This window comes from Hafnia sp. CBA7124 (assembly GCF_002355555.1).
Taxonomy (GTDB): domain Bacteria; phylum Pseudomonadota; class Gammaproteobacteria; order Enterobacterales; family Enterobacteriaceae; genus Hafnia; species Hafnia alvei.
Genome location: NZ_AP017469.1, coordinates 2,073,210 through 2,130,536 on the forward strand (window position 1 = coordinate 2,073,210; position 57,327 = coordinate 2,130,536).

Sequence of the window (57,327 nt, forward strand, 5' to 3'; positions counted from 1 at the left end):
TGGCGTCGGCACCGAGCGGCAACCAAGGGCGCCATGCCGCCGATGACGCTTCTGTGAGCGGAGCCAATTCAAGGGTGGGAAATATTCTTGGCTCAGACGGCAACGAACAGCCAGAAAGGGCGGCAGTGCCCGCAATCAGGCGCGACTGTAGCACTACAAGGCCTATTATTTGTGACAGTGTCACTATGTCGGGGTATGACAGTTTTACCGCACGCAGCGCGCGTAAGGTTTGTTTTGTACTGCGTGTGGGGTCCCACGCCAGCAGCCGAGCATGCTCGGTAATTTGGGCTAAACGCTGATTACTTTCGCGGGTGTTGTGTGGGCAATGTAGCGGAGCCAACTGCTTGGCATAAAAGGCGCTAAGCGGTGTTACCTGCGAAACCTGCGCTACGGTAAGCGCAATGCTTAAGCGGTCGTAGCGTGAGAGAGAATGTTCGCGGGAAACTTCAGGCTCGGAGCCTAACAGTTGGGTATAAACATCGCCAACCCGCTGGAAATAGGCGTCACGCTCGGTACGCTCATTGAACAACGGAAAGCGGCCATGAGCCAGATGCTGGTGATTATCCGCATCAGAGGTTGGTGCGTTATGGCGTGAGCTAAAAACCGTCAGCGGCGAGTTTGGTCGCTCCATCGGATATCCTTCAGACGTCGGGCAAGAAAAGGGGGAACCCTTTATGAAACAGGGTACTATCCTTGCCGAATGCGGCCTAGAGATGAAATATTGTTAAGGAATAGCCTAGGCTGAAAAGGAATAACCGCGCTGAGATAAAAAAATCCCCAGCCGAAGCCAGGGATTTATAAGCGGAATAAACGACGGAAATTAATCCAGTTCCAGCTCGTTCATTGCTGCAATGTTGAAGCCGCCATCGACGTGCAGGATTTCACCCGAAATACCGCCTGCCAGTGGTGAGCATAGGAATGCGGCTGAGTTACCGACGTCTTCGATGGTCACGGTACGGCGAATTGGGGTAACCGCTTCGCAGTGTGCCAACATTTTACGGAAGTTTTTGATGCCAGACGCTGCCAGCGTACGGATTGGACCCGCAGAGATACCGTTAACACGGATACCTTCTGGGCCCATCGCGTTAGCCATGTAGCGAACGTTAGCTTCCAGAGACGCTTTTGCCAGACCCATCACGTTATAGTTAGGGATTGCACGTTCTGCGCCCAAGTAGGACAGAGTCAGCAGGCCTGAACCTGGGTTCAGCATGGTACGGCATGCTTTTGCCATCGCAACGAAGCTGTAAGAGCTGATGTCGTGTGCGATTTTGAAACCGTCACGGGTAACGGCATTCACGTAGTCGCCGTCCAACTGGTCGCCTGGAGCGAAGCCAATGGAGTGAACGAAACCGTCGAATTTCGGCCAAGATTTTGCCAGCTCGGTAAACATCGCATCGATGCTTTCGTCTTCTGCTACGTCACAAGCCAGAACCAGATTAGAACCCAACTGAGCGGCGAATTCTTCTACGCGAGATTTCAGTTTGTCGTTCTGGTAGGTGAAAGCCAGCTCGGCGCCCTCACGGTGCATAGCCTGTGCGATACCGTAGGCAATGGAGAGTTTGCTGGCTACGCCAGTGATCAGAATGCGCTTACCGGTTAGAAAACCCATACAAATAGTCCTTGTAGTCTTAGTTTATGCCGTACTGCGATGCCAATAATATTGGAGGAGCAGGGCATAAACTGATAGAGGCGGAGGAAAACCAATTCACATTTTTATACAGAAACAGGAATTGTTAATTCTTCCAGCACTTGTGTTAATAAAACAAAACCGAGCGATTCTATCACGCTTGATTCACTGTGGAATGCTTTTGATGCTCTGCTCGGATCAGTGATTGAATTTTAGTCCGTAATTGGCGATAAAATCGCTTTTCAGAAAACACCACCGTCACGACGCCATGCATCAGCCGTTAATGCTTCACCAAAATGACTATTGATGAGACGCTTGGTTTGCTCATGCAGTGGGGCTGCCAACACTTCCGAAGTGCTACCGCGCTCCACCACTTCGCCATGATGCATCACCATCACCTGATCGCTAATGTGCTTCATCATGCCCAAATGCTGGGTAACATAGATATAAGCGATACCGTGTTTTTGCTGCAGTTCCAACATCAAATTTATAATCTGTGAACGCATCGACATATCCAGCGACGCTAACGCTTCATCCGCTACGATCACCTGTGGCTGCAATATCAAGGCGCGCGCCAAGGCGATCCGTTGAATTTGTCCGGACGCTAACATATGCGGATAGTAGTAGGCGTGATCGGAACGCAAGCCGACTTGGCGCAGCGTTTCATTGATACGCTGTTCACGCTCGGGCGCATCCAGTTCGGTGTTTAGCCGTAGGGGAACGTCAAGGATCTGGCCGATACGCTGGCGCGGATTGAGTGACGTAGACGGATCTTGAAAAATCATGCGGATCCGCTGGCTGCGGTAGCGAAAATCGCCGTACTCTAGCTGCTTGTCATCAATCACGATGTCGCCCGCCGTGGGCTCAATCATGCCTGACAGCATTTTTGCCAGTGTGGATTTCCCTGAGCCGTTTTCACCAATAATCGCCAGTGTTTGTCCTTCGCGCAGGGTAAAACTAACGGGTTTAACCGCTTCAAGATTTTGGCGACGAAACAAGCCGGTGCGGTAGCGGAAGGTCTTTTGTAGATTGTGCACCTCCAACAGCGTACTCATTGCGTCTCCTCCATGTTAAGCGGGAAATGACAGGCAAACTTATGCGTTTTTACGCTGCGCAGCGGCGGTGTCTCAATGCATTTTTTTTGCGCATACGGACAACGTGGGCCTAAGCGGCAGCCGATAGGCAAATGCTCTAACGAAGGAATGGCGCCCGGTAGCGTGTTTAAGCGGCTTTTATGGGGCAGTGCGCGGCCAAAATCAGGCATCGCGCGGATCAGCGCCTGCGTGTAAGGATGATGTGGCGCAACTAAAATATCTTCACAGGTCGCGCTTTCAACCGTTTGGCCGCAGTACATCACGTTAATGCGGTCAGCCCATTTGCTCATCATTTGCAGGTCATGGCTGATCAATAAAATCGTCGTGTTGTTGTTTTGATTCATGCGCGACAGCAGACGGAAAATTTGCGCCTGCGTGGTGGGTTCCATGGCATTGGTCGGTTCATCGGCAATCAGCAGACGTGGCTGGTTAGCCAAGGCGATGGCAATCATCACCTTCTGGCATTCACCTTCCGTCAACTCATACGGGAAGCTACGCATGATATCTTTGTGGTCTTTAATCCCGACGCGATGCAGCAGTTCAATGGCGCGGCGTTTACGCCAGCGAAAACGCTGCCACCAGCGGCCTTTATAGGTCCAACCGGGGATCGCCTGAATCACCTGTTTGCCAATGCTTTCAGAAGGGTCCAGACAGGACTGTGGCTCCTGAAAAATCATCGACACATTATGGCCCACCAGCCGACGTCGTTGACGCGGCGTTAAGCGAAGCAGGTCAATGTCATCAAAGCGAAAACGGTCGGCGGTGACTTTCCAGTTATCTTTGGTTACGCCGCAGATCGCTTTGGCAATTAAACTTTTGCCTGAGCCAGATTCACCAACCAGTCCGCGCACTTCGCCTTCGGTGAGCGTAAGGCTGACCCGATCGACGGCTTTGACCGGCCCTTCGGCGGTCATGAATTCAATGGTGAGGTTACGAATATCAAGTAACGGCATTTTGTTTCCTATTCCACACCGGCATTAATCGCGCGGCGCATTCCGTCGCCCAACAAATTCACCAGCAGCACGCTGATCATAATGGCAGCGCCTGGCAACATCACCGTCCACGGCGCGACATAAACTAGCTCCAAGGAATCACCCAGCATGGCTCCCCATTCTGGCGACGGCAGTTGAGCCCCCAGATCGAGAAAGCCCAATGCAGCGATATCTAATATCGCCATGGAGAGGGCACGGGTGAATTCACCCACCAGCACACCAGCGATATTGGGCAGCACGGAATCCCACAGGATAAACCACGTTGATGCGCCGTCTAAACGGGCGGCAACCACATATTCTTTCTCAAGTTCTTCGTGAACCGAGGTATAAACTTCTCGCACCATATGTGGCAAAAGGGCTAACCATACGGCCAGCATGGCGTGCTCAAGGCGTGGCCCTAAAAAGGCGACAACGACAATGGCTAACAGCAGAGAAGGAATCGACAGCAGCGTATCCAGAATGTGGTTCAAAATCGCGGAACGCAGACCGTGGGTGACGCCCGCTAGAATGCCGATAATGACGCCAAAAACGCTGGCAGCGATGGTGACGACCAGCGCAGAACCAAACGTTGGTGCGACGCCGCTTAATAAACGGCTGAGAATATCGCGGCCCAGATCGTCGGTGCCAAGGAAGAATGACACGTTACCGTAACGTGACCACGACGGCGGCAGTAATTGATAGCCAAGGAATTGCTGATCCAGCGCATAAGGTGCCAGCATGGTGCCGAAAAAGCACAGGGCGATCAGCAGCAGCACGCCATACAAACCAATCATGGCGAGGGTATCGGCATGGAAATGCAGCCACGTCTGACGCAGCGGGCTCGGTACGCGTTTTTCGCGGTATACGTTATCGAAGTGCATACCATTCCTTATGTTTCAGCGGATTAGTCAGCGCACCGACAATATCAGACAGCACGTTGACGACTAAAACCAACGTCCCTACCAGCATGACACCGGCAGAGATAGCGGCAAAGTCCTGTTGGCGGATGGCGTTAATCAACCAACGCCCGAGCCCCGGCCAACTGAACACCACTTCGGTAATCATCGCCAGCGTTAGCATGGTCGAAAATTGCAGCCCCAGCCTTGGGATAATCGGCGGCAGCGCATTGTGTAACACATGACGGCGAATAATAGTGAAACGCGATAAGCCACGCGTGGCGGCGGCTTTAATGTAATTCTGGCTGACGACGTTATCGGTGCTGATACGCATCAGGCGGATCACTTCGGTCATCGGCACCAGCGCCAGCGCCGTCACCGGTAGGATCATATGACGGGCAACGCTCATCAGCATGTCATCGCGATAAGGAGAATCTGACAGCCAAGCGTCAATCAGCGCAAAACCGGTCACGTTTTTCATCGGGTAGAGCAGATCGTAGCGGCCTGAAACCGGCAGCCAGCCGAGATGCAGCGAGAAGAACAGCATCAGTAGGATCGCCAGCCAAAATACCGGCATTGAATAGCCAAACAGCGCCAGCGCGCTAATCGCGCCATCCTGCCATTTGCCGCGAAGTAAACCGGCAATAATACCCAGCGGAATACCTACCACCAGCGCAAACACGAAGGCCAGAATACACAGCTCCATGGTGGCGGGGAAAACTTCCTTCAGCTGTTCGATAATCAACTGCCCGTTAATACTGGAAACGCCGAAGTCGCCTTGCAGCAGACTATGCACATAGAAACGGTAGGCGTCGAACAGCGAAGCGCCACCTAACGGCGCATGTGGCGTGAAATAGAGCAGGCTAAACCCCACCAGCGACAGGAAAAACAGCGTCACCAATAGCAGTAAAAGGCGGCGCAATGTGAAGATAATCATGGTTTATCCTCCACGACGGCAGGGGATTCTGAGGTTGGCGTTGGTGGCCCCGCATCAGGATCGTTGGTAGCCGCCGGTTCTGGCTGTTTTTCACGATAAACACCGGCAAATGAGGCGTTACCAAACGGGCTCAATACCAATCCTTTTATGTCATAACGATATGCCTGTAGGCGCAACGAGGACGCCAGAGGCAAGATAGGCAGCTGTTCTTCTAAGATCTTTTGTGCATCTTGATAATCGTCAATACGCTGCGACAGTTGCTGAGACAGCAGGGCTTTATGCAGCAGCGAGTCAAAAGAGGGATCGCACCAGTGCGCCAAGTTAGTCTGCGACTGAATTGCCGCGCAGCTCAACAACGGACGGAAGAAACTGTCTGGGTCATTACTGTCGGTTGCCCAGCCGGAGAGCGTCATATCGTGGCTCATGTCGCTCAGGCGCGCTTCTTGGAATCGACCTTCCACCGGAATAATGCTGACTTTAATTCCCACCTGCGCCATATCAGCCTGAATCAGCTCGGCGGTTTTTAGCGGGCTCGGGTTATAAGCTTGAGACGCCGTTGGCACCCATAGCTGTAAGTGCAGATTGGTCACGCCTGCCTGTTTCAGCAGTTCACGCGATTTTTCTGGATTGTATTCGGTAATCTTTGCTTCGCTGTCATACGCCCAAGACGCACGAGGCAGCAGAGAAGCCGCGGTTTCCGCCGTGCCGTAGTAGATAGACTGCATCAGGCGCTGGTTATTGATGGAATAGGCAATGGCGCGGCGAACGTCCAAATTATCCAACGGCGGCTTGCGGGTGTTGAACGCCAAGTAGGCAACGTTCATTCCAGGGCGCAGCGTTAAACGCAGACGCGGATCGTCGCGCAGAATGCTCAACTGGCTGGCCGCAGGGTAGGCCAGCACGTCGCATTCGCCGGTCAGCAGTTTGGACAACCGCCCGGTGCCGCCTGCGCCGAGATCAATAATGACCTGTGGCATCCGCGGTTTGCCTTTCCAAAACGCATTGTTGCGATCCAAGCGAATATATTGTCCCGCGTGATATTCATTAAGCATAAACGGGCCAGTACCCACCGGCAGACGGTCGATATCTTCTTCTTTGCCTTTCTTCGCTAAGTTATCTGCGTATTCAGACGAGAGTATTGGCGCGTAATGCGTGGCGAGGTGCCATAAGAAAGAGGCATCCGGTTGCTTAAGCCGAATTTCAACCGTTGAGTTATCCAGTTTACGTACGCTTTGCACCGCGTCGCTAAACTGCAAACTCTCGAAATAGGGATAATGACCGCCGTTCACTTCATGATACGGATGGTTAGGATCGAACATGCGGTTGAAGCTAAACACCACATCATCGGCGTTCATCTTGCGCGTCGGTTTAAACCAGCCAGTGGTTTGGAACGGCACATCTTTACGCAGATGCAGCACATAGGTTGCGCCACCGTCTAACACTTCCCAGCTCTGGGCTAATTCAGGAATGAGGCGGTAGGTATAGGGGTCAACATCTAACAGACGATCGTAAAGCTGCGCGGCGAGGGTATCGACCGTAAGACCGCTGCTGGCCATCTGTGGATTGAAGGTATTCAGGATCCCGCTGACGCAATAAATGAAGCCGCTCTGGCGGATATCCGGCAGCGGTTTGGTTTTGGTCACAGGGGCAATTTCGGCTGCTGTCGCAACGGCAGACAGGCAACTTAATGCCAGCATCAGGGTTTTTAGACCACGCATAAACGCTTCAAGAGGTTGTTGAGCAAAGTGTTTAGTGTAACGTACATTGGCTGGCAGCCCAATCATTCCAGTGAGATGAAGGGGTTATTTGCCTTTTGCTTAACCAATCTACTGGTAAGCATAAGTCAGAAATCACGCAGCAGTGGGGTTTTGCGCTAAATATTGCGTAATAAAGCGGCGAAGAAGATGTGAGCTGGCGCACGCTGCAAATACAAATAAGAAAAATTCGCAACAAACCACTTTACACATGGTAGTGATAACCATTATCATCCATCTCGTTCTTTAGAGAATGCCTCCTCAGGGCAATTAATTCTCTTAAGAACACGACATTGCTCACATTGCTTCCAGATCTACTTTATAGCCAGCCGGGTGCTGGCTTTTTTTTATCTGTAATTTACCGAAACCTCGTTGCTAACCTTATCCCTGAATCCCCAACTTCTTCATGATCCCACGCAGTTGGTGATAGGTCAGATTCAGCAACTCCGCGGCCTGACGTTGATTATGCCGACTCTCTTGCAGCGCCTGAATAATGATCTGTTTTTCGCGCTCTGCCAGCCAATCTTTAAGATCGATGGGTAAAGACGGCTGCGCTGTTTGTGCATCTATTTGTGACGCCGTAGGAGTGCTGGCAGAAGAGGGCAAGTCGGTTGTGCGATGTTTAAACGGATTAATCACGATCGCGTCTAACTGTTCGGGTGAATCACCATGACGATAGACCGATCGCTCCACCACGTTTTTCAATTCACGGATATTGCCGGGCCAGCCGTAATCCAGTAGCGTTTGCCGCGCGCCATCGCTGAAGCCGGGAAAGAATGCGAGCCCCAGTTCACCGCACATCTGCATGGCAAAATGCTCAGCCAACAGCATGATATCGCTGCGACGCTCTCTTAACGGCGGAAGTTGGATAACGTCAAAAGCTAAGCGATCCAGCAAATCAGCGCGGAAGGTACCCGCTTCAGCCATCGCCGGTAAATCAGCATTGGTCGCGCATACTAAGCGCACATCGACCTGCAAAGGCTGGCTGCCGCCTACGCGCTCTAAATGACCATATTCAATCACGCGCAACAGCTTTTCCTGAATTAACATTGGCGCGGTAGCCAGCTCATCAAGAAAGAGCGTACCGCCGTCGGCACGCTCGAAGCGGCCTAAATGGCGCTTCTGCGCACCGGTAAACGCACCGGCCTCATGACCAAAAAGCTCGGAATCCAGCAAGTTGTCATTGAGCGCGGCACAGTTCAGCGACACGAACGGCCCCTGCCAACGATTAGACAGATAGTGCAGACGATGAGCTATCAGCTCTTTACCTGTTCCACGTTCGCCAATAATTAATACCGGTTTATTCAACTTCGCCAGCTGCGAAGTCTGCTCCAGCACCTCAAGGAAGCTGTTGGCTTGGCCGAGCATATTTTCAATATTATCTGACATCGCAGGATTCCATTTAGTGAATTTCGCTATCTGTTGGCTAAATTCATCACATCATGTTTTGCCTGTTGGTGGCAACAATTTTTATTTTTTCTTTATAAATCAATTTATTATTTTTAATTTAAAAGTTGGCACGATAGTTGATTATGTATTTGCGAGACAGTAAACCATTTTAACAACGGATGTGCCGAACCAAACGCACGCCGCAACGCAAGAGTGAGGGTATTAACAATGGGTATTTTTTCTCGTTTCGCCGACATCGTAAACGCCAACATCAATACGCTGCTGGATAAAGCAGAAGATCCACAGAAGCTGGTTCGCCTGATGATTCAGGAAATGGAAGATACTTTGGTCGAAGTGCGTTCCACTTCCGCCCGCGCTTTAGCCGAGAAAAAACAGCTGATGCGCCGTATTGAACAGGGTGAAACTCAGCTCAATGAGTGGCAGGACAAAGCCGAGCTGGCGCTGCGTAAAGATAAAGAAGATCTGGCACGTGCGGCGTTAATTGAAAAACAGCGAGTGAGTGATTTGCTGACCACGCTGCGCCATGAAGTGAGCAACGTAGAAGAAACGTTGGATCGCATGAAGCGCGAAATCACCGAACTAGAAAGCAAACTGACGGAAACGCGTGCTCGCCAACAGGCACTGGCGCTGCGTCAGCAGGCCGCTGCATCATCGCGTGAAGTTCGTCGTCAGCTCGACAGCGGTAAATTAGATGAAGCGATGGCGCGTTTTGAGCAGTTTGAACGCCGTATCGACCACATGGAAGCCGAAGCTGAAACGATGGGCTTAGGCAAAAAGAAATCGCTGGATCAAGAGTTTGCCGATCTGAAAGCCGATGATGAAATTGGCCAGCAGTTGGCGGCGCTAAAAGCCAAAATGAATCGTCCTGAATAAGCGCGATGTAGAATCAAATGACCGGCGTTATGGTATGGAATACATCCATAACGCCGGAGAAGGGAATAGACTGTTGCTAATGGCTGTAAACCAATAATAAGGAATTCACGATGGGCTACCTTTTTCTTGCCATCCCTCTGACTATTTTTGTGCTGTTTGTATTACCTGTTTGGCTATGGCTGCATTACAGCAATCGTCAGCAAAACGACAGCGTCTTGCAAACGCAGGAAGTGCAGCGCTTAGCGCAGTTAAATGAAGAAGCACAGCGCATGCGTCAACGCATTAGCGCGCTGGAATCCATTCTGGATGCGGAGCATCCAAACTGGAGGGACGCTTAATGACAACGCCGATGAGCGGTAAAAAACTGTATCGCATTCCTGAGCGAGGCGTGGTGAAAGGCGTTTGCGCAGGGCTGGCCGAATATATGGGCGTTCCTGTTGCCTTGGTGCGCGTGATGGCAGTGCTGTCGATTTTCTGCGGCCTGTTTATCATCACCGCGATATTGTACGTGGTGTTATCCATGACGCTGCCAACCGCCCAAGTGGCGGAGCTGAGCGGCGATCATCAACCGTCACCGCGTCAGCAAATGCTGGTGGTTACCACCGAACTTAACGAATGCGAGCAGCGCCTGCGTCGTTTGGAACGTTATGTGACTTCGGAAACGTTTGGCGTCAATAAGCGTTTCCAGAATTTATAGTTTTATTAATGACACGCTGGGGAGAAAACGATGAGTCAATTTAAACCTGCTGATATGCTGCGTGCAGGTGGCCGTAAGGCTCGGCGTCATCTGCCTGGCCTGATTAAGAACGGTTTGCTTTTGGGGCTGACCTTTGCCCCAGCCGGTATTGCCGCCGGTGTATTACGTTATGTAACGTGGCGACCTTTGCGCTGGCTGTTAATATGGGGGCTAGAACCCTTATTACAGCGCGCAGTTCGTCAGGCAACGTCTCGATATCGTCACGGAGCTGAAAAGCCATAACGGCTTCGTGTAAGGAGAGGAATGAAAAGGCTACAAAATGAATTAGCGTCTCTGGTTAACCGCGGTGTCGATCGCCATTTACGTTTGGCGGTGACAGGGTTAAGTCGGAGCGGAAAAACCGCATTTATCACTTCTCTGGTTAATCAACTTTTACATATTCACAGCGGTGCTCGTTTGCCGCTGTTTTCTGCCGTGCGTGAAGAGCGGTTGCTCGGCGCCAAGCGCGTTCCGCAGCGCGATCTTGGCGTGGCACGCTTTACCTATGATGAAGGACTGTCACAGCTCTACGGCATGCCGCCGACGTGGCCAACGCCGACGCGCGGCGTGAGTGAGATCCGTTTGGCGCTGAAATTTCGCAGTAATGATTCGCTGCTGCGCCATTTTAAAGATACCTCGACGCTGTATCTGGAAATTGTCGATTACCCCGGCGAATGGCTTCTCGACTTGCCGATGATAGAGCAAGACTATCTGAGCTGGTCACGCCAGATGAATGGTTTGCTGCAGGGGCAGCGTAAAGAGTGGGCCGCAGAATGGTTAGCGCTGTGTGAACAATGCGATCCGCTAGCACCGGCAGATGAAAAACAGTTAGCGGCAATTTCACAGGCCTATACCGACTATCTGCTGCGTTGCAAAGAAGAAGGGCAACACTTTATTCAGCCGGGACGTTTTGTGTTACCTGGCGACTTGGCCGGTGCGCCGGCGTTGCAGTTTTTCCCTTGGCCACAGGTTGAAAGCATTGGGGAATCTAAACTGGCTCAGGCCGATAAGCATTCCAACATCGGCATGCTGCGTTCGCGCTACAACTATTATTGCAATGAAGTGGTGAAGGGCTTCTACAAAGAGCACTTTGTTCGTTTCGATCGTCAAATTGTGCTGGTGGATTGTCTACAACCGCTGAATAGCGGGCCGCAGGCGTTTAATGAAATGCGTCTGGCGCTAACTCAGCTGATGCAGAGTTTCCACTATGGCAAACGCACGCTGTATCGCCGGCTCTTTTCGCCGTGCATCGATCGCCTAATGTTTGCGGCCACTAAAGCTGACCACGTCACCGCCGATCAGCATGCCAATCTGGTCTCTTTGCTTCAACAGCTGGTGCAGGATGCATGGCAAAATGCGGCGTTTGAAGGGATTAGCATGGACTGCGCCGGTATCGCTTCGGTACAGGCTACACAGAGCGGTTTGGTCGAGCATAACGGACAGAAAATCCCTGCGTTGAAGGGATATCGTCTTGCCGATGAGAAGCCACTGACCGTATTTCCCGGTGAAGTGCCCGCGCGTTTGCCCAGCAACGAATTCTGGCAGAAGCAGGGTTTCCATTTTGAAGATTTCCGCCCACAGAGTATGAACGTGGACAGCCCATTACCGCATATCCGCATGGACAGCGTGATGGAGTTTTTATTGGGAGATAAGCTGCGATGAGCGAACCGATAAAACCAAGAATTGATTTTGACCAACCGCTGGCGACCGAGCCGGAAATGGTGCTGAAAGCCAGCCAACAGTTTGCGCCACAGGACGCTGAAAATTTCCTCCCAGCCGAGCCAGAAGTCCTGACGGAAGAGCAGGACGAAGGGCGTGCAGAAGGCATTATCAATGCGGCGCTTAAACCAAAGCGCAGCCTATGGCGGCGCATGGTCGGTGCTGGTTTAGCGTTGTTTGGTGTGAGCGTGATTGCCCAAGGTGTGCAGTGGTTTCATCAGGCGTGGGTTCAGCAGGACTGGATTGCGCTGGGCGGCACCGTTGCCGGTGGTCTGATCGTATTGGCGGGCGTTGGCTCGCTCATCACGGAATGGCGACGTCTTTATCGTTTACGTGAGCGGGCGCAAGAGCGCGATGTTGCGCGCGACTTGTTGCATAGCCACGGTATCGGGCAGGGTAAAGCGTTTTGTGAAAAGCTGATGCAGCAGGCAAATCTAGATCAGAGCCATCCAGCGGTACAGCGCTGGCAGGCGTCGCTGCATGAAACACATAACGATCGAGAAGTGGTCGAGCTGTATTGCAAACTGGTACAACCGGTGCTGGACGTTCAGGCTCGGCGTGAAATCAGCCGCTACGCCGCGGAATCGACCCTTATGATCGCCGTCAGTCCGTTGGCGCTGGTGGATATGGCGTTTATCGCGTGGCGAAATATCCGTCTGATTAATCGAATTGCGGCACTGTACGGCATTGAATTAGGTTATTTCAGCCGTATTCGTTTATTCCGCTTGGTGCTGCTCAATATTGCCTTTGCCGGTGCTTCCGAGCTAGTGCGCGAAGTGGGTATGGATTGGATCTCGCAAGATCTAGCCGCTCGTCTTTCAGCGCGTGCCGCGCAGGGCATCGGTGCTGGTTTACTGACTGCGCGCTTGGGGATTAAAGCGATGGAGCTATGTCGCCCGCTGCCGTGGCTGGAAAATGATAAACCGCGTTTGGGGGATTTCCGTAAGGAGCTGATTACTCAGTTGAAGCGCGTTGCGCCGAAGAAAAATACTGATAAACAGTGATATGTTGCGTTAATTCTTAAGCGTTCATAGGCAGAATACAACGGCGGGTCATGTTGCATTCTGCCCAAGTTGACTAGCACTCAATGGGTAATTCGGGATTGGCTCCCCATTCGCTCCATGAACCATCATAAAGCGCCACGCCGTTAACCTGTAACGTGGTCAGCGCCAGAACCACCACCGCCGCGGTGACGCCTGAGCCACAGCTAACGATAATCGGTTGTTCAAAGCTCACGCCCGCAGCGGTAAAGATCGCTTTCAATTCTTGGTTTGATTTCAATTCCCCGTCTTTAACTAAGTCTCCCCACGGCACGTTGTGGCTGCCGGGAATATGACCTTGGCGTAGTCCCGCACGCGGCTCGGGGACTTCACCTTTAAACCGTGCAGCCGCGCGAGCATCAACGATTTGAGCGCTGTGAGTTTGTGTTGCTAGCAAAACATCGTTGGCGTTTTTAACCACGGTCGGGTCGAATTGAGCGCTAAAGGAGGCCGGTTTAGGCGTTGGCATCCCGCTTTCAAGCTCGTACCCCTGTGCTTTCCATTGATGAAAACCACCGGCTAAAATGGAAACCTTGTTTGCGCCAAAGGTGCGCAGCATCCACCACGCACGCGGGGCTGAGAACAGGTTTCCTTCGTCGTATACCACCAGATGTTTTTCCTGATTGACTCCCAACGCTTGCATATCAGCAGAGAATTTTTCAGCTGATGGCATCATGTGAGGGAGTGGGCTCGAGTGATCGGAGAGGGCATCAATATCAAAAAACAGCGCACCGGGGAGATGTGAAGCGATAAATTCGGCATGGATATCGCGCAGATTTTCTTGTCCAGCCGGAGGCATACGTGCGTCGATGAGCTGAATATCATCGTCGCTCAAATGAGCTGATAGCCAGTCGGCCGTAACGAAAAAGGTGTTTGTCATGGGGGATAACCATCCTTTTATAACCTTCATACTTGAAGCTGCTTTGGCATGGGCTACGCTGGTGCATCCAAATTACTTACGAGGGTAAGCTCATCGGATTTACTCACTTGCCGCCATAAATCAGCGCAAATTATTTGGGGTATAGTTAAATAAAATCTCATTGAAACAATATCTAAGCTGTTATTTATACCTCAAAAGCCACAAGGTGGTAATCTTTTCCATCGAAGCGAAAGCGTGTGACATCGCTCATGCCAAGTCCTTGAATGTGGGCAACGAGCGAGTGCGGATTATCGTCAGCGATAAAGGCCAAACCCGCGTCGTATTTTCCATGCATATGTGCTTTTACCGCAGTGAAAAGCTGGGAAAGCACGCCAGCGCCGCGAAAACGGCGCGAGATGCATACTGGCCCGTACAGAAAAGGGTTGAGTTCAGTCATCGGACGCTGATTAAGCGAATGGGTTTCGGTCTGTTCGAGCAGCGCATCAATCACCGGAGGATGTGGTTTGGCGCAGGTTGCAGTCATACAGACGAATCCGGCGACGGTTTTGCCTTCAACGGCAACTAAAATGCCCAGTTTGCTGTTGATGGCTTCAAGCTGGGCTCGGCTCATTTGTGAAACGATGTATCCCTGTTGGAGGTTTTCAGCATCCAGATTTTCAGGCGTGTTCAGTCGCTGAATTTCCAAAATGCTATCATAGTCTGCAGGGACGGCCTGACGGATGATCATATGCTGCACTTCCCCTATTTATATCTAAAATGTGTGATGAATAGGTGATAAGATTCTGCTGTCTAGATATGATGTTATTTGCATGATGCCTACTTTGGAGACAATTATATAGTCTGTTGTAACAATTGTTGAGGCGTCATTGCTCAAGTTTATAGTTAGCTAAGTTGTAAATCAGATATGACTGGCTGGATAACAATAGAAAGATCTGTCAACTTATACTGACAGTTACTGTTTCAGTTGTCGTACAATCACAATGATAGTCAACGTGATGTAGGGCAATTGGTTTTCTCTCGTGTATCTACACGTATGTTTTACACACCGTAATATGCAGATTAAGGTCAAAACTGATGCGCCTGGAAGTTTTTTGTGAAGACCGAATCGGCTTAACCCGAGAACTGCTGGATCTGCTGGCAGCGCGTAATATTGATTTGCGCGGGATTGAGATCGATACCATCGGTCGTATCTATTTGAATTTTAATGAACTTGACTTTGAAGTCTTCCGTCAGTTAATGGCAGAGATCCGCCGCATCAGCGGTGTCACCGACGTACGCACCGTGCCATACATGCCGTCAGAGCGTGAACACCGTGCTATGTGGGCGTTGCTAGAATCCTTGCCGGAGCCCGTTTTCTCTATTGATATGAAAGGGAAGGTTGAGCTGGCAAACCAAGCGGCGCTAACGCTGTTTGGTACCACAGAAGACAAGATCTGTAATCAAACCGCAGGTGGACTGATTGGCGGCTACAACTTTTTGCGTTGGTTGGAGAACGAAACCGTTGCTCCCCATGCCGAAAAAGTGGTTATTCGCGGTCAAGATTATCTGATGGATATCACGCCAATCTATCTGGGTGAAGAGCAGGGCGAAATGTCTGCCCCCGTGGGCGCGGTTGTGGTGTTGAAATCGGCGGTTCGCATTGGGCGTCAGCTGCAAAACCTCACGGTGAATGACGATAGCGAATTCGAACACATTATTGGTGTTAGCCCGAAAATGCGTCAGGTGCTCGAGCAGGCGCGTAAGCTCGCCATGTTAGACGCACCTTTGCTGATTGTGGGCGATACCGGTACCGGTAAAGATGTCCTGGCTCGCGCCTGTCATCTGCGTAGCCCACGCGGCAAACAGCCTTTCTTGGCATTGAACTGTGCCGCCTTGCCAGACGACGTGGCCGAGAGCGAACTGTTTGGCCACGCAGCGGGTGCTTATCCGAATGCGCTGGAAGGCAAAAAAGGCTTCTTTGAACAGGCCAACGGTGGCTCGGTATTGCTGGATGAAATCGGTGAGATGTCACCGCGTATGCAAACCAAACTGCTACGTTTCCTCAACGACGGCACATTCCGCCGCGTGGGTGAAGAGCACGAGGTGAGCGTAGACGTTCGCGTTATCTGTGCGACGCAGAAAAACCTGATCGATCTGGTGCAGCGCGGATTGTTCCGTGAGGATCTTTATTATCGCCTTAACGTCTTGACGTTGAATCTGCCGCCACTGCGCGAACGTACGCAGGATATCATGCCGTTGACCGAGCTGTTTGTCTCGCGCTTTGCCGATGAGCAAGGGATGCCAAGACCGCGTTTAGCACCTGAGTTGAACGCGTTCCTTAGCCAGTACGGCTGGCCGGGCAACGTTCGTCAGTTGAAGAATGCGATCTATCGTGCGTTAACCCAGCTCGAGGGCTATGAGCTGCGTCCACAAGACGTTGTTCTGCCAGAGTTTGAAGCTGAAATGGCGTTGGGTGACGAAGTGCTGGACGGTTCGCTGGATGATATTTGCAAGCGCTTCGAGCGTTCGGTGCTAACTCGTTTGTACCGCAACTATCCAAGCACGCGTAAGCTAGCAAAACGTTTAGGCGTATCGCATACCGCGATTGCCAATAAACTCCGCGAGTATGGCCTTAGCAGTCGGCGTCATGTGGAAACTCACCCAGACGCAGAAGAGAACTAAAAAAACGCGGTGCTGAATTCAGCACCGCGTTTTTGTTTCTATCGTGACTACAATAAATATCGCAACAGAATTACTTCAGAGAAGCTAATGCCGCATCGTAGTTTGGCTCTTCGGTGATTTCATTCACCAGTTGGCTGTAGACCACGTTGTCGTTGCCGTCTAAAACGACCACGGCACGCGCGGTTAAACCGGCCAATGGGCCATCGGTAATGGCAACACCGTAATCATGCTTGAAGTCGCCACCACGCAGGGTCGACAGCGTGATGACGTTGTTCAGACCTTCAGCGCCGCAGAAGCGAGACTGAGCGAAAGGAAGGTCGGCCGAAATGCACAGCACAACGGCGTTATCAGTCTGGCTTGCCAGCTGGTTGAATTTTCGCACTGATGCTGCGCAAACGCCGGTATCAATGCTTGGGAAGATATTCAGGATTTTACGTTTACCAGCCAGACTTGCCAGATCAACATCGGAAAGGTCTTTGGCTACCAGTTTGAAAGGTTTGGCTTTATCGCCAGCCTGAGGGATTTTACCGGCTACGTGTACTGGGTTGCCTTGAAAATGAACTGTCTGCGTCATTATGGTATTTCCTATTACAGTTAGTTAACACGAACTAGAGTTTACGCTAACACGATAGCCTTGAATATACGAACAATTTTAAATATCTACGTATACCCTTCATATTTCATGCTGCATTTTTGTTAGCTGCATTCGCACACCCGAGTCACTTACATCAGTAAGCTCATCGGGATGCGCTCACTTGCTGCCTCAATGCAACATGAACTATTTTGGGTATAACATTATGATGTTTTTGGCTAATACTTCAGCTATCCGCATTCTGCCTTTTATTAGCGCTAAGGAATAAGCATGAAAACAATGCGTTTTTATTCAGAAGTTTGGCCTTTGCATACCCCCTTTGTGATTGCTCGGGGCAGCCGAACAGAAGCTTACGTTGTCGTCGTTGAAATTGAGCAAGACGGCGTGGTTGGCGTCGGGGAATGTACGCCCTATGCGCGCTATGACGAAAGCGTGGACTCTGTGCTCGCGCAGCTTGCCTCGGTGAAATCCGCTATTGAGAACGGACTTGATCGCCGTGAGTTATTAGCAAGATTACCGGCAGGCGCGGCACGGAATGCGGTTGACTGTGCGCTATGGGATCTGGTGTGTAAGCAAACCAACATCACGCTGTGGGAACAATGCAACGTGCCACAGCCAGAACGTATTGTGATGGCGCAGACCGTCTCAATTGGATCGCCGGAACAGATGGCCTCCACCGCGCTTTCTTTATTCCAGAAGGGTGCGACGTTGCTGAAAATCAAGCTCGACGATCATCTTATTACTGAACGATTGATGGCGATCCGTACCGCTGTACCCGAGATGACGTTAATCGTTGATGCCAATGAATCTTGGCAGGCCGAAGGACTAGCGGCGCGCTGTCAGCTGTTGGCCGATGTTGGCGTTGTGATGCTGGAGCAGCCTTTACCCGCGAATCAAGACGAGGCGCTGGCTCATTTCATTCATCCCTTACCGATTTGCGCAGATGAAAGCTGTCATACCCGCGATGACTTTGCCGCGCTGAAAGGCCGCTATGACATGATAAACATCAAACTGGATAAAACCGGTGGCCTGACGGAGGCACTAGCGCTGCGTTCATTAGCGCAGAAAGAGGGCATGGCGATTATGCTGGGTTGCATGATTTGCACCTCTCGCGCCATTCGTGCGGCTTTACCGTTAGCGCCAGCGGCCAAGTTCGTGGATTTCGATGGTCCGACGTGGCTGGCGCAGGATGCGAGTCCTGCGCTAAATTTCAGCTGTGGTGGTATTCAGCTTAAAGTGCCTGCGTAAAACACGGGTTATAAATCGTAGTCGATCAGCGCCAGCAGTGCCGGAAGGTATTTTTCGCTGGCGAGATCGGCAGAAATCGCCGGTAGCTCAAGCGTAATGCAGGGCAGGCTGAGGTCAGCACACCAGCTGCCAAATGATCCCGGTGTTTCATATCCGACGTTGCTCACTAAAGGCAGTTCAAAATCGGCGGAAAGCTGCTGCCCGAGCAGCGTTTGATGCGGATCCTCCACACAGGCGAGAGGCTCATGCAATGAAACGACCCACGCCGGTTTCAAACGGTGGATCAGCTGGCAGAGCGCCTGCGTTTCGGGTTCTGAGCCTGCGGCGTCGCCGGTAGATAGCCTAACATCTCTTTCGCTGCTGGCGCTGTTCCAGCGATATACGCTATGACCGGATAGCCAGTTAGCCGCAGGAAAATTGCGATTGAGATCCACGCCAGCAGAGTTTGCTCGCAATCCTAGCTGACAGCCATCGGGGTTGACCGCCAAAATGACATGGTGACGTTGCTGCATCGGCTGGAGACTGCGTAATGCGCAGGACAAGGCGATGACTGCGGTTGTTTCGTCACCGTGGGTGCCCGCAATAATCAGCCCTGTATCACGGTCAGGTTGAACGGCGGGGAAATAGAGAAGCGGTGCGCCGAGCAACGAATGTCCATAGGTGACCGCCGTCGCGCTAATTTGGCCACGTTCGGAGCGAGGGCGGATCTGTTTTACACCATTTCCCATGCAACAGTTTTCCCGTAATAGTAGAATAATGCCGTCATACTTGAAGCTGCATCCGTGCTCGCTTTCTGCTTGGATGTAACTCCAATTATTTGGGTCTAAGTCTGAATAATTTCCGTCTGTTAACCTTCTTATTAAGGCACACTTTTTGACCTCAGAAAACGTTCGCAACGACAAAAATAAACGAGCGTGGGGAATAACGGTGTCTGGGATTAGGGAATGCTGCCGGCCGTGCCAATGATTTTGGATATATAGGGTTCTATTTATGCATCTTTTTCGTATTACTGCATTATCCGTATTGATTGCTTCGGGGTTCGTTTCTGCGCAGGCCGCGCAGGTTCCTGCGGGAACCGTTTTGGCTGAAAAACAAGAGATTGTTCGTCATATTAAAGATGAACCGGCTTCGTTAGATCCGGCAAAGGTGGTGGGATTACCCGAGGCGCAGGTGGCGCGAGATCTGTTTGAAGGATTGGTTAATCAGGGCGCAGACGGCAAGCCAACGCCCGGCGTGGCTCAGAGTTGGCAAACGACCGATAATAAACGCTATGTGTTTAAGCTACGTGAGAACGCTAAGTGGTCGAACGGCGATCCGGTAACGGCCTATGACTTCGTCTATAGCTGGCAGCGTTTAGTGAATCCTAAAACGCTGTCGCCGTTTGCTTGGTTTGCGCAAATGGCGGGTATTGCCAATGCCGAAGGCATTATTAGCGGCCAAGTGCCGGTACAAAAATTAGGTGTCGCTGCGCCGGATTCGCATACGCTGGTGGTTCAGCTGAATAAGCCCGTCCCGTTCTTCGTAAACTTATTGGCTAATTTTAGTTTGTTCCCCGTACCGCAAAAAACCATCGAAAGATACGGTAACGATTGGACTAAGCCAGAGAATTTGGTGGGTAACGGCGCATACGCCATGCAGGAACGGGTGGTTAACGAAAAAATTGTGTTAAAACCTAATCCGTATTATTGGGATCATAAAAATACCGTCATCACTAAAGTGACGTTTATCCCGATTAATCAAGAGTCTGCGGCAACCAAGCGCTATCTGGCAGGGGATATTGATATCACAGAATCCTTCCCTAAAAACATGTATCACAAATTAATGAAGGATATTCCCGAGCAGGTCTATACGCCGGACCAGTTAGGCACCTATTACTACGCCTTTAACACGCAAAAAGCGCCGCTCAATGATGCTCGCGTGCGTAGAGCACTCTCGTACGCCATCGACAGACAGATTATTGCCGAGAAAGTATTAGGTACCGGTGAGAAGCCTGCCTATCATTTAACGCCAGATGTAACCGCAGGATTCGAGCCTGTACCGCTGGCTATTCAGAAAATGACGCAGGCTGAACGCAACAAACAAGCGAAAGCATGGCTGAAAGAAGCAGGCTATGGGCCGAATAAGCCGTTAAAGCTCACCTTGCTGTACAACACCTCAGAGAACCACCAGAAAATTGCGATCGCGGTGGCTTCCATGTGGAAAAAGTCGTTGGGTGCACAGGTCAAACTGACTAATCAGGAGTGGAAAACCTATATCGATAGCCGCAACACCGGCAAATTTGATGTGGTTCGTGCGTCTTGGGTGGGAGACTACAATGAAGCATCGACATTCTTGACGCTGTTGACGTCGACCCATAACGGCAATATCGCTAAATTTAACAGCCCGGGATACGACAAACTATTAAAACAGGCCAGCGAGGAAACCGACGCCGGTAAACGTAACGCAGATTACGCGCAGGCCGAGCAAATTTTGGCCGACCAAGCACCGATTGCGCCGATCTATCAATACACCAATGGCCGCTTAATTAAGCCTTGGGTGAAGGGCTATCCGATTACTAACCCTGAAGATGTCGCCTATAGCCAGACGATGTACATCATTAAGCACTAGGTTGGCTGGGAGCAGGCGGAACGGCCTGCTCTTTCTTCTGTTGTTGCTGCTTGATGAGGGTATAAGCAACGTAATATTTGAAAATATTACTCACGTACTGCACCGTTTCATTGCCTATTTTCAATTGCGCCACGCGCTCCACGTTATTAAACCAGCGGTTAGGATCAAGCCCCATCAGCTTGGCCTGTTTTCTCAGTTTTTCTATCTTCGCAGGCCCGGCATTGTAGGCCGCAAAAGTGAAGAGCATCTTATTGAGTTCATCCATTGGCTGATCGGCAAAATAACGGTCTTGCATAAAACGGATATATTTAATTCCCGCATTGACATTAGGCTCTGCCAATGAAATATCGCCGACTTTAAGATCTTTTCCCGTGCTGGGAAGGATCTGCATGATGCCAATCGCGCCGCTATGGCTACGTTTGCTTTGGTCGAGCTGTGACTCTTGATAACCCTGTGACACCATCAGCAGCCAGTCTACGCTGTATTCCTGTCCATACTTTTGGAATATGGTCGTGAGCTGGTTGAATTTAGCGATCTCTTTTTCTGATGTGGCACTTTTTACCCACTTAACGCTGCGCAAATATTTATAAACCTGCTGGTTGCCAAACGATGTGCCTAATTTATGCGCTTTACAAAACGGATTAAGAACGGCGAGCAGCTGCGGTGAATTTTTGCGAACGGCTAAGGCAATATTACCATCGGTTCGTAATGAGAATTGATCGTAGGTTACTAGATTGGGATAGATCTTCTGCCAGAGCAAAGCGAGATAGCGGTCAACGACGGTGTAACCCGCCAGATTCGCATTCACCATTTCTAAAATATCTTCAGGCTCTAGATTGCCCGGTGCATTAATGACTTCAACCGGCGCCAGCTTGTTGCTGATTAAATGTTGATTAAGCTGCGCAATACTTTGCACATAGCTGGTGGACGGATTGATAAAGACGCTTTTTCCCGCTAAATCATCTCGCGTTGTGAGTGTCGGTTGAAGTTTATTGGCCACAATCACTTCATGCACGCCGCTGGCTAGCGGTAGGGCGAAATCAACCTGCTGTTGGCGCTCTGGTGTAATGGTGAGGTTTGCGGCAATCAGATCGCCTTTGCCCGCCAATAAATCAGGGATCAGCCTATCGCGTGAGGTGGGGATGACGACGATATGGATCTTTTTGTCGGGTTTGATGCCGTTATTTAGCGTTTTATCAAACTGTTGCATCAGCTCAACCATCAGCCCACGCGGGGTGCCTTGGTTATCCAAAAAATAGAAAGTTTTGCTGTAGGGGATCAAAACGCGAATGATCCTGCGCTGTTGCATGGCATCGAAATCACCATAGACAGAATTGATGGTGGTAGGAAGCGAAAGGGTTTTGCTCGGCGCTGCGTGGCTCGCAGTGCCAATGAAGAAGAGAGCAATGAGTAAAAATAGGCAGCGCACCATATTTCCACCTGAATATTTCCACCCGGTTCGGGGACGTGAAAGAAGGATGGGCGAGAAGTCGCGCAATTTGATTAATTATAGTTGCTGGGAAATGGGGTGCGGTTTTTTTGTGCAGCTTGCATCATTAGCGTATACCGAAGAACAGATCAATCTGATTCACGAAGGTTAATTTTTTGTGCATATTAGCAGCGAAACCGTTAACAAACTGAAATATATAGTAAAAATATTTTAGTAACGCATTGATTTACTGGCATTTAAATTGCCTTTTCCTCTCTGGCTGTTAGTATAACTGGTGTTTATAAAACGGGCAGTTCTACAGCCTTGTACAATTAATTAATTATCCTTCGGCCTGGAGGATAACTGATAAGACTGGGAATCAAGCATGAAGCGTGCACTACCTCTTGTAACTATGTTGCTTTCGGTATGGATGGCAGGGACGTCTGTCGCCAATGCAACCGAATACCCTTTGCCGCCGCCAGACAGCCGTTTGATTGGCGAAAACACCACCTTTACCGTACAGAATAATGGCAAACCGCTAGAGGATGTTGCCGCGCGCTTCCAAATCGGGTTGCTAGGGATGTTGGAAGCTAACCCTGGCGTAGATCCTTATTTGCCGAAACCGGGTACGGTGCTGACGATTCCGACTCAGATGCTGCTACCGGATGCCCCACGTGAGGGTATCGTCATTAATTTGGCTGAAATGCGTTTGTTCTACTACCCGAAAGGGCAGAGCAAGGTGGTGGTTTATCCGATTGGTATTGGTCAGCTAGGGCGAAATACGCCAGAAATGGTGACCAGCGTTTCTCAGCCGATTGCTAACCCAACGTGGACGCCAACGGCCAATATCCGCAAGCATTACAAAGCCGAGGGTATCACGCTGCCTGCTGTGGTCCCTGCGGGTCCTGAAAACCCGATGGGGTTGTTCGCGCTGCGCCTATCCGCACAGGGTGGGGTTTATCTGATCCACGGTACTAATGCTAATTTCGGTATTGGCATGCGCGTTAGCTCTGGTTGTATCCGCCTGCGTCCTGACGACATCGAAGCATTATTTAAAACCGTTCCAAAAGGAACGCGCGTGCAGATCGTGAATGCCCCCGTGAAAGTGTCGGTGGAGCCCGATGGCAAGCGCTATGTAGAAGTGCACCAGCCGCTATCGCGCACTGAGAAAGACGATCCACAAACGATGCATATTGCGCTAAAACCAGCAGCGAAGAAGTTTGCTGACAGCCAGCTAACCGATCGTTTGGTGTTTGACGAGGCTGTGAAGCGCCGTTCAGGTATGCCGGTGATTGTGAACCATGGTCAGGAAGTGAAATCAGAGCCTGAAACGAACGCAGTGAAGATTACGCAAGCTAAGGCAACTTCGACTAGCGCCACAGAGTAAAAACTCACAGCGAGCGTTGAGCGCAGTCTCACATTATTTAAAAGGGATGCCGCAAGGTGTCCTTTTTTTATTGCTGCGATGTAAGAAGGTTCTGGGCTGATCTTAAAAAAGCGGGCTAAAGGCAAGTCGGCGAAGAGAAGGGCGGGAAAGGGCGGAATTGAGAGATAAAAAAAGGCGCACCGAAGTGCGCCTTTATTACATGACTCAAGAAATATTATTTCTTGTATTTAGTAGCCATGTTGTCCAGACGCTGGTTAGCGCGTGCTGCGTCGTCTTTAGCAGTCTGAACGTCAGCGCGCATTGCGTTAACGTCGTTGCTCAGCTGATCAACTTTGGTGTTCAGAGTCTGAACATCAGTAGACAGTTGGTCGATTTTAGCATTGCTTGAACAACCAGCCAGCATAGTAGAAGCCAGGATTACTGCGCCCAGTACCAGTTTAGTACGATTCATTATAAAACCCTCTAGATTGAGTTAATCTCCATGTAGCGTTACAAGTATTACACAAACTATTTTCTAAAGAGAATAAATTTTTCGTACTAAATCGCTTTATTTTGATCGTTCGCTCAAAGAAACGCCTTCTTTTGCCAAAAGGTTAAAAAAAGGAGAGAAAACAGGTCATTTCTATTGGATTCATCTTATTTGATTTGAAAATTAATTATATTAATAATACGAATTCAAGAGGAAAAAATGCTGTACAAATGTAAAAAAAAAGCGCCGGAAACCGGCGCTTGATATATTGAGAATAAATGCTATTACAGAACGTGCACGGAAGCGGTGTTGGTGGTGCCGCTGGAAACCAGTGCGCCAGAAACCATAACCACGATGTCGCCTTTCTGAGCCAGACCACTTTCAACCGCAACTTCTTTACCGATACGGTAGAAATCGTCAGTAGAAGCGATCTCTTTAACCAGCATAGGAACCACGCCTTTGCTCAGGATCAGCTGGCGAGCGGTAACTGGGTTAGTGGTCAGAGCCAGGATCATGGCATCTGGGAAGTATTTACGAACGGCTTTAGCTGATTTACCACCGGCAGTTGCTACCACGATCAGTGGAGCGTCCAGTTTTTCAGCAGTTTCTACTGCGCCACGGCAAACGGCTTCGGTGATGCGCAGTTTACGGCTGTCGTGCAGAGTATCAATACGGCTCTGCATCACGCGGTCAGTACGCTCACAGATGGTCGCCATGATGCTAACGGCTTCAAGCGGGTATTTACCCTTAGCACTTTCACCAGACAGCATCACTGCGTCAGTACCGTCCAGAATGGCGTTAGCCACGTCGCCTGCTTCTGCGCGGGTTGGACGTGGGTTTTTGATCATGGAATCGAGCATCTGAGTTGCAGTGATAACAACTTTACGTGCACGGTTACATTTTTCGATCATCATTTTCTGAGCGAAAATAACTTCTTCAACTGGGATTTCAACGCCCAGGTCACCACGAGCAACCATGATGCCGTCAGAAGCTTCCAGAATTTCGTCGAAGTTGTTCAGACCTTCTTGGTTTTCGATCTTAGAGATGATCTGAATGTTTTCGCCGCCGTGGGCTTTCAGGTGCTCACGGATTTCCATCACGTCAGAACGTTTACGGATAAATGAAGCCGCAACGAAATCAACGCCTTGCTCGCAACCGAATACTAGGTCACGTTTGTCTTTTTCAGCCAGCGCTGGCAGTTGGATAGAAACGCCTGGCAGGTTAACGCCTTTGTTTTCGCCCAGATCGCCTGCGTTCAGAACTTTACATACCACTTCAGTTTCTGAAACTTCAATGACTTCCATACCGATCAAGCCATCGTCAACCAGAACGGTGTTGCCGATTTTCAGGTCAGCGGCGAAGCCAGGGTAGGTAACAGCAACACGGCTAGTATTGCCGATAACGCTCTGGTCGGTGGTGAAAGTGAAAGTCTGACCAGCGGTCAGCGCAGCGTCTTTGCCGCCTTCCAGTTTCATAGTACGGATTTCTGGACCTTTAGTGTCCAGCAGGATTGCAGCTTTCTTGCCGGTTTTTTCCATAACAGCGCGGATGTTTTTGATGCGCTGTCCGTGTTCTTCATAATCACCGTGGGAGAAGTTAAGACGCATAACGTTCATGCCTGCGGTCAGCATGTTGTTCAGCATTTCTTCGGATTCGGTCTTAGGACCGATGGTGCATACAATTTTGGTCTTTTTCATGAAGTTTAATTTCTGCAAGTTGTGATGGATTGAAAAAACAGAGTGCTCAAGACATTGCCGTGAGCAAGAGATGAAGCCGATAAAACGATGTTGCTTAAAAGGTTAACGTTGCCTAAAAATTTGAACGTCGGTAATCGGGATGTAGAAACACTACTAAGAATAGATGACAGCTGGGGGATGGATGCGGAAAAGTGTTCTCCGCGTTTAAGAATTGATAAGCGCGAAAGCATATATGAGTTGTAGTTTGCGTAGCGACAGATCAAGGGCTGAAACCATTCAATTGAAATGACGTTTCGTATTATACGGTCTTAGTATCGGAAATGACAACGAATTTGCCCAAATCAACACGTGATTAGTTAAAAAAACGCCGATTGCTGCGCAAATGTAACAAATCCATTGCGTTTGTTGCGCAACAAATGAAAAGAGCCTGCGAGCGATATTTAGACTAGCAATGCGTTGATAAAATCAGTAATAAAGAATGATTAGAGCGTTTAGCGAGGTAGGACAGGGATAGGTTTTAGATAGAAGATGATACAGAGATTGAATGGTGCGTCCGAGTGAACTCGAATCACCGACCCCCACCATGTCAAGGTGGTGCTCTAACCAACTGAGCTACGGACGCATCGAAGAATCTCTTAAGAATGGTGCGTCCGAGTGAACTCGAATCACCGACCCCCACCATGTCAAGGTGGTGCTCTAACCAACTGAGCTACGGACGCAACGAAGAATTTCTTAAGAATGGTGCGTCCGAGTGAACTCGAATCACCGACCCCCACCATGTCAAGGTGGTGCTCTAACCAACTGAGCTACGGACGCATCCTGAACTGCTTTGTTAGCACGTAAGCCGTGCCAGACAACGGGGACGAATATTAACGGCACATGACACGGCTGGCAAGGGGGATTGCCAAAAATTCCTCTTAAATTCACACGATTGCTGATGATATGCGCATCTGGGTGAAAAAAACGGCATCTAGGATGCCGTTGAATAAGAGTGATTAACGCGCTGCGCGCTGCAAGATCCACGCGGCTGGCTGATTTTGTAGCCAGCGAATACGTAGCGCCATCATGATGGCGGCCGAGGTTAGGCCGATGATAAAGCCTGTCCAGAAGCCGCTTGGCCCCATTGCGGGTACGATATAGTCGGTCAGCGCCAGCACATAGCCGGTTGGCAGCCCCAAAATCCAGTACGCCGTGAAAGTAATAAAGAAAATCGACCGCGTATCTTTATAACCACGCAGCACACCGCTACCGATAACCTGAACCGAATCGGAAATCTGATAAATTGCCGCCAGCAGCATGAGGTGCGATGCCATGGTGATAACTTCAGGGTTGTCGTTGTAGAGCAGGGCAATAGGCTCGCGGAAGATAACGGTGAAAATAGCGGTACATGCCGCCATCGTCATGCCCACGGCAATACTGGTTCGCGCCGCGACCTTCGCATTTTCTGCCGAGCCTTCGCCTAACCGGTAACCCACGCGAATAGTGGCCGCTACGCCGAGTGACATCGGCAATACAAACATCAGCGAGCTGAAGTTCAGTGCAATTTGATGGCCCGCGACGGAAACGATACCCAGCGGTGAAACCAGCAAAGCGACAACGGCAAACAGCGTTACTTCGAAAAACAGCGCTAAAGCAACCGGCATACCGATATTAATCAGACGATGGATCGTTGCCCACTGCGGGGCTTCCATGCCTTTTTGGCGTAAATCGCGCAGGCTGGATGAATGACGAACATACCAGCGCATGATGAAATACATCACCCAATACACGCTACCCGTGGCCACGCCGCAGCCGACGCCGCCCAGCGCTGGAGCGCCTAATTTCCCGTAGATGAAAATGTAGTTAATCGGGATGTTGACCAACAGACCGATGAAACCAATGACCATGCCCGGTTTGGTTTTCGACAGGCCCTCGCACTGATTACGTAGTACCTGGAAGAACAAATACCCCGGCGCGCCCCACATAATCGCGTGCAGGTAGCCAATGGCTTTGCTCGACAAATCATGATCGATGTTATGCATCATATCGATGATATGTTTGGAATTATAAAGCACTACGATGATTAAAACCGACACGCCAAACGCCAGCCAGAAGCCTTGTCGCACCTGATGCTCAATTTTATCGCGGCGACCCGCGCCGTTTAGCTGAGCAATGACCGGAGTTAAAGCCAGCAGCAAACCGTGGCCAAACAAAATAGCCGGTAGCCAAATGGAGGTCCCAACGGCAACGGCCGCCATATCTGTGGCGCTAACGCCGCCTGCCATGATGGTGTCAACAAAACCCATGGCCGTTTGTGAAACCTGCGCAATGATAACGGGAATAGCCAGAGCTAATAAGCTACGCGCTTCTATCCAATACTTCTGCACGTATACACCTTTTTATTTTAAATGAGAGAGAAAACAGACAAGTAAACGCCTCTTCGCGGAAAGTCCTAAAGAGGGTAACGCGATACTCAGCAATCCGATCGCCGATGTGGCGTCAAACGTGAAGAGTATAAACAGAGAGTGAACGATTCTACCTGCAGATACAGCACAAGAGAATGAAAAGTGTAGTTGATGAGTCGGGTATATGCTGTTTTTTAGCGGCTGGATTTGGTTTTATCTAGGGTTTGCGGCAAACTGCTAGATAATTGTTTTCGAAAAGACATTATTGCAGAGGCATCATTTATGTTTACCGGTATTGTTCAGGGCACCGCTCCCGTCGTGTCCATTGATGAAAAATCAAATTTTCGTACTCATGTAGTTAAATTTCCGCAGGAGTTATTGCCCGATCTTGAACTCGGTGCGTCCGTTGCTCACAACGGCTGTTGTTTGACCGTGACGAAAGTGGAAGGCGACCTGGTTAGCTTTGATTTGATGAAAGAAACGCTGCGCATCACTAATCTGGGCGATGTAACGGTAGGTAGCGTGGTGAATCTGGAGCGAGCAGCGAAGTTTAGTGATGAAATCGGCGGGCATTTAATGTCTGGCCATATCATCTGTACCGCTGAAATCGTTAAAATCCTGACCTCAGAGAACAATCGCCAGATTTGGTTCAAAATGCCTAATCCTGAGCTGATGAAGTACGTATTGCACAAAGGTTTTATCGGTATCGACGGTATTAGTTTGACTATCGGCGAGGTAACGAAGAGCCGTTTTTGCGTGCATTTGATCCCAGAAACACTGCAACGCACCACGCTTGGCGTGAAACGTCTGGGCGACAAAGTGAATATTGAGATCGATCCGCAAACTCAAGCCGTAGTTGATACGGTGGAACGCGTATTGGCCAGCCGAGACGCAGCATTGCAAGTGGCTATGAAAGCTGATTCTGTGGCTTGATCATGTAAAATACGTAGCCGGATGCTGTTTTCACCTCATCCGGCTTTTAACCTTACTTCAAATAGCCTTTAAACTGACGATTCTCCATCAGCGCCACTTTTCCCTTGGTATAAAAAATTACCTGATAGTTTCCCTGTGAATACACCGACGCATCGGCATTTTTTTCATCTAATGCTGCAGGTTTACCATCGACGGTGACAATTCCATCAGCGCCACGCTTGACCGTTACGCCAAAGCCAGTTTTAACAACCGGTTTATGCGTTGCTTGAGCATACTGCTTCTGCGCGTTTTCTAGCGCCTGCTTTTCTGCAGCCGAGTTGATCGCGTTTTCTCTGCTTTGCTCTGCGATATAGCAGGCGTCTTTGCTGATGCCCTGAGACTCACATTTCGCCATGCGGTCTGCTGGGGATGAGCAGCTCGCTAGCAGTCCAACTGCAATGCCAACCAGCAATAATTTTTGTGCTTTCATCATTTCTCTCCACTCATCGGGGATGGGACATCCCCAATACTGTTAATCATAGCCTGTAGATAGTTACCAGCCGACGGATACACCCGCGCCGTAGCCAACGTTATCTTGTGAATCATCAGAGACTGTCAGTTTAACCACGCTATTTGAGGTGGCATGAAATGAGGCACCCACGGCAATGGCGTTCTCATTGTCATAACCACCAACGCCAGCGCCAACGGCAAACTGCTGGTTCTCTGTTACCTGAGGGATATTAGCTTGGGCAAAGGCAGCACTCACTCCTGCCGAGGCTTGTTTCTTATTCTCATCAATACGTGAATCTTGTGATGACTGATGCTGCTCAACCGAATCTAAACGCTGAGCGTTTGCCCTTATTGCAGCGCTGTTTTCAGCGTTACGACGATGGTTTTCAGCAATATTTCTGTTGTCGACATTGAATTGCTGAGCGTCGTATCGCGCTGTGTCTGCCATGCTATTAAGGATAAATATCTGTCTTTTGTTAAGTTGCTTATCCAGTGAATTATCTGTTTCAGTGCTGGTTGTTGTTTTATATGGGGCTGCGGTTGTATTTCTGCCAACAACTTCGGTGGCTGAAGTATTTGGCCGATGCGTTTCACCGTAATAAACCGGTTGGGTAGCGTCAGTTTTAACAACGTATTGCGGAGTGCCGGTATGCTTATCTGCATAGTTAGCAACGGGCGACGTATTCGGCCGATGTGTTTCACCGTAATAAACCGGTTTGGTAGCGTCGGTTTTAATCACGTATTGCGGTGTACCGGTATGCTTATCTGCATAGTTGGCAACGGGCGACGTATTTGGCCGATGCGTTTCACCGTAATAAACCGGTTTGGTAGTGTCAGTTTTGACAACGTATTGCGGCGTGCCGGTGTGCTTATCGGCATAGTTGGCAACGTGCGACGTATTTGGCCGATGCGTTTCACCGTAATAAACCGGTTTGGTAGCGTCGGTTTTAATCACGTATTGCGGAGTGCCGATATGCTTATCGGCATAGTTAGCAACGGGCGACGTATTTGGCCGATGCGTTTCACCGTAATAAACCGGTTTGGTAGTGTCAGTTTTGACAACGTATTGCGGAGTGCCGGTATGTTTGTCTGCATAATTCGGATCAGGCTGTGCGACAGTTTGCTTCGCTATTTCTGCCTCATCAGATTCAAACTGCGGGATCCAGAACGTCTGCAAATCATAGTTGTGGCTATCGAGCAGATTATGGGCGGTCTGATTGCTGCTGCCTATGTTGGTCGTCGGTGAGTCAACAAAGGTGGCTTTAGATGCTGAGGAATAGTCGAATAAGGGGTCATTAATTTTATGATTGTCGAGTACCCATCGTCTGAAGGCGATGGCCTCCGCTGATGAACCGCCTAGTGCGTCAGTTAAGGTTAAACTAGCATTTGCTGCGCCAGCGATAGAGAAAGTAATAGCCGCAGCGATAAAAGTTATTTTGCGATTCATAGATAGATTAACCTAAAAATAAATATGTTCGTTATGGTATTTAAGTAAGCGTTATATTGTTCCTGTTAGAGTGGAATTTATGTGCATATAAAAATCCTATCAATACTTATTTTTCATTCAACAAAAAGATAACAATGTTTTTTGTTCTTGTTGAGTTCATTTATATGTTCTCATTAAGAGAATTTGGTGTTCTTGGTACTGGCAAGTTATTGTATCGATGAGATTCGTTAAGATGAAAAACTTTCAGGATCATCAAGGGTTTGATAAAATAGTAAAACCAGATTTTTAACCTATTAGGAACAAATTTAGTGAACGAATTCACTCGAATTTTTAACGATTTAGACATAGATAAGACCGAACTGACGATGTTGCTTAATACCCCTCGGAACACCATTTTCAACTATCTAAAGGGATCGGTAACTAATATGCCTGCCAGCGCGGTTACCTTGATTACGCTTTTGGCATTTATTAAACAGCATCATCCAAGGGCATTTGAGGAGTGGGGAGAGGTCACGCGCTACAACAAGAATCAGGAAAAAAGGGACGGAAATACGCTGTCGCTGTTCGATATCATCAATGACGAAGTGCTTTTGCAGGGTATCGTTCGCCACGGTGAACTGAGAGGATTCATCAAGTAAGAAGAGTCACAACCGAGCTGATAAGCATCAAAGCACCCCATTGCGTTGTTTGGCGATGATTCTTATCATTTTGGTAGGGAACCCATCAGGGTTCCCTTTTTTATGCGTATTTTACTGAGAGACTGGTTTCGGTTGGCGAATGCGTAAGCTGCTGACAATCGCGGCACAAAGGGCAAATAGGGCACCCAGCAGTAATGATGAGTGCGTACCCAGATCGCCAAACAGATTGAACATCAGCGCCACCAGCGCGGCTCCGCTGGTTTGCCCCAGCAGGCGAGCAGTGCCTAGCATCCCACTGGCACCACCGCTACGATGACGCGGCGCAGAAGAGATCATGGTGTGGTTGTTCGGTGATTGGAAAATGCCAAAACCCGCACCACAGAGTGCCATTCGCCAGATTATATCGATGTTCGTTGGATCTGAAGGCAGCAATGCCAGCGACAGCAACCCAATGGCGAACAGCATTAAGCCAATACTCCCCAACAGCCCAGCGTTAAAGCGCTCAAGCAAACGCCCAGCAATCGGAGCCATTATCATGGTGGCGATAGGCCAAGGCGTAAGCAGTAGACCGGTCATCACTTCCGTTTTGCCAAGTACCGTTTGCAGGAAAAACGGTAACGAAACGAATGCCAGCATCTGTGCGGTGAAGGAACATATCGATGTACCTACCGACAACGAAAATATTGGAATGCGCAATAGATCGACGGGCAGCAATGGGAATTCTTGATTGAGCTGGCGGCGCACAAAAAGGGTGCCCACGATTAGCATAATGATCAGCTCGCCTAACAACAAAAGGTTGTTTTGACGCTGAGCAAAGCCGCTAATGGCAGAAATCAGTAGGCCGAAGGTGAGTGCGTTAAGCAACGCGCTGTAGCCATCGAATTTTGGCTTACCCACTTTGGGTGGATTTTCTGGCAGAAACTTCATGCCGCAAATAAAGGCGGCAATGCCAATTGGTACGTTAACGGCAAATAACCACGGCCAGCTACTGACGGACAGGATCGCCGCCGCTACCGATGGCCCCGCAGCGGCAGAAACCGCGACGATTAAGGCGTTAATTCCCATTCCACGCCCGAGAAAACGTTGAGGATAGATTAAACGCACCAGCGCGACGTTCACGCTCATCACCGCCGCCGCGCCAAAGCCTTGCAGCACTCTGGCGAGGGTGAGTGTCCAGAGTGAATCGGACATCGCGCAACCCAATGACGTCACACTAAACACCAACAATCCGGTAAGGTAAATTTTGCGGTAGCCAATGATATCGCCCAAGGACGCCAGCGAGAGCAACGAAATGGTAATGGCGAGCTGGTAGGCGTTAACAATCCACACCGACGTTGCGGCAGAGGCGTTAAGATCGCGGGCAATAGTAGGAAGGGCGACGTTAGCAATAGCGCCATCAAGTACCGCGACGGTGATACCGAGTGCAATGGCTAAAATTGCGCCGTATCGTTGAGGCAGTGGAACGCCATCAGTTGTGGTTGATTTCATTCGGCAACAATCGTTAAGAGTTTATTAGTCAGTGGCGGAACTATAACTTTTATTACCACTTGAGACTACCGTCACATTTAGCTTTGTTTGTAACAAAGGATCTAGCGTGCGGAAACGGTTAACCACCTGATTACCCTGTTTAACAGGCTGTATTTCGGTAGCTGTTCCTTTTATAATGAAACATAGGTTCGATTTAATCATCTGATAGGGTAAAGAAATACAATGTCAACAGATATAGATAAACAACCCGATTCGGTCTCTTCTGTACTTAAAGTGTTTGGGATTTTACAAGCGCTCACCGAAGAGCGCGAAATAGGCATCACTGAGCTGTCCCAGCGCGTCATGATGTCGAAAAGCACCGTCTATCGTTTTCTGCAAACCATGAAGTCTCTCGGCTATGTTTCGCAGGAGAGTGAATCAGAGAAATACTCACTCACGCTCAAACTGTTTGAACTGGGCGCGCACGCTTTACAAAACGTCGATTTAATCCGCAGCGCTGATATTGAAATGCGTGAGCTTTCACGTTTAACCCGTGAAACTATTCACCTTGGCGCTTTGGATGAAGATGGGATTGTCTACATTCATAAAATTGACTCAATGTACAACCTGCGTATGTATTCGCGTATTGGTCGTCGTAATCCGCTGCACACCACCGCGATTGGTAAAGTGCTGCTGGCTTGGCGCGATCGTAGTGAAGCAGAAGAAATCATCAGTCAGATTGAGTTTAAGCGTAGCACCGATAAAACGATCCTCACTCCAGAAGCGTTGCTGGCGGCGCTTGATGTGGTGAAAGAGCAAGGCTTTGGTGAAGATATCGAAGAACAGGAAGAAGGGCTGCGCTGTATCGCTGTACCTGTTTTCGACCGCTTTGGCGTGGTGATTGCTGGGCTGAGTATTTCATTCCCTACGATCCGCTTCTCAGAAGATGCTAAACACGAATACGTGAAGATGCTGCATACCGCAGCGCGTAATATTTCTGAGCAGCTGGGCTATCACGATTATCCGTTCTAATTAATCGCGGATAGGAAATATAAAAGGGAGCCAATGGCTCCCTTTTTTGTCTATTAAGCGAGCTTACTTACTGATGTGCCAGCTCGGCTTCTTCTTCAGAATCAAACACGCTCTTATCCGTTTGACGTAGGATTTGGCTGGTGATAGTGCCTGCCGCCATTGAACCATTCACGTTCAACGCGGTGCGTCCCATATCAATCAGCGGTTCTACAGAGATAAGCAGCGCCACTAACGTAACCGGTAATCCCATCGCCGGTAAGACGATCAGTGCGGCAAATGTTGCACCGCCGCCAACGCCCGCAACACCTGCGGAGCTCACGGTGACAATACCCACCAGCGTCGCAATCCACAGCGGATCGAGCGGGTTAATCCCGACGGTTGGCGCAACCATCACCGCCAACATTGCGGGATAAAGCCCCGCACAACCGTTCTGACCAATCGTAGCACCGAAGGATGCTGAGAAACTGGCGATAGATTCAGGTATGCCGATACGGAGGGTTTGTGCTTCCACGTTCAATGGAATGCTGGCCGCGCTAGAACGGCTGGTGAAGGCGAATGTCAGAACCGGCCAGACTTTGCGGAAGAATTTTATTGGGTTAATGCCGGTGAACGACAGCAGTAAACCGTGCACCACAAACATGATCGCCAAGCCAAGATAGGACGCAACCACGAAGCTACCTAGCTTGATGATGTCGTGCATGTTTGAACCAGCAACCACCTTAGTCATCAGCGCCAGTACGCCGTAGGGCGTCAGCTTCATGATTTGGCGAACTAATTTCATTACCAGCGATTGTAAAGTGTCGATAGCGGTTAGAACGCGCTTACCTTTAACTTCATCATCTTTCAGCAGCTGCAGCGCCGCGGTTCCCAAAATTGCCGCAAAAATAACTACGCTGATAATAGACGTAGGGCTTGCGCCGGTTAGGTCGGCAAACGGGTTTTTAGGGATGAACGACAGCACCAGTTGAGGAACGCTCAGATCCGAGACTTTGCTGGCATAGTTGGTATTGATTGCTGCCAGGCGTGCGGTTTCTTGTACGCCTTGAACTAAACCTTCCGCCGTTAAGCCAAACAGGTTAGTCACAAACACCCCAACCAACGCCGCAATCATTGTGGTGAACAGCAGAGTGCCGATAGAAAGGAAGCTGATTTTTCCTAGCGATGACGCATTGTGCAGTTTAGCCACGGCGCTCAAGATAGACACGAGTACCAGCGGCATGACGATCATTTGTAGCAGCTGTACGTAGCCGTTTCCAACGATATTAAACCAGCTAATTGAATCTTTGAGTACCGGATTGTCTGAACCGTAAACCAGCTGCAGCCCTAAACCAAACAGGACACCCATAAATAAGCCCACTAAAACTTTTTTAGCGAGGCTCCATTTTGTACGACGTGTCTGCGCCAGCAGCAATAATAATGCTACAAACACCAGCACGTTAATCACGAGCGGTAGGTTCATCCCAATCTCCATCCCATTTCTAATATATGTTTTTATACGTTTCTGCGTGCCCTAAGGACGCCGAGGCCTCGTTGGGCTCGTGCGGCCTATGCTAAAACGTGATTATCTTAATCAATGCTATATATGCTAACAGCACCATACGCGTGATGCTTATATCCAAAATGAATTTATTATAATTTTTGCAGCGAGTTTGTGTGCTAAACAGTCAAAACGAAGGGTTTGTAACCAAAGCAGTGTGATTTGCATCATAATTTATGACTTACGTATCTGAGCAAATCGTAAAAAGGCATTAAATCGCCGCCCCAATAGAGGGCATAGCCGACAAGAGACATGCACAAGATCCGCTCTAGCTGATTGCCTTTCTGAGAATTGAGTATCGGTAACCGGAAACGCCATCGAATGGGCCACAGTAAAGGAACACCGGCGGGGGTGAGCATATCGGCAAGCAGATGGCTTAGGTATCCGATCACCATGGCGTGCATGGCATCGACGGGTATTCCCAGATAGCTCGGCATTTCACAGTTCAACAGAAAAATGCCGCCGATGACCGCCAGCAGGCTATGTGTAAAACCGCGATGGCCAAACATGCGGGCGATAGGTGACGACAGCCATTTAAGACGCTGGCCAAGCACCGATTTTGGGTGGTCGATATCTGGCCATAGGCAGGTGAGTAACGCGCCGGGGATGATATGCCACCAGTCGCCATGGGCGAGCGCAGGCGTCAATTCCGCTTTTTTAGCGAAAATGGCACAAGCGACAGAAAAAATAAGATGGCCTTCCGCCGTCATGATAAAACTCGCCGAGGGTACTGGTAATTTATCCAGCATATCGGAGTTTTCGCAGGAAGCAAGAGGTGACAGCGTAACAGATGACTGTTTGCTGTATAAATATACATAAAACGGAGCCTAAGGCAGGCTCCGCATGGTTTTAACGATGATTAAGGCTGAATATTCGCCGCAGTGAGCTCGTTAAGATTGTTTAATTTCACATCGGCTAATGCCCAACGAGGATCGTTAATATTTTCCGGCGCGGGCACAACAATAGAACGCATACGGGCCGCTTTAGTGGCGATCATGCCGTTAAACGAATCTTCGAGTGTCACGCAGTTGAGAGGATCAACGCCAAGCTGCTGAGCGGCGTTCAGATAAACTTCAGGATGCGGCTTGCTATACGGTAACGCTTCCGCTGAAACCACGGCGTCGAAATAGTGGCTGATGCTAAACATCTCTAGCACTTCATTGAGCATATAAAGTGGAGACGCAGAGGCTAAACCGATTTTCATTCCCTGCTGACGACACAGTTTTAGCGCATGTTCCACACCGGGCAGCAATGGTTTAGTTTCACGAACCAGTTCAATGACGCGGCGAATGATGCGCTCTGTGACTTCTTCTTGGCTGGCACCTTGCCATGGTGTGCGTTGGTACCACAGCTTCACCACTAAATCGATACGCAGACCTAAGGTTTCAGGAACATCTGCCGCAGCAACGTCGATGCCTAATGAGGTAAATACATCGTGTTCTCCCTGAGTCCACAATGGTTCAGAATCTATCAGCAACCCATCCATATCGAAAATTACGGCTTCAATGCGACTCACAGGCATTCCCTCATCTATGTGGTTTCAGACCGCCTGAACTGATGTTCAGCGTCATAACTTTATTTGCTGTGGTTACTCTAACATTCGCGCTGCTTTTGGTTAAGCCAGTTATACTAATCTAGCCTAAAGTATCAGCAAACCTGACCAATCAATTCAATCAGTTGAGATTGCGGTGAGGGAAACAGCCACGTAAACTGCCGTTATTCAAGGCGATGATTACGCATATGTACCCGTCATATTTCAAGCGACTTAAAGTATGACGGGTATTTCACATTAAGGGGATGGCATGACCTACCAACAAGCCGGTTGGGTTGCGGTGGCAAAACGGATATTCGGTTGGATAGTTTTTATTCCAGCGCTGCTTTCAACCACGGTGTCGATACTTAACTTTCTCTATCAGCATAGCCAAAAGCAAGAAGGGCTTAATGCCGTCATGCTCGATTTTGTGCATGTGATGATTGATATGGTGAAGTTTAATACTCACTTTCTGGATGTGTTCTGGTTCAATTCACCGCAGCCGGTATTAGGGCAGGGATTCACCGGCGGCAATATTATGTTTTGGATCATCTACTGGCTGATTTTCGTGGGGATGGCACTGCAAGCCTCGGGGGCTCGCATGTCACGGCAGGTACGCCATATTCGCGAAGGTATCGAAGACCAGCTGATTCTAGAACAGATGAAAGGAGCAGAAGGGCATTCGCGTGAAGCGTTAGAAAAACGCATTGTGCTACCGCGTCATACCATTTTCCTGCAGTTTTTCCCACTGTACATACTGCCAATTATCGTGGCGGTGATCGGGTACTTTATTCTCAAATTGCTGGGTATGCTGTAAGTGTAAAAAGGGGCATGCGTTGAACGCGGCCCCTTTTCGTATTATTGGTACTAGTCAAATTCTATTCTTTATTGCCACATTTCGTTCGCGCTTCTGTCAATTCGCTGATGCATTCTCTTATTAGCCAACAGCCCAAATCCTGTAAGCATGTCGGGTGATAACTCAATGCCAGAAGGAGAAGGCCAGCTCAGTTTTGCGATCGGCCAGCGACAGTATTTTTTGTAGCCATTAAATTGATCTAAGCGAAACTTTGCTATTTTGGGGTTGTTACTCCAGAAGGCATTCCCTAACCGATAGTTGGTATAGAAGTCATCAAAGCTTGCAAATATTTCATAGACGAAATCTGCGGTCTTCAACAGATCTTTCCACGCTTGTGACTCGTCAATCAATCCAGCGCTAAACGCATTGCGGCTCATGACGATTCCACGCCACAGATCAAACCCCCACAGTAAAGCTGGGGGGCGGTTACCAGAGCCTGAATGCAAGCAATCAAGAACATCTTTGGGGGTTACGCCAATTAATTCCGCTAAATGCTGCGATAATTGCTCTGACTTTTTGACTGCTTGAGCAGCAAATAAACGCGAATGCATGCCATTATGCAGCCTTTGTAACATCTTATGATAATCCTGCGCGGTCGCGATCCCCCAGTCATTATCAAGGAGTTGGAGATAACTGCTGGCAGAGGCAAGGGGAAAAAGATTGTAGTGATAGTCATCGTCTTTAACACGCGCCGCCAGCGGGTAATATTCCAACGTTTCACTCCAAAAGCCACAATCATAGAGCTGCACGATATCCAGCCGCAGAGCTTGTCGCTGGGACTGCGCCAACGGAACAAGACCCGCGTGCTGATAGTAACGACGTTGCTGTTGTGCTTGTCCGCTAAGTGTTCGATAAATAATTGCGTTGGCTAACAATAAGCAAATGAGCGTCATGCCCCAGAGGAATAGTGGCGTACTATGTTGCTCTGAGGGTGAAGTGATATAAGCATCAAAATAAAAATGGAGCAAAAGTGCGGTTCCAACGCACGCCCCCCCAAAAAGAACCCTCAGTTTCCATTTAAGTTGTGGTCTGAAACGCTTCAACTTTTCTTGGCCGGGATGATTTTGCCCAAAAAGGCTATTCCCAGCGCCTGGAAATCCTCGCCAGTTTGGGTGATTTTGCAACAGTTCCTTCATAATGTGTTTTCTTCCTTGGTTATTTCATTTAGGTCACTACCGGTAATCTCTGCATATTTTACGCTTAATTACAGGTCGTGATAATGAGCTAACTAATACTGAAGGGTAAATTTGTTTTGCAGAAGGGAGTTAAAGATGCTGTTGCCAGTGAGTAGAAAGCCACCCTTGTATGCGGTGGCTTTTGATATTTTGCGAATTAATCACACTAATAATGAAGCAGGTTTACGTCCAGTCGTATTAAGCCACATCCTTTTCCATCAAACGATCAATGGCCTGAATGGCGGTTTCCAAATGTGGCCCGGCAAACAGATTGCACATGTTCAGTTGATGATAGAGTTGGTAAACAGGCTGACGCTCTATAAATGTCGTCGGCAGGGGCCATACGCTTTGGTAGCCGTCATAAATCTGGGCGGGCAGCAACGAGAATAGCGGCAGCATGGCCAAATCACATTCTCGGTCGCCCCAATAGCAAGCAGGATCGAAAATCACCGGTCCTTGCGCACTGAGCCCCATATTTGCAGGCCAGAGATCGCCGTGTAGCAGTGAAGGCTGCGGCTGGTGATTGTGTAAGCGTTGCTCAACGGCGGTCACGATGCTGTCGATATCGCCGAAATGAATGCCTTTTTCCGCCGCAAGCTGTAGCTGCCAGCCGATACGTTGTTCAGAAAAGAATTTTGCCCAGCGGCGCTGCCAAGTATTTGGCTGTGGGGAAGTGGAAAGATGGTTATCGTAATCAAAACCAAACTGAGGCTGCTCGCTCCACTGGTGTAAGCGCGCCAGCTGCTGACCGAATAGATAGGCATTGTGCGCATCAAGCGGACGAACTGGCAAATACTCCAGTAGCAAAAAGCTGGCCTCACGCGTAGCGCCAACGCCATAAACCCGCGGCGTTTTTACCGTATGACTGCGTGCCAAGCACGCCAACTGATCGGCCTCAGCTTTAAAATCTTGTAGGAAGTCGGGGGTATCACATTTGATAAAAACCTGACGTTCACCGTCGCTAACACACCACGCCTGATGTACTTCGCCGCCAGGAAGTTCACGTTTTTCGCGGATGGTAAACGTTTGGTCAAAGTGTCCGGTTAATAACTGACTTACAGCTTGCCACATGGTGTACCCCCTATATACCCACCGTATTTCAAGTTGCTGAGTCAGCTTATCGAGGGTCACTCAAGTTTGCTGCCTCACCGTAACTCAAACTATTTTGGGTAGCGTTCGTGAGTAGTCTATTTCCCTATGAATCATTCATGGTCTCAAATGTTCTAGGGCATATATATAGATAGGTGAACATGGTTATGTGATGCTATTTTGACCGTAACCGTTGCGCTGATGAACGTAAAGAACAAAAAAGAGCAATCAGCCAATTTCTGTTAATTACTTGATCTAAAATAAAATGGACAGCTAATGCTGCCCTTTAGATGGATTCCTTGTTGCCCAAAGCTGGGTGAAATATTCGTCGCGTAAAACGGCTTCCACTTCGGGCTCTTGGCCTAGTGCCACTTTTCCTAACGCCTGAGCAAGACGCTCAACGTCACTTTTATCTTGCAGGCTGGTAATCGCGTAGCTATTTGGCCCCAGTTCATGGGGAATTCCGTCAGAATCAGCGACGGTAGTCGCAAATCCCTCCAACATGAGTTGGTTGTTAAGCTTGGCAGTTTCCGCAAGATCGGCCTGCGGATAACTAAAGGTCACTACATAGCAAGCAATAGCCGATTGACTCATGGAGTACCTCGATTGGTGCATTTAACTGAATAATCATAGCCTATAAATAGACGAAAAATGTGTGTAAAAGGGTGAATTGAGCAACAAATCGTAAAAATCAACTAGCCAAAGACCTTTTTTTTCTGGCAACATCCACCACGGACCAACATTCGCAGAGGATCTCGCAACGGTGAAGAAACGAATCAGTTGCATGTTGGCGGTATTGCTTTTGGCTGGGTGTGCGAAAGAGCAAACACCGCCTCAAACAGTAAAGTTAAACGTCAACAACAATGCTCGCGGTAGTTTTTTAGATGCACGAACGCCACCTGATGGAGAGTTCGGAACTTATATCCGAACGGCCTCAAACAGTTATGGCATTGATGAAACCTTAATAAAGGCCATTATTAAGGTTGAGTCAGGAGGGAATCCTCACGCAGTCAGTACATCTAATGCCATCGGGCTGATGCAGTTAAAAGCTTCAACGGCAGGTAAGGATGCTTACCGCAAGAAGGGACGAGGCGGGCAACCAACGTCACGTGAGTTAAAAGATCCTGCGGTTAATATTGATTTAGGCACCGCCTATCTGAATATCTTGCAGAATCAGCAGTTAGCCGGAATCTCAAACCCTAAGACCATGCGCTATGCGATGATTGTGTCGTACGCCAACGGAGCAGGGGCCATGTTGAGGACGTTCTCGCCAAATCGTAAAGTGGCGATCGACAAAATCAACAGTATGACACCGGAAGCGTTTTATCAGCATATCCAGAAACGACATCCGGCAGCGCAGGCTCCGCGTTATCTGTGGAAGGTGAACACCGCGTATCTCGCGATGGTGCAATAAAAGCGTTCAAGCAGTACATCAGGCCATGTCCTGACTGTGGTTAGCCCTTATAAGGCTGTAGGTTAACCACAGTCATCTCCCTCGTCGCCATTGAAACCACAGCAGCGTTGGCTGCATTCACTCGCCCAACAAATCTGCCTGGAGCAGATTTGAACGCAGTTTACTGCGGCCCGAAGGGTGAAGCCCATGGATGGGCTGAATAATCACTGACTAATGTCAGCTCATTGGGACTCACTCATTTGCCGCCTTGCTGTGATTCCAATGGCTTTGAGGGCTTTCGTATTGAAACCACAGCTGTGTTGGCTGCATTCGCTCGCCTGCATCGGGTTGTGAATAGCCGCGATTTCTGCGGTTTTTTGTGCTGTAAAATTCAACTTTTGTGACTTTTTTATCAAAATTCTTTATCCTTCTCTCCGCACTTATTCCGCAATCGTTTTGCTTTTTTGATAACTCATTGTTTTTAAACGTTCTTAGAACTAATGAGTGTCGCATGCGGAATTGAACTCTGTGCTTCCTGCGCGATATGGCCTTAGGCCAGCTCATAACAGCGATCTACAAAAGTGCAGGACACATTTGGGCAGAACAGGATGTCTGCGTTGGCCCACGTTTCACAAAGAAGGTAAGTGAATTAATGAGTATTATTTCCCCTGATGCTGGTCGGGTAGCGACAGATCGCCCGTCCAAGTGGAATAAAACAGACACAGTCTGGATGTTTGGGCTTTATGCCACGGCGGTTGGCGCGGGTACGCTATTTTTACCTATCAACGCCGGTTTGAACGGCCCGTTAGTCTTGATCTTGATGGCGATTTTGGCTTATCCGTTAACCTATTTGCCGCATCGCGCATTAAGCCGTTTTGTATTATCAGGCTCAAGCCGCGACGGTGATATTACCGACGTGGTTGAAGAACATTTCGGCATTTTGGCGGGTAAAGCCATCATGGTGCTGTATCTACTGGCCTTTTTCCCGATTGTTTTGGTGTACAGCATCTCCATTACCAATGCGCTGGATAGCTTCTTGATAAACCAGTTCCACGTTACGCCGCCGCCCAGAATCTGGTTGAGCCTTGGCGTCGTCGCGGCGCTGAGTTTGATCCTGCGCACCGGTAAAGAGACGATTGTCGCGGCAATGGGAATTTTGGTCTTCCCATTGATTGTGTTCCTGCTGGGTATTTCTCTCTATCTGATCCCGTATTGGCATGTGTCCGCATTTTTCTCCGGCCTGCAGCAGACGTCGGTGAGCGATCCTCAGCTATGGCGTTCACTGTGGCTAGCGGTTCCGGTGATGGTGTTCTCATTTAGCCATGCGCCGATCATCTCCTCGTTCTCTTCCACACAGAAGGGATTGTACGGCGAGGGTGCCGAGCGTCGCTGTGCGCGCATCATGCGCTATAGCTACATGATGATTTGCGTCAGCATTTTGTTCTTTGTCTTTAGCTGTGTGATGAGCCTTTCACATGCTGAAATGCTGGCGGCACGCGATGAAAATATTACCGTGTTGTCGAGTTTGGCGAATAAATTCTCAAATCCATTGATCGCCTATTTAGGGCCGGTGATGGCGATTTTGGCGATGTCGAAATCCTATTTGGGAACTTCGCTGGGTGTGACCGAGGGAGCTACCAGCTTGATTGACGGTGCATTCCGTACCGTGGGTAAGAAAGTGTCTTCCAGTGTCACTCACAAGATCTCTGCGGTGCTGCTGTTTGCGGTGACGTGGTTGGTGACATTCCTGAACCCAAGCGCGTTGCATATCATTGAAACCATCAGTGGGCCACTGATTGCGGTCATCCTGTTTATTCTGCCAATTTATGCCATTCATAAAGTGCCAGCGATGAAAAAATACCGCTCAATCACCAATCCCTTTGTGTTGATTATGGGCCTGATCGCATTGTCGGCGCTGGTCTACAGCCTGTTCTAATCGTACAAAAATGCTAAAAGAAAAAGCCGTGCTGTGAAGCGCGGCTTTTTTGTTTTTATCGGGTCTATTCATACTTAGAAAAGCATTTCGTTTGTAATTGCGGGCAAGATTCTTTATTTTTACGTGCAAATAAAACTTATTATCATTACCAATTGGCCGTTTTGGCCACATAAGGAGAGCTTTATGGCACGTTCTTTCAATCGATTAGCGTTGGTATGCGCGCTGGCGATATCAGCCCCCGTTATGGCAACGACTTATCCTCTGACCATTACCGATACATCCGGCCAGCGTATTACCTTACAGCATGAGCCGAAGCGTATTGTGGTACAGGATGGGCGTGACATCATGACGCTGGCGTTGCTCGATCGTGCCGATCCCTTTAGCCGCATTGTGGCGTGGAATAACTTGCTGAAAAAAAGCGATCCCGAAACCCTCGCGGTGCTGAACCAAAAGTGGCCGGGGGAGGCAGATAAAATTCCTGATATGGGCTTTAGCGATAAGGGCGAGGTGAATTTAGAAAGCGTGATTGCACGTAAACCTGACCTAATGATAGCTCAACTGCGTGCCAAGCCCGCGTTAGCCGACACCGGTGTGTTGAAACAGCTAGCGGCGCTGAACGTTCCGGTTGTTTTCGTGGATACCTTTTTACAGCCTATCGCCAATACGCCTAAAAGCATTCAGTTGTTAGGCGAAGTGCTTAACCGTGAACAGGAAGCGAAAGAGTACACCGATTTTTATCAGCAGCATTTGCAGGCGATCACCTCGATAACCGCCAAAGTTACGCCAAAACCGCGCGTTTTTGTTGAAGCGAAAGCGGGCGTAGGCGGGGCGGAAGCGTGCTGCTTTACCCATGCGCACGTTGGTTTTGGCGGTATGGTAGAGGCGATAGGCGCGGAGAATCTCGGATCTGGATTATTACCGGGCGCAACCGGTGAAATATCCATGGAGAAAGTCATCAGCCTGAAGCCGGATGTTTACGTGGTTTCCGGTGCTCGCTGGAAAAATAAAGACAGCATAGCCATTCCGTTCGGTTACGGTGTCACGCAGCAGCAGGTCGATGATCGTTTTGATAAGCTGAAAGGCCGCAACGGATTCAATCAAATAAAAGCCGTGCAGGAAAACCACCTGTATGGCTTGTACCATAACTTCTATAATCATCCTTACAACATCGTGGGATTGGATTATTTAGCCAAGTTTATTTATCCGCAGCAGTTTACCGACCTTGAGCCTGCGCAAACCTACCGTACCATCATTGCGAAATTCACGCAGATCCCACAGGCAGACGCCGTTTTTGGCGCACAGGCTCCGGTGAGTAAAAAATAGGCCATTGAGTCTAGAGCAGAGCCGCTGGAATTGGCGGCTTTGTTAACACTTCAAGACTACGCTATCACCTCAACCCGCGTACAAATCTGATCCAACAATGCCCGCTGATGGCTAAAAATAATCATGCTCAGCGGCCGTTGCTGGGATTCAACGATCAGTTGCTGCCAGATATCCCGCTGGATATGGGGATCGAGCTGCGCGGTGATTTCATCGGCGATTAACACCCGCGTGCGGGGATCTAACGCTCTTAACAGCGCGATACGCGCCAGTTCGCCGCCAGAAAGTTGGTTGGGCTTACGGGTTAACCATTCTGCCTTGACGTGGAAACGAGAAAGTTGCTCTGCGTCTGGGTTCCAAGCATCACGCAATGCCTGCCCGGTGGTGCGGTAAGGGTTGAAGGTCAGTTCAGGATGTTGAGGAACGAGCTGGACAGGGCAATAGCCTCTGAGCGGTAACGCCTCTTCGTCAAGCGTAACACTCCCTTGCTGATGAGGCTGCCAGCCAGCTAAAACACGGCCTAATGTGGTTTTCCCATAGCCGCTTGGGGCTGAAATTCCCACCCGCTCTCCGGTAGATACGTTAAGCGAAAAGTCATGCCATAGCTGGCGCTTATCTTGTTCTATGCAGAGCGCTGAAATACGAAACATCAAACGCGCCTCATTTTACCCGCGGTGAAGTTATCAGCGGCGGTGTGTGGGAATAACGGATGGTGTTCAGGCTGAGCAAGCCAGTGTTTGTGCAGCGTCGAACTGCCGAGCCCGTTTTTTAGATCGCTGACCGTGATGTCGTCGCTGACCCGTCCCTCGTTGAGGGCAACGATACGATCGGCGAAGCGAACGGCTAATGATAAATCGTGAGTCACCCATAAAACACCGGCGCCTTGCGCACTCAGATCGCGTAGCTGTTGCAGAAGCTGGCAGGCCAGCGGTTCGTCGAGCCACGCGGTGATTTCATCGGCCAAAATATAGTGAGCGCCACCCAAGGCGGCATTACAGGCCAGGACACGCTTGGCCATTCCGCCAGATAGCTGACGAGGATATTTCAGCAAAACGTCGGCTTGCAGCTGGTAATGTTTAATTTGTTGCTCGAGGGCCAGCGCACAGGTATGGCTGCCGCTTAGATGCAAACTGCGAGAGAGTTGGGTGCCGACGTTAAGCAGTGGGTTGAGTGAGCTCACCCCCTGTGGCACATAACACAGGGTGTTACCGCGTAACTTTTGACATTGCTGCGTATTCAACACGTCACCGTTTAAGCAAATATCGCCGCGTTTGCGCAGGTTCTGCGGCAATAACGCCAAGGCACTTTGCAGCAATAAACTTTTTCCTTCTCCGCTGCCGCCGACCAGCGCGACCACTTCACCACGGCGTAGCGTAAGATTAATATCGCTCAGAATAGGCGACCACTTTTTACGTCCAAGCCAGCTATAGCGAGCGCTTTCGATAGTCACGTTGTCGAAATTCAGCATCATTGATTCCTTAGCCATAGCTGTTGAATCGCACGGGCGCATTGATCAAACAGCAACACGATCAGTAGCAGAATTAGCCCCGGAAATACCGCCAGCCACCAGCAACCGTTGCTGAGAAAACGCAGGGCGTCGGAGAGCAAAATGCCCAATGAAGGCTCATGCGGCGCTAGGCCGAAGCCGAGAAAACTCAGCGCCGCGCTGTGTAACACCGCGTGAGGAAACATCAATAGCGTGCCGACAAACCATTGAGGTGCCAGAGCAGGTAAATAGTGGGCTCGCCAACAATACCACCGGCTATTTCCCAAGCGCTGGGCGAGAGTCATATAGTCGCTGGTGCGGATTCGCTGTGCTTCGGCGCGTAGAATCAATGACAGCTTCGGCCAATGGGTTAGTGCCACGGCCAAAATAACCCCATGTTTGCCGCCGCCTACGGTAAAGCAGATGAGTATTAATAACAGCAGGTGCGGTAGCGACAGCAGGGTATCGACGATCAGCCGCAACATATGATCGAGCGCGGGATGCAGCAGTGTCAGGCTGGCAACCAGCATGGCGATGATCCCGCTGCATAGCGCAGCGCCGATGCCTATTTGTAGGCTAGTTAAAGCCCCCTGAAAACAGCGCAGCCACAGATCGCGCCCCAGATTATCCGTGCCAAACCAGTGCGCGGCGCTAGGTGCCTGATAGCGAGCGAGCAGATCCAACGGAATATCCGACGAGAGCAACGAGATTCCGTACAGCGTAAGCGTGACCAGTACGAGGGCTGAAAGCACAAAGCGTAACAGCGACGGAGCGGGGTTATGCAGCATCATTGACGCTCCAAAATGCGGTTCATTCTTGCTAATAGCATTGCGGCTAACGTATTTCCGCCAAAGACCAACAGGGTGCTGAACAATACGATACCCATCAGTAAAGGAATATCTCCGCGCAGCCCTGCATCAATCGTGGCTTGTCCCAGTCCGGGGTAGGCAAAGATTTTTTCTGCCAGCAGAGAACCGCCGAGCAATTCACCTACCGAGGCAAATTGAAGACACAGCGCGGGCGTCAGCGCGTGACGAAATACCTGAATACGTAACAGCGACCAGCCGGAATCACCTTGCGCCTGAGCGTAGCGCACGAAGTCACTGTGCATAACTTCGGCGACTTTCTCGCGGGTATGTAAGGCGATCTGTCCCAAGCCCATCAGACTGAGCGCAATCATAGGTAAAATGAGGTGACGAATGCGTTCAACGATCGTTGCATCCTGTGCGCTGCTGCCCGGCTCCCAAGCACAGCACACTGGAAACCACGGCCAGTGGACGGCGAAAATAACCAGCAGTAAAAGCCCAACCCAAAAGGTGGGTAGTGACGACAATAGATAGCTGATGCGGCAAATCAGGCGGTCGGGCCAACGGTTGAGATAGCGGCCAGCGCTAAAGCCCAGCAGCATGCCTAAAAAACCCGATAACAGCCATGAACTTGCCAATAAAGCAAAAGAGGTGGCGAATCGTTCACCGATCACGTCAGCGACCGGCGCGTTATACAGCATAGAGTAGCCAAGATCGCCGTGTAGCACCTGTGAGAACCAGTGCCAAAAGCGCAGCCACAGCGGTTGGTCTAATCCCCAACGGGCGGCAATCAACGGATATTGCTGAGGTGGAACGTGCAGTAAGTCATTGCCGATATAGGCACGAATGGGATCGATAGGAGAAAAACTGAGCAGTGTGAACGTGCCCGCGGACACCAGCGTCAGCAGGCAAGCTAAACGAAATAGGGTATAAGCAGCCTGACGTACACCGCGTGAACGAGTGAGTGTCAGGCAGCGAGTAGCCAAGCGTCTTAGTGGCACGTCCACTTCCAATCTTGCAGGTTATTGAGAACAGACCAGCTACCGTGAATTTCAGGTGCCGCTTTACCTAAATCGACGCAAGGGTTTGCCAAGTAAGTATGCTGCACGTTCAGCAACCAAGCCCAAGCCGCATCGCCTTGTACGCCTGCGCCCGTTTTGCCATCCCATTCGACCTGTTGCCAGAACGGTACTGCTTTTTGCCACGTGGGTGCGTCGAGTGCCTGCTGAAGATGTTGATCAACGATCTTGTTACTGTAATAGCCCGGATTGTAGTACTCCACACCGGCCGCTTTGCTGCTGTAATGGTGATACAGCTCCATCGGATCAAGGCTTCCCCAGCCAAACAGCGTTGGGTTTGCGTGCATATTACGTTCGACGGTTTCCCAACTGCCGGACTGCAAATCCATCTTAATACCGAGCGGTTGAAGCATAGAGCGGACGGCCTGCGCCAGATCGCGGCGGGTGCTGTCACCGCTGGTATACCAAAGCGTTAATTCAGCTTTCAGACCATTTTTCACCCGCACGCCGTCACTACCCACCTTCCAGCCTGCGTCATCTAAAATTTGCTTGGCTTTGGCAATATCGCCGTCTTTAAACGCCGCGCTTTTGCTGTCCCACGGTAATCCTTGAACCGCACTGTAGGCAGGGATGGCATGGCCCTCCATCAGCTGGTCAGCGAGCAGTTGGCGGTTAATGGCGTAGTTGATGGCACGACGGATGGCGACATCGGCGGTGATGTTGTTGCCAATCGGATAGCCATTGGCATCTTTTTTCCCTGCAGGCGTAGTTGGGAATACGATACCACGGTTTTCTACGCTTGGTCGCACCCACAGCTTCAGGCCGTTTTGCCCGCTCACTGACATAGATGGCGCAATACGCACCAAGCCGAGCTGACCGCTTTGCGCTGCCGCATAGGCGCTATCTTCATCTAAAAAGACAAAAACTAATTTATTAAAATCATTTTTGTGACCGGCGTAATACGGGTTCGCTTCAACGATGAGTTGTTGACCTGGTTCAAAACTAACCAGTCGATAAGGGCCCGCGCCGATAGGCTTCTGTGCGTAGGTTTTAGCATCATATTTTTCTGCAGAAACAATGCCCAGCGAACCTAATACGTTAACGAAAGTGCTTTGCGGCGCAGAGAGCGAAATTTCTACGCGGTGTGAATCTAAGGCTTTTGCCGAAGCAAAATTACCCATATCGATTTTGCCACCACCGCGTGCGGCTTGATTGTAGGTGAAGGCGACGTCTTTGGCCGTGAGCGGCGAGCCGTCGGAGAATTTTAAGTCCGGCTTTAGCGTTAACGTCCACGTTTTGCCATCCTCGCTGTTGGTGACTTTTTCGGTCAGCAAATTATCCCAGCTAAGATCGGATTTTTGTTTCAGCAGCGGGCTGTGTAACAGCAAGTAGCTGCCGTGGCTCCAGCCAAGCAGTGGATCAAAACCTTCCGTAGGTTCTTCGCCAATAGCCAGCTTAAGCGTGTGTTGCGCGGCTGGGGCTGGCTGTGTGCCGGCGTGAGAGAGAAGTGGCAGTGCGCCAAAAATGAAGGCGAGAGCGTAGGGTAGCGCTTTGAGTTTTAGTGACATGTGGATTCCTGATCATCCCATTATTTTTTGTATGACATAAAACGCAGGGATTTATAGCAGACGCCTATCAGCACAAACATGATTTGTGTCAACTCGATCCGGCAAAGTATGCACTTTTTACTTTTTTTGCATACTTTACGCATAGCCAGATTTTTTTTGCACTCATTTAGCTTACATTTCTGGCTGAAATGTTTGTGACGAGACATAATTGATTGTTATCAATATACGGAATTATCACTTGGTGGCATGAATACAATCAGGTGAGGTTTATGGCTCTGAATAAAAGGAAGAACGATGGATTGGTATCTTAAGGTTCTGAAGAACTACTTCAATTTTCGTGACCGCGCTAGACGTAGAGAATATTGGTGGTTCGTACTGATAAACGCCATCATTACTATTCTATTGGGGTTTGTACAGGACGCATTAGGCTGGAGCAATGAGAGTGGCGAAGGCGTGCTGACCGTGGTGTATGGCCTGCTGTTAATTATTCCGTCTATTGCGGTTATGGTTCGTCGTTTGCACGACACCGACCGTAGCGGCTGGTGGGTGTTGATCGGTCTTATCCCGATCGTCGGCTGGTTTGTGTTGTTTATCTTCGCCGTCTTCGATAGCCAACCAGGCAGCAACCGTTTCGGGGCTAACCCAAAAGAGGTTGCAGCGCCGACATCGTCGATTATTAGCTAGTAGCATCATCAACGGCCTCGTTCGCAGGCCGTTTCCTCCTCTATCGCGTTCACAGACCGCTGTCTTGTCACATCTCACGAATATATTCACATTCTGAAACAATGATGATGACTCATTAGCATCACCGTGGTTTCACTCGCTTCCGATTGCGTTTAGCCTTAGCGTCCCTTTAATTATTGAGTCAATATCACAGGCCGTTTTGCGCCTGTGTACCCAGTCATGAGTCGTTTGCTAGAGCCACTTCGCGATCACAGTGCTGAAGAGACGCTGTTTATCCGCCGTTCCATTATTGCCGCGGTGATGGTTGTACTGCTATTCGGCGTATTAGTGTTTAATCTGTATCACCTTCAGGTAGAAGAGCACGAGCAGTACCAAACACGCTCGAACGCCAACGACATTAAAACCCTGCCCATTGCGCCGGTACGCGGATTGATTTATGACCGCAACGGAACGCCTCTAGTCGAAAACCAAACGCTCTATCAAATTGAACTGATCCCGGGAAAAGTCGCTAACTTAGACGAAACGATCAAAGCGCTGACGCCGATAGTGGATTTAACCCCGGATGATATTAATAACTTCCACGAGGCGATGAAGTCCTCTCGACGCTTTGCTGAAGTGCCTCTTAAAGAAGCGCTGACCGACGTTGAAGTGGCGCGTTTTTCTGTCAATGAATTTGAGTTTCCCGGCGTGTCAATTAGCAGCTATCAGCAGCGCTACTATCCTTACGGCGCTGAGCTAGCCCACGTTGTTGGCTATGTTTCAAAGATTAACGATCGCGATGCCAAACGTCTGAATGAGGCGGGTGAAGGTGAAAACTATGCGGCCGATCACGACATCGGTAAGCAGGGGATCGAACGTTATTATGAGACACAACTGCACGGCACCACGGGATCGCAGGAGGTTGAGGTTGATAGCCATGGCCGCGTGGTGCGCGAGCTAACGGAGATCCCACCACAGGCTGGAAAGAATATCTATCTGACGATAGATCTTCCTCTCCAGCAGTATATTGAGAAACTGCTGAAAGGGCAGCGTGCCGCCGTGGTGGTGATGGATCCGCGCGATGGCGGTATTTTAGCGATGGTTTCTAGCCCAAGCTATGACCCGAACCCTTTTGTGAACGGTATATCGTATAAGTCTTATCAGGCTCTGCTCGACAATCCTGATTTACCGTTGATTAACCGTGTCACTCAAGGGATTTATCCGCCCGCATCGACGGTGAAACCGTTCATGGCTACATCGGCTCTTTTCGCTGGTGTTATCACGCCGCAGACCACGTTTTTTGGTCAACCTACGTGGGTGCTTCCCGGTACCAATCGGCATTATCGCGACTGGCTGAAAACCGGTCATGGCATGCTAAACGTGACCAAGGCGATTGAAGAATCAGCGGACACGTTTTTCTATCAGGTGGCCTATGAGATGGGGATCGATCGCATTCATGAATGGCTGAGCAAATTTGGCTATGGGCAATATTCCGGCATCGATTTAATGGAACAGGCAAAAGGCGTTTTGCCCGATAGAGCCTGGAAGCAGAAAGTTCATAAAAAAGTGTGGTATCAAGGTGATACGATTTCTGTGGGCATTGGGCAAGGGTATTGGACTGCAACGCCAATTCAGATGGTTAAAGCGCTAAGCACGCTCATCAACAATGGCACAACGAAAACGCCGCATTTGATGTATTCGATGAAACAAGGAAACCACGTTGAGCGCTATCAGCAAGAAGAGCACACGCAGGTAGCCGATCCGAAATCGCCGATCTGGGATATTGTGAAAAAAGGCATGTTTGGCATGGCTAACTATCCTAATGGCACCGGCTACAAGTATTTCCACACTGCGCCTTACGAAATTGCGGCGAAGTCAGGCACGTCTCAGGTATTTGGACTGAAACAAGATCAGGTTTATAACGCTAAGATGATCCCCGTGAAGCTGCGCGATCATATTTTCTACACGGCGTTTGCGCCGTATTCAAACCCTAAGGTCGCGATTGCCGTTATTTTGGAAAATGGTGGGGGAGATGGCGTCTCGGCAGCCCCGACAACGCGTGCTATTCTCGATTATATCTTTGCTAAAACCAAACCCGTTGAGCCGCCGGTGTTGCCTACGCTGGATGCTTCACAGCTACGTGATGCGCATTGACTATTTAAGCATTAACTATTCAAAATGGACTGCATTTCCAATTTTCTTCACGTTCGTTGTTATGCCTAGACAAGGTTATCGAATGATCCTTGTCTAGGGCTTCCTATTATGCAAAACGCATGACCCAAGCGTCGCTCTGGCGATCGTAATGGTTGCGGTATAACAACGCGTTTTTGCCATCTAACAGCGCAGGAACGGTGGTTTGCTCATCCCAGCCGTCCAACTGCATGCAAAGGTCTGTATTCGACTTGCAGGGAATACTCAGTGTGTGGCTCTTCAATTGGCTATCTGGCGTTTTTGACAGTTCAGCATCTTCCACTTCAAAAATCCCGATTCGAACGAATGATTTTCCCATAACTTCTCTCCTGATTGATTCATATACGTGTGCGGGTACCAGATGGCCCGTTATTTAGCATAGAAGGGGATACACTTTTTTCCACACCGAAACGGAATTCATTTCCATTTTAATTTTTTACATTACATTAACTCTTTATTTTTACTCGCTTTATATGTCACATAAAAAATACAAAATTTTTACCAAAGCATAATAACCATAAATTTTGAGTGGCTTATGCCGATAACGCTATATGCCATGCAGAACGGCTAAGTGTTATTGAATTGCCATGCCAGGTGGCTTGGTATATCAAGGGTAAGGAGAGGGTTTAGGCAATGTATACGCAATTAAAGCGATGGTTTGGGTATAAACAGGAACGGCTCTTAACGCAGAAACCAGCAGCGTTGGCGACAGCGGCGAAATTTGTGGCAATAGACTCTCAGGAGCCCGTGCAGAAGTCATATGGCGAATTGCTATGTCATAGTTTTCTGTCGGGTATTGGCGCAATAGAAATTATTCGAGATTCGCTGCTGCACTCCAGCCAAAGCTTAATGCAAGAATTAGTGACGGTTGATGAGCTTAATCATAAGAATGAACAGGCACGCGAGGGAATGGGGCGGCTTTCTGAATTGGTGAACCTTATTGAGCAGCATTCTGGTGAGAGTATCGGCTACATTGACGAACTGATTGCTGTGCTTAAGGGGATTAATAACAATATTGATGCCATTAATAAGCTCTCGAAACAGACCAATCTGTTGGCGATCAACTCAGCCATCGAGGCCGCCCATGTTGGCGGGCGAGGGGCCGGATTCTCTGTTATTGCAAAAGAAATTAAACAACTCTCTTCGGAAATTCAGCTTCAGGCGGGAAATATAACCGCTCTGACGCAGGACATTAATCAGCATGCGAAAAGCGTGAGCGCAAGCGTTGGGGAAAATAATCAGTCCACTCATGATATTCGCCACGCGACGGAGCAGGCTTGCCAGATGTTGCAGCAGGTTATTGAGCTTTCAGCCCACATGCAGGAAATCATTCGCTTTATTGCGACCCAACAGTTTCTGAATACGGTTAAGCTCGATCACGTCATTTGGAAAGTCAAAGTGTATGAGCTGATCTTGCACCGCGATGAGGTTGCAGAAGTTAACAGCCATACAGATTGCCGCTTAGGGAAATGGTTCTATGGAGATGCGGGGCGGGAGTTTTCTCACCTTAGCAGCTTTGCGCAGCTCGAAGCACCGCACGCTGAGGTGCATCGTTCAGGGCGAGAAGCATTGGTGGCATTTAGAGCGGGCGATGATGAACGTTTAAAGATAAGTTTAGCTACTATGGAACACGCCAGCACGTTAGTCATTAAGCGTATAGATGAACTTTTGCTGCAAATCGGCCCACATTAGAACAGGCGAGGGAAGTCAGCAGCGCGGGTTGCTGGCTGCCAAAAATCGTCTAAGACATTTTCAAGCGGGATACATCCCCCACGTTGAATTCGCTGCACATTCATTTCGCGCACACATTGCTCTTCAGTATCAAAACCACCAAGGTATAAATTTTCACAGGGACCGTTGAGATAGCAGACCATCATCACGAGTGCGTACATAACAAACCTTAATTTATTCCGTGGTATTCATTTAGGCATTTTTTAATTCTACCCAACGAGTTTTTTATTTTCTCGCCTGATGGCTAATCTGAGATAAATCTTATAAAAACAGAGGTAATTTCGCTCTGAAATGATTTATCTTGCCGCTGCAATAATAAATAGCAGCATTCCAAGCCTCATCATGCGTCACATAAACGCCCAAAACAGCAACACGATGGGAAAGCTCATGGGCCACGTTAGCCCAATCAGTATCGCGGTAAAGATCCTGATTTTAAGCGAGGGGTCAGCACAGGCCTTGAAAGTGAGTAATGCGGAAATGACTGAGCCGATCAAATACACCGTTTTTATAAAGGCCCATGCTGCTGGATACATCTAATTACCTTGGTTTGTGAAGTTGGCTATTGAACTCAAAAAACAATGTGCTACGAGTGAAGACAAACGCTTCAATCGAATCATAAAAAAGGGGTGCTGAGATATCGAAAACTAACGTGAGGTAGTGTAACAAATTATGACTAGAAAAACATCGAGTTCTAAACTCATACATGAAATCGAAACTTAACAGTGCTGTTCATTTATTTATACATGTAATAGATAAAAATGAGTTTACTATAATTATCATGCAGTGAAAATGAATACCCATGCGTAATGCACCCTTAAACCTTTTAATACCTATGGGTTATTATGTTGAGGCCATGCCCATATGCTGATACTGCTTATCTCTACAACGTTTGTTTTTGCTTTAATTATATGGATGCTAGTTTTTCTTTAGCGATGAAGGTTGTGTGTTTTTAAATATTATTTCTCTCTGGTTTAGAATAAAAAAAGCCCAGCAGAACGCTGGGCTAAAGGCTGTTAATAACTAATATATTATTTTTTATTGATTATGATGCTGCGTTTAGAACTGGTAAACAATCCCTAATGCAACGGTATCATCAGTATCAATACCCGCTGAACGAGTAAAGTCGTTATCATCGATCATGTTAATTTTATAATCGACATAGGTAGACATGTTTTTATTAAAGAAGTAGGTTGCACCAATATCAATAAAGTTAACCAATTTCTGATCGCCATAATCGCGAGATGCGCCATTGCTGCCTAGGTCTTTACCTTCAACATAGTTCCAGCCAACGAAAGGTTGCAAACCGAAATCAAAGGTATAACCGGTATACATTTCTACGCCTTGCGCTTTGTTTGCGTAGCCGTAGGCTTCGTTATGGTCGTTAGAATTACCGAAACGAATGGCGTTATAGGATTGCGTATAGTTTGCTGCCGCATAATAGCCGCTGTTTTCGTATTTCACGCCCACAGTATAAGCTTCGGCTTTATCGCCATTACCCATAATATCATTATAGCGACCACCTTTACCGCCGCTATTCTGATCGTTCGTGCGGTCAGATTGGAAGTAGGCACCACCGAGGCTAAAGCCATAGCCGAGATCGTAAGAGAGTGATAAACCGTAACCATCACCATTTTGGCTTAATACATCACGGCCATCTTTGTTTTCCGTTGGGTCGTCATTTTTACCTTGATACTGAATGCCGAAGTTCAGGCCATCGACCAAGCCGAAGAAATCGCGGTTATGGTAGGTTAACACGCCGCCAGCACGTTGAAACATGAAGTTATCAGCGCCAACGGTGCTCCCATCGAACTCAGGCTGCATATCGGTCCAAGCCATAATGTCGTAAATAATCCCCGAATTACGACCATAGTCTAAAGAACCATAATCCCCGAATTTTAGGCCCGCGAAACCGAAACGGCTAAAGTTTCTATTATCTTCGCCTTCGGTATGGTTTAGGTTCGCTTGATATTCCCACATGCCATAGCCGGTCAGCATATCCGTAATTTGTGTTTCACCGCTGAAGCCGCCACGCACATAGGAATGATCGCCATCGGCATTATCATTATCTGAAATATAGTGAAGACCATCGACCTTGAAATGTAAGTCGAGTTTATTGCCATCTTTATTATAAATTTCTGCGGCATGGGCGGTTCCTGCTAATGCCATTAATGTTGGTATTACCACTGCGAGAACTTTGCGTTTCATTTTATTTTCCTTAATCTTTTTTTATTGCATTGATGCCAATTGCTTTTTTTATACTCAACAATATTCGAACATTTTAATGAACTAAATAAGCCAAGCGCTGTCGATATTGTCGGCTTTACTGAAAGAGTAAAAGCGCAAAAAATGCGAAATTAGATAAAAGTTTAAATATGATAACTCTCACTTAATTGATTTACATACGTAAAGATCTAGCTTTTGAACTATATCGTTAATGACCGTTAATATTTTTTATTGGCTTAGGCACATTTTGTTAATTTGATTCCTAGTTATAGGAATACTATTTTTAGGCCACTGCATGCCAATGCAGATTACGTAATATGTCTTAATATAGATATTCATTCTTTACATTGTTTTTATTGCCGGGGTGCCTCCCGGCGTTTTATTTCA

The 57,327-nt window shown here is 49.1% G+C and carries 54 protein-coding genes and 3 tRNA genes (1 of these 57 cut by a window edge); 20 read left to right on the forward strand and 37 right to left on the reverse strand.

Translation table 11 applies throughout. The features are described from left to right. The 8 genes from CPY98_RS09540 to pspF all read right to left on the reverse strand — a co-directional run. Positions 1–631 carry the 5' portion of a peroxidase gene (locus CPY98_RS09540; RefSeq protein ID WP_096387477.1) on the reverse strand. Its footprint begins 482 nt before the window's first position, so 631 of the gene's 1,113 nt are visible here — the first part of the coding sequence; its start codon is at positions 629–631; the stop codon falls past the left edge of the window. A 189-nt stretch (positions 632–820) separates the two neighbouring features. After that, complete coding sequence (gene fabI / locus CPY98_RS09545; RefSeq protein ID WP_025801211.1) at positions 821–1,609, reverse strand: enoyl-ACP reductase FabI; 789 nt, start codon at positions 1,607–1,609, stop codon at positions 821–823. Between the two features lie 260 nt (positions 1,610–1,869). Next, positions 1,870–2,682, reverse strand: a complete 813-nt coding sequence (sapF, locus tag CPY98_RS09550) for a putrescine export ABC transporter ATP-binding protein SapF (protein ID WP_043493082.1) — start codon at positions 2,680–2,682, stop codon at positions 1,870–1,872. After that, on the reverse strand, positions 2,679–3,674 hold the full coding sequence (gene sapD, locus CPY98_RS09555; protein ID WP_025801213.1) for a putrescine export ABC transporter ATP-binding protein SapD: 996 nt from the start codon (positions 3,672–3,674) through the stop codon (positions 2,679–2,681). The genes sapF and sapD overlap by 4 nt, the downstream gene beginning before the upstream one ends. An 8-nt stretch (positions 3,675–3,682) precedes the next feature. After that, on the reverse strand, positions 3,683–4,573 hold the full coding sequence (gene sapC, locus CPY98_RS09560; protein ID WP_025801214.1) for a putrescine export ABC transporter permease SapC: 891 nt from the start codon (positions 4,571–4,573) through the stop codon (positions 3,683–3,685). Then, positions 4,560–5,525: a putrescine export ABC transporter permease SapB gene (gene sapB / locus CPY98_RS09565; RefSeq protein WP_025801215.1), complete on the reverse strand. Its 966-nt coding sequence runs from the start codon at positions 5,523–5,525 to the stop codon at positions 4,560–4,562. The genes sapC and sapB overlap by 14 nt, the downstream gene beginning before the upstream one ends. Then, the gene (gene sapA / locus CPY98_RS09570) at positions 5,522–7,243 is read right to left on the reverse strand and encodes an ABC transporter substrate-binding protein SapA (protein WP_231899454.1); all 1,722 of its coding nucleotides are present in this window, start codon (positions 7,241–7,243) and stop codon (positions 5,522–5,524) included. The genes sapB and sapA overlap by 4 nt, the downstream gene beginning before the upstream one ends. 417 nt (positions 7,244–7,660) lie before the next feature. Then, positions 7,661–8,668, reverse strand: a complete 1,008-nt coding sequence (pspF, locus tag CPY98_RS09575; protein WP_096387481.1) for a phage shock protein operon transcriptional activator — start codon at positions 8,666–8,668, stop codon at positions 7,661–7,663. A gap of 228 nt (positions 8,669–8,896) precedes the next feature. Here pspF and pspA point away from each other — a divergent pair, with 228 nt between their 5' ends. The 6 genes from pspA (at position 8,897) to CPY98_RS09605 (ending at position 13,021) form a co-directional block, all read left to right on the forward strand. After that, positions 8,897–9,562, forward strand: coding sequence for a phage shock protein PspA (gene pspA / locus CPY98_RS09580; RefSeq protein WP_025801218.1), 666 nt, complete (start codon positions 8,897–8,899; stop codon positions 9,560–9,562). 110 nt (positions 9,563–9,672) lie between these two features. Further along, on the forward strand, positions 9,673–9,900 hold the full coding sequence (pspB, locus tag CPY98_RS09585) for an envelope stress response membrane protein PspB (protein WP_025801219.1): 228 nt from the start codon (positions 9,673–9,675) through the stop codon (positions 9,898–9,900). Next, positions 9,900–10,259 (forward strand): envelope stress response membrane protein PspC, encoded by a 360-nt coding sequence (pspC, locus tag CPY98_RS09590; RefSeq protein ID WP_096387483.1) that lies wholly within the window; start codon positions 9,900–9,902, stop codon positions 10,257–10,259. The genes pspB and pspC overlap by 1 nt, the downstream gene beginning before the upstream one ends. Before the next feature lie 30 nt (positions 10,260–10,289). After that, on the forward strand, positions 10,290–10,541 hold the full coding sequence (locus CPY98_RS09595) for a phage shock protein PspD (protein ID WP_040045045.1): 252 nt from the start codon (positions 10,290–10,292) through the stop codon (positions 10,539–10,541). A 21-nt stretch (positions 10,542–10,562) separates the two neighbouring features. Further along, positions 10,563–11,960, forward strand: a complete 1,398-nt coding sequence (locus CPY98_RS09600; RefSeq protein ID WP_096387485.1) for a YcjX family protein — start codon at positions 10,563–10,565, stop codon at positions 11,958–11,960. Further along, positions 11,957–13,021: a YcjF family protein gene (locus CPY98_RS09605; RefSeq protein ID WP_043493090.1), complete on the forward strand. Its 1,065-nt coding sequence runs from the start codon at positions 11,957–11,959 to the stop codon at positions 13,019–13,021. The genes CPY98_RS09600 and CPY98_RS09605 overlap by 4 nt, the downstream gene beginning before the upstream one ends. Positions 13,022–13,094: 73 nt before the next feature. Here the strand turns inward: CPY98_RS09605 and sseA are convergent, their stop codons facing one another. Together sseA and CPY98_RS09615 are read right to left on the reverse strand one after the other, a co-directional pair. Continuing rightward, a complete protein-coding gene (gene sseA, locus CPY98_RS09610; RefSeq protein ID WP_043493092.1) occupies positions 13,095–13,937 on the reverse strand; it encodes a 3-mercaptopyruvate sulfurtransferase in 843 nt (280 codons plus the stop codon). Between the two features lie 184 nt (positions 13,938–14,121). Next, entirely contained in the window at positions 14,122–14,664 is a 543-nt protein-coding gene (locus CPY98_RS09615) for a GNAT family N-acetyltransferase (protein WP_025801225.1), read from the reverse strand. Between the two features lie 347 nt (positions 14,665–15,011). Between CPY98_RS09615 and tyrR the strand changes: the two genes are divergently transcribed. After that, positions 15,012–16,598, forward strand: a complete 1,587-nt coding sequence (tyrR, locus tag CPY98_RS09620) for a transcriptional regulator TyrR (RefSeq protein WP_025801226.1) — start codon at positions 15,012–15,014, stop codon at positions 16,596–16,598. 70 nt (positions 16,599–16,668) lie between these two features. On the opposite strand, the gene tpx is transcribed toward tyrR, so the two are convergent. Further along, complete coding sequence (gene tpx / locus CPY98_RS09625) at positions 16,669–17,172, reverse strand: thiol peroxidase (protein WP_025801227.1); 504 nt, start codon at positions 17,170–17,172, stop codon at positions 16,669–16,671. A gap of 288 nt (positions 17,173–17,460) precedes the next feature. On the opposite strand from tpx, the gene ycjG reads away from it, so the two are divergent. Next, on the forward strand, positions 17,461–18,438 hold the full coding sequence (gene ycjG / locus CPY98_RS09630; protein ID WP_096387487.1) for an L-Ala-D/L-Glu epimerase: 978 nt from the start codon (positions 17,461–17,463) through the stop codon (positions 18,436–18,438). Positions 18,439–18,446: 8 nt separating this feature from the next. Here the strand turns inward: ycjG and mpaA are convergent, their stop codons facing one another. Next, positions 18,447–19,166, reverse strand: coding sequence for a murein tripeptide amidase MpaA (mpaA, locus tag CPY98_RS09635; RefSeq protein WP_046450222.1), 720 nt, complete (start codon positions 19,164–19,166; stop codon positions 18,447–18,449). 262 nt (positions 19,167–19,428) lie between these two features. Here mpaA and CPY98_RS09640 point away from each other — a divergent pair, with 262 nt between their 5' ends. Then, on the forward strand, positions 19,429–21,045 hold the full coding sequence (locus tag CPY98_RS09640; RefSeq protein WP_096387489.1) for an ABC transporter substrate-binding protein: 1,617 nt from the start codon (positions 19,429–19,431) through the stop codon (positions 21,043–21,045). Here CPY98_RS09640 and CPY98_RS09645 read toward each other — a convergent pair. Then, on the reverse strand, positions 21,035–22,477 hold the full coding sequence (locus tag CPY98_RS09645; protein ID WP_096387491.1) for a transporter substrate-binding domain-containing protein: 1,443 nt from the start codon (positions 22,475–22,477) through the stop codon (positions 21,035–21,037). The genes CPY98_RS09640 and CPY98_RS09645 overlap by 11 nt on opposite strands. Positions 22,478–22,859: 382 nt before the next feature. Between CPY98_RS09645 and CPY98_RS09650 the strand changes: the two genes are divergently transcribed. Next, entirely contained in the window at positions 22,860–23,861 is a 1,002-nt protein-coding gene (locus CPY98_RS09650; RefSeq protein ID WP_043493097.1) for a L,D-transpeptidase family protein, read from the forward strand. Positions 23,862–24,075: 214 nt separating this feature from the next. On the opposite strand, the gene CPY98_RS09655 is transcribed toward CPY98_RS09650, so the two are convergent. The 6 genes from CPY98_RS09655 to CPY98_RS09680 all read right to left on the reverse strand — a co-directional run bounded on the left by CPY98_RS09655 (position 24,076) and on the right by CPY98_RS09680 (position 28,393). Continuing rightward, positions 24,076–24,312, reverse strand: a complete 237-nt coding sequence (locus CPY98_RS09655) for a major outer membrane lipoprotein (RefSeq protein WP_025801233.1) — start codon at positions 24,310–24,312, stop codon at positions 24,076–24,078. 302 nt (positions 24,313–24,614) lie between these two features. Then, a complete protein-coding gene (gene pykF / locus CPY98_RS09660; RefSeq protein WP_025801234.1) occupies positions 24,615–26,027 on the reverse strand; it encodes a pyruvate kinase PykF in 1,413 nt (470 codons plus the stop codon). A gap of 545 nt (positions 26,028–26,572) precedes the next feature. Beyond that, positions 26,573–26,649, reverse strand: a tRNA-Val gene (locus CPY98_RS09665). A gap of 20 nt (positions 26,650–26,669) precedes the next feature. Then, positions 26,670–26,746: transfer RNA gene (locus tag CPY98_RS09670), tRNA-Val, on the reverse strand. A gap of 20 nt (positions 26,747–26,766) precedes the next feature. Next, positions 26,767–26,843: transfer RNA gene (locus CPY98_RS09675), tRNA-Val, on the reverse strand. A 179-nt stretch (positions 26,844–27,022) separates the two neighbouring features. Beyond that, positions 27,023–28,393: an MATE family efflux transporter gene (locus tag CPY98_RS09680; RefSeq protein ID WP_025801235.1), complete on the reverse strand. Its 1,371-nt coding sequence runs from the start codon at positions 28,391–28,393 to the stop codon at positions 27,023–27,025. A 300-nt stretch (positions 28,394–28,693) separates the two neighbouring features. On the opposite strand from CPY98_RS09680, the gene CPY98_RS09685 reads away from it, so the two are divergent. Next, a complete protein-coding gene (locus tag CPY98_RS09685) occupies positions 28,694–29,344 on the forward strand; it encodes a riboflavin synthase (protein WP_025801236.1) in 651 nt (216 codons plus the stop codon). 52 nt (positions 29,345–29,396) lie between these two features. On the opposite strand, the gene CPY98_RS09690 is transcribed toward CPY98_RS09685, so the two are convergent. Continuing rightward, positions 29,397–29,813: a hypothetical protein gene (locus CPY98_RS09690; protein WP_096387493.1), complete on the reverse strand. Its 417-nt coding sequence runs from the start codon at positions 29,811–29,813 to the stop codon at positions 29,397–29,399. A gap of 63 nt (positions 29,814–29,876) precedes the next feature. Continuing rightward, entirely contained in the window at positions 29,877–31,280 is a 1,404-nt protein-coding gene (locus CPY98_RS20995; RefSeq protein WP_231899455.1) for a YadA C-terminal domain-containing protein, read from the reverse strand. Between the two features lie 308 nt (positions 31,281–31,588). Here CPY98_RS20995 and CPY98_RS09700 point away from each other — a divergent pair, with 308 nt between their 5' ends. Continuing rightward, positions 31,589–31,918, forward strand: coding sequence for a hypothetical protein (locus tag CPY98_RS09700; protein WP_043493098.1), 330 nt, complete (start codon positions 31,589–31,591; stop codon positions 31,916–31,918). 111 nt (positions 31,919–32,029) lie between these two features. Here the strand turns inward: CPY98_RS09700 and CPY98_RS09705 are convergent, their stop codons facing one another. Beyond that, positions 32,030–33,406 carry an MFS transporter gene (locus CPY98_RS09705; RefSeq protein WP_096387495.1) on the reverse strand — a complete coding sequence of 459 codons (1,377 nt, stop codon included), beginning with the start codon at positions 33,404–33,406 and terminating at the stop codon, positions 32,030–32,032. Between the two features lie 222 nt (positions 33,407–33,628). Here CPY98_RS09705 and kdgR point away from each other — a divergent pair, with 222 nt between their 5' ends. Continuing rightward, positions 33,629–34,417, forward strand: a complete 789-nt coding sequence (kdgR, locus tag CPY98_RS09710) for a DNA-binding transcriptional regulator KdgR (RefSeq protein ID WP_040045028.1) — start codon at positions 33,629–33,631, stop codon at positions 34,415–34,417. A 67-nt stretch (positions 34,418–34,484) separates the two neighbouring features. On the opposite strand, the gene CPY98_RS09715 is transcribed toward kdgR, so the two are convergent. The 3 genes from CPY98_RS09715 to hxpB form a co-directional block, all read right to left on the reverse strand. Further along, complete coding sequence (locus CPY98_RS09715; protein ID WP_157743842.1) at positions 34,485–35,876, reverse strand: L-cystine transporter; 1,392 nt, start codon at positions 35,874–35,876, stop codon at positions 34,485–34,487. A gap of 245 nt (positions 35,877–36,121) precedes the next feature. Beyond that, positions 36,122–36,664, reverse strand: a complete 543-nt coding sequence (locus CPY98_RS09720; RefSeq protein WP_043493108.1) for a metal-dependent hydrolase — start codon at positions 36,662–36,664, stop codon at positions 36,122–36,124. 149 nt (positions 36,665–36,813) lie between these two features. Next, a complete protein-coding gene (hxpB, locus tag CPY98_RS09725; protein WP_043493110.1) occupies positions 36,814–37,476 on the reverse strand; it encodes a hexitol phosphatase HxpB in 663 nt (220 codons plus the stop codon). A gap of 280 nt (positions 37,477–37,756) precedes the next feature. Here hxpB and CPY98_RS09730 point away from each other — a divergent pair, with 280 nt between their 5' ends. Further along, complete coding sequence (locus CPY98_RS09730) at positions 37,757–38,302, forward strand: YniB family protein (protein ID WP_043493111.1); 546 nt, start codon at positions 37,757–37,759, stop codon at positions 38,300–38,302. Between the two features lie 68 nt (positions 38,303–38,370). Here CPY98_RS09730 and CPY98_RS09735 read toward each other — a convergent pair whose 3' ends face one another. From CPY98_RS09735 to ghoS, 3 genes are all read right to left on the reverse strand, one after another. Beyond that, the gene (locus CPY98_RS09735; protein WP_096387497.1) at positions 38,371–39,477 is read right to left on the reverse strand and encodes a DUF1266 domain-containing protein; all 1,107 of its coding nucleotides are present in this window, start codon (positions 39,475–39,477) and stop codon (positions 38,371–38,373) included. 237 nt (positions 39,478–39,714) lie between these two features. Continuing rightward, positions 39,715–40,587 (reverse strand): fructosamine kinase family protein, encoded by an 873-nt coding sequence (locus CPY98_RS09740; protein ID WP_096387499.1) that lies wholly within the window; start codon positions 40,585–40,587, stop codon positions 39,715–39,717. A gap of 291 nt (positions 40,588–40,878) precedes the next feature. Next, positions 40,879–41,199, reverse strand: coding sequence for a type V toxin-antitoxin system endoribonuclease antitoxin GhoS (gene ghoS, locus CPY98_RS09745; protein ID WP_025801248.1), 321 nt, complete (start codon positions 41,197–41,199; stop codon positions 40,879–40,881). 169 nt (positions 41,200–41,368) lie between these two features. On the opposite strand from ghoS, the gene CPY98_RS09750 reads away from it, so the two are divergent. From CPY98_RS09750 to CPY98_RS09765, 3 genes are all read left to right on the forward strand, one after another. Continuing rightward, complete coding sequence (locus tag CPY98_RS09750; RefSeq protein ID WP_038502187.1) at positions 41,369–42,019, forward strand: transglycosylase SLT domain-containing protein; 651 nt, start codon at positions 41,369–41,371, stop codon at positions 42,017–42,019. Positions 42,020–42,650: 631 nt separating this feature from the next. Further along, positions 42,651–43,934, forward strand: a complete 1,284-nt coding sequence (locus CPY98_RS09760; protein WP_043493121.1) for a serine/threonine protein kinase — start codon at positions 42,651–42,653, stop codon at positions 43,932–43,934. A gap of 183 nt (positions 43,935–44,117) precedes the next feature. Then, complete coding sequence (locus tag CPY98_RS09765) at positions 44,118–45,257, forward strand: ABC transporter substrate-binding protein (RefSeq protein WP_096387501.1); 1,140 nt, start codon at positions 44,118–44,120, stop codon at positions 45,255–45,257. 56 nt (positions 45,258–45,313) lie between these two features. Here CPY98_RS09765 and CPY98_RS09770 read toward each other — a convergent pair whose 3' ends face one another. The 5 genes from CPY98_RS09770 to CPY98_RS09790 are packed head-to-tail and all read right to left on the reverse strand — an operon-like array spanning position 45,314 to position 50,133. Further along, on the reverse strand, positions 45,314–45,904 hold the full coding sequence (locus CPY98_RS09770) for an ATP-binding cassette domain-containing protein (protein WP_096387503.1): 591 nt from the start codon (positions 45,902–45,904) through the stop codon (positions 45,314–45,316). Then, complete coding sequence (locus tag CPY98_RS09775; protein ID WP_096387505.1) at positions 45,904–46,722, reverse strand: ATP-binding cassette domain-containing protein; 819 nt, start codon at positions 46,720–46,722, stop codon at positions 45,904–45,906. Before CPY98_RS09775 ends, CPY98_RS09770 begins: the two co-directional genes overlap by 1 nt. Next, on the reverse strand, positions 46,722–47,528 hold the full coding sequence (locus tag CPY98_RS09780; protein ID WP_025801254.1) for an ABC transporter permease: 807 nt from the start codon (positions 47,526–47,528) through the stop codon (positions 46,722–46,724). The genes CPY98_RS09775 and CPY98_RS09780 overlap by 1 nt, the downstream gene beginning before the upstream one ends. After that, positions 47,528–48,517 carry an ABC transporter permease gene (locus tag CPY98_RS09785; protein WP_096388741.1) on the reverse strand — a complete coding sequence of 330 codons (990 nt, stop codon included), beginning with the start codon at positions 48,515–48,517 and terminating at the stop codon, positions 47,528–47,530. The genes CPY98_RS09780 and CPY98_RS09785 overlap by 1 nt, the downstream gene beginning before the upstream one ends. Before the next feature lie 20 nt (positions 48,518–48,537). Further along, positions 48,538–50,133 carry an ABC transporter substrate-binding protein gene (locus tag CPY98_RS09790; RefSeq protein WP_231899456.1) on the reverse strand — a complete coding sequence of 532 codons (1,596 nt, stop codon included), beginning with the start codon at positions 50,131–50,133 and terminating at the stop codon, positions 48,538–48,540. A gap of 294 nt (positions 50,134–50,427) precedes the next feature. Here CPY98_RS09790 and CPY98_RS09795 point away from each other — a divergent pair, with 294 nt between their 5' ends. Continuing rightward, entirely contained in the window at positions 50,428–50,817 is a 390-nt protein-coding gene (locus tag CPY98_RS09795; protein WP_025801257.1) for a DUF805 domain-containing protein, read from the forward strand. Positions 50,818–51,036: 219 nt separating this feature from the next. Continuing rightward, entirely contained in the window at positions 51,037–52,950 is a 1,914-nt protein-coding gene (mrdA, locus tag CPY98_RS09800; RefSeq protein WP_043493124.1) for a peptidoglycan DD-transpeptidase MrdA, read from the forward strand. A gap of 106 nt (positions 52,951–53,056) precedes the next feature. Here the strand turns inward: mrdA and CPY98_RS09805 are convergent, their stop codons facing one another. Beyond that, entirely contained in the window at positions 53,057–53,305 is a 249-nt protein-coding gene (locus tag CPY98_RS09805; RefSeq protein ID WP_025801259.1) for a DUF1480 family protein, read from the reverse strand. A 314-nt stretch (positions 53,306–53,619) separates the two neighbouring features. Here CPY98_RS09805 and CPY98_RS09810 point away from each other — a divergent pair, with 314 nt between their 5' ends. Beyond that, complete coding sequence (locus CPY98_RS09810; protein ID WP_096387507.1) at positions 53,620–54,678, forward strand: methyl-accepting chemotaxis protein; 1,059 nt, start codon at positions 53,620–53,622, stop codon at positions 54,676–54,678. Here the strand turns inward: CPY98_RS09810 and CPY98_RS09815 are convergent. From CPY98_RS09815 to ompC, 3 genes are all read right to left on the reverse strand, one after another. Continuing rightward, entirely contained in the window at positions 54,675–54,878 is a 204-nt protein-coding gene (locus tag CPY98_RS09815) for a DUF1482 family protein (RefSeq protein ID WP_025801261.1), read from the reverse strand. The genes CPY98_RS09810 and CPY98_RS09815 overlap by 4 nt on opposite strands. 186 nt (positions 54,879–55,064) lie before the next feature. After that, the gene (locus tag CPY98_RS09820; protein WP_071842625.1) at positions 55,065–55,250 is read right to left on the reverse strand and encodes a GhoT/OrtT family toxin; all 186 of its coding nucleotides are present in this window, start codon (positions 55,248–55,250) and stop codon (positions 55,065–55,067) included. Between the two features lie 523 nt (positions 55,251–55,773). Next, positions 55,774–56,922: a porin OmpC gene (gene ompC, locus CPY98_RS09825; RefSeq protein ID WP_025801263.1), complete on the reverse strand. Its 1,149-nt coding sequence runs from the start codon at positions 56,920–56,922 to the stop codon at positions 55,774–55,776. Positions 56,923–57,327 lie beyond the last annotated feature (405 nt).

Bases quoted from the DNA above. Each gene is read 5' to 3' on its own strand.
- fabI (WP_025801211.1), bottom strand. From the start codon at position 1,609: ATGGGTTTTCTAACCGGTAAGCGCATTCTGATCACTGGCGTAGCCAGC.
- sapF (WP_043493082.1), bottom strand. From the start codon at position 2,682: ATGAGTACGCTGTTGGAGGTGCACAATCTACAAAAGACCTTCCGCTAC.
- sapD (WP_025801213.1), bottom strand. From the start codon at position 3,674: ATGCCGTTACTTGATATTCGTAACCTCACCATTGAATTCATGACCGCC.
- sapC (WP_025801214.1), bottom strand. From the start codon at position 4,573: ATGCACTTCGATAACGTATACCGCGAAAAACGCGTACCGAGCCCGCTG.
- sapB (WP_025801215.1), bottom strand. From the start codon at position 5,525: ATGATTATCTTCACATTGCGCCGCCTTTTACTGCTATTGGTGACGCTG.
- sapA (WP_231899454.1), bottom strand. From the start codon at position 7,243: ATGCGTGGTCTAAAAACCCTGATGCTGGCATTAAGTTGCCTGTCTGCC.
- pspF (WP_096387481.1), bottom strand. From the start codon at position 8,668: ATGTCAGATAATATTGAAAATATGCTCGGCCAAGCCAACAGCTTCCTT.
- pspA (WP_025801218.1), top strand. From the start codon at position 8,897: ATGGGTATTTTTTCTCGTTTCGCCGACATCGTAAACGCCAACATCAAT.
- pspB (WP_025801219.1), top strand. From the start codon at position 9,673: ATGGGCTACCTTTTTCTTGCCATCCCTCTGACTATTTTTGTGCTGTTT.
- pspC (WP_096387483.1), top strand. From the start codon at position 9,900: ATGACAACGCCGATGAGCGGTAAAAAACTGTATCGCATTCCTGAGCGA.
- CPY98_RS09595 (WP_040045045.1), top strand. From the start codon at position 10,290: ATGAGTCAATTTAAACCTGCTGATATGCTGCGTGCAGGTGGCCGTAAG.
- CPY98_RS09600 (WP_096387485.1), top strand. From the start codon at position 10,563: ATGAAAAGGCTACAAAATGAATTAGCGTCTCTGGTTAACCGCGGTGTC.
- CPY98_RS09605 (WP_043493090.1), top strand. From the start codon at position 11,957: ATGAGCGAACCGATAAAACCAAGAATTGATTTTGACCAACCGCTGGCG.
- sseA (WP_043493092.1), bottom strand. From the start codon at position 13,937: ATGACAAACACCTTTTTCGTTACGGCCGACTGGCTATCAGCTCATTTG.
- CPY98_RS09615 (WP_025801225.1), bottom strand. From the start codon at position 14,664: ATGATCATCCGTCAGGCCGTCCCTGCAGACTATGATAGCATTTTGGAA.
- tyrR (WP_025801226.1), top strand. From the start codon at position 15,012: ATGCGCCTGGAAGTTTTTTGTGAAGACCGAATCGGCTTAACCCGAGAA.
- tpx (WP_025801227.1), bottom strand. From the start codon at position 17,172: ATGACGCAGACAGTTCATTTTCAAGGCAACCCAGTACACGTAGCCGGT.
- ycjG (WP_096387487.1), top strand. From the start codon at position 17,461: ATGAAAACAATGCGTTTTTATTCAGAAGTTTGGCCTTTGCATACCCCC.
- mpaA (WP_046450222.1), bottom strand. From the start codon at position 19,166: ATGGGAAATGGTGTAAAACAGATCCGCCCTCGCTCCGAACGTGGCCAA.
- CPY98_RS09640 (WP_096387489.1), top strand. From the start codon at position 19,429: ATGCATCTTTTTCGTATTACTGCATTATCCGTATTGATTGCTTCGGGG.
- CPY98_RS09645 (WP_096387491.1), bottom strand. From the start codon at position 22,477: ATGGTGCGCTGCCTATTTTTACTCATTGCTCTCTTCTTCATTGGCACT.
- CPY98_RS09650 (WP_043493097.1), top strand. From the start codon at position 22,860: ATGAAGCGTGCACTACCTCTTGTAACTATGTTGCTTTCGGTATGGATG.
- CPY98_RS09655 (WP_025801233.1), bottom strand. From the start codon at position 24,312: ATGAATCGTACTAAACTGGTACTGGGCGCAGTAATCCTGGCTTCTACT.
- pykF (WP_025801234.1), bottom strand. From the start codon at position 26,027: ATGAAAAAGACCAAAATTGTATGCACCATCGGTCCTAAGACCGAATCC.
- CPY98_RS09685 (WP_025801236.1), top strand. From the start codon at position 28,694: ATGTTTACCGGTATTGTTCAGGGCACCGCTCCCGTCGTGTCCATTGAT.
- CPY98_RS09690 (WP_096387493.1), bottom strand. From the start codon at position 29,813: ATGAAAGCACAAAAATTATTGCTGGTTGGCATTGCAGTTGGACTGCTA.
- CPY98_RS20995 (WP_231899455.1), bottom strand. From the start codon at position 31,280: ATGAATCGCAAAATAACTTTTATCGCTGCGGCTATTACTTTCTCTATC.
- CPY98_RS09705 (WP_096387495.1), bottom strand. From the start codon at position 33,406: ATGAAATCAACCACAACTGATGGCGTTCCACTGCCTCAACGATACGGC.
- kdgR (WP_040045028.1), top strand. From the start codon at position 33,629: ATGTCAACAGATATAGATAAACAACCCGATTCGGTCTCTTCTGTACTT.
- CPY98_RS09715 (WP_157743842.1), bottom strand. From the start codon at position 35,876: ATGAACCTACCGCTCGTGATTAACGTGCTGGTGTTTGTAGCATTATTA.
- CPY98_RS09720 (WP_043493108.1), bottom strand. From the start codon at position 36,664: ATGACGGCGGAAGGCCATCTTATTTTTTCTGTCGCTTGTGCCATTTTC.
- hxpB (WP_043493110.1), bottom strand. From the start codon at position 37,476: ATGCCTGTGAGTCGCATTGAAGCCGTAATTTTCGATATGGATGGGTTG.
- CPY98_RS09730 (WP_043493111.1), top strand. From the start codon at position 37,757: ATGACCTACCAACAAGCCGGTTGGGTTGCGGTGGCAAAACGGATATTC.
- CPY98_RS09735 (WP_096387497.1), bottom strand. From the start codon at position 39,477: ATGAAGGAACTGTTGCAAAATCACCCAAACTGGCGAGGATTTCCAGGC.
- CPY98_RS09740 (WP_096387499.1), bottom strand. From the start codon at position 40,587: ATGTGGCAAGCTGTAAGTCAGTTATTAACCGGACACTTTGACCAAACG.
- ghoS (WP_025801248.1), bottom strand. From the start codon at position 41,199: ATGAGTCAATCGGCTATTGCTTGCTATGTAGTGACCTTTAGTTATCCG.
- CPY98_RS09760 (WP_043493121.1), top strand. From the start codon at position 42,651: ATGAGTATTATTTCCCCTGATGCTGGTCGGGTAGCGACAGATCGCCCG.
- CPY98_RS09765 (WP_096387501.1), top strand. From the start codon at position 44,118: ATGGCACGTTCTTTCAATCGATTAGCGTTGGTATGCGCGCTGGCGATA.
- CPY98_RS09770 (WP_096387503.1), bottom strand. From the start codon at position 45,904: ATGTTTCGTATTTCAGCGCTCTGCATAGAACAAGATAAGCGCCAGCTA.
- CPY98_RS09775 (WP_096387505.1), bottom strand. From the start codon at position 46,722: ATGCTGAATTTCGACAACGTGACTATCGAAAGCGCTCGCTATAGCTGG.
- CPY98_RS09780 (WP_025801254.1), bottom strand. From the start codon at position 47,528: ATGCTGCATAACCCCGCTCCGTCGCTGTTACGCTTTGTGCTTTCAGCC.
- CPY98_RS09790 (WP_231899456.1), bottom strand. From the start codon at position 50,133: ATGTCACTAAAACTCAAAGCGCTACCCTACGCTCTCGCCTTCATTTTT.
- CPY98_RS09795 (WP_025801257.1), top strand. From the start codon at position 50,428: ATGGATTGGTATCTTAAGGTTCTGAAGAACTACTTCAATTTTCGTGAC.
- mrdA (WP_043493124.1), top strand. From the start codon at position 51,037: ATGAGTCGTTTGCTAGAGCCACTTCGCGATCACAGTGCTGAAGAGACG.
- CPY98_RS09805 (WP_025801259.1), bottom strand. From the start codon at position 53,305: ATGGGAAAATCATTCGTTCGAATCGGGATTTTTGAAGTGGAAGATGCT.
- CPY98_RS09810 (WP_096387507.1), top strand. From the start codon at position 53,620: ATGTATACGCAATTAAAGCGATGGTTTGGGTATAAACAGGAACGGCTC.
- CPY98_RS09815 (WP_025801261.1), bottom strand. From the start codon at position 54,878: ATGTACGCACTCGTGATGATGGTCTGCTATCTCAACGGTCCCTGTGAA.
- CPY98_RS09820 (WP_071842625.1), bottom strand. From the start codon at position 55,250: ATGTATCCAGCAGCATGGGCCTTTATAAAAACGGTGTATTTGATCGGC.
- ompC (WP_025801263.1), bottom strand. From the start codon at position 56,922: ATGAAACGCAAAGTTCTCGCAGTGGTAATACCAACATTAATGGCATTA.